This is a genomic window from Actinokineospora auranticolor, assembly GCF_002934265.1.
Taxonomy (GTDB): Bacteria; Actinomycetota; Actinomycetes; order Mycobacteriales; family Pseudonocardiaceae; genus Actinokineospora; species Actinokineospora auranticolor.
Window position 1 is genome coordinate 230685 of sequence record NZ_PTIX01000008.1, and the last position, 56957, is coordinate 287641.

The window sequence follows — 56957 nt, forward strand, 5'->3', positions numbered from 1 at the left end:
CGGCGTCGGGCAGCGTGAGCCGCTGGCCCGGCAGCCGCAGCCAGTCCGCGATCTGCGTCGACACCTTGTCCCCGGTGGCGGTGCGGTGCTCGACCTGGCGCGCGGCGGAGACGTTGACCGCCAGCCGCAGCAGCCGGGGCGGGGCCGCGTAGGTCGCGGCGCGCGTGGACACCAGCAGCCCTCGGTCCTGTGTGGACCAACCGTCCGGTGGGCGCAGGCGCACGACCCCGGACCGCCGCAACCCGGCGGTGCCGTCGCTCACCTCCGCGAATTCCCCGTGCTCGTCGCCGCCGGGGCGGAACCACGACCAGGTCAGCTCGGCGGGCACGTCGACGTCCGCGACCGCGAGGGGAGACCAGGACGGCGGCACCGGCGAGTCCAGCTCGAACAGCAGCGACACGGCGTCGGGCGCGGCGTGCGAACCCGCCAGGGGCAGGGTGAAGCGGACGGCGGCGGGCGATCCGTCGGTGGCCAGCAGCGGGACCCCGCGACCCGCGCGCAGGTCAGCGGTGCGGTCCCGGTCGGTCAACACGGTCACCTCGCCGTCGAGCGGGAACGCGGTGACGTCGTCGTCGAGGGTGAACCGGATCGCCGCCGCCGGGTCCCGCGCCAGGGCCGTGCCCGCCGGGACCCGCACCGGGACCGGTTCGGCGGAGGTCAACGCCAGCACGGTGGCTGCCGGGCGCGCGGGCTGCGGCAGCGGGAGGCCGAGCAGCCGCAGGATCGCCACGACGAGCTCGTCGGGCACCTGGTCCAGCCAGTACAGCCGCTGTTCGAGCAGGTAGGCGAACAGTTCGAGCAGGGTGATGCCGGGGTCGACCGGGGCGTGCAGCGTCCAGACGCCGTCCGACTCGGCCGGGACCCGGCGGCGGATGGCCGCCATCAGGTCGGCCCAGGTGAGGTCGTCCAGCTTCGGCGCGGGGATGGTCACGGCGTGCCCCCGGTCAGGCCGAGGTAGAACGGGAACACCAGGTTCGCCTTGGTGTTGGTGCGCCGGATCCGGTACGCGACCGCCACCGTCACCCGGGACTCGTCGGCCGGGTCGGTCTCCGCCCGCACGCCGTCCAGTTCGACGCGCGGCTCGAAGGTCCGCACGGCGTCCACAATGGACCGCTCCAGGTCGCGCAGGTGCTGCGCGCTGCCCGGGGCGAACACCGACTCCGGCGCCTTGGTACCCAGGTCCGGGCGCATCACGCGCTCACCGGTGCCGGTGAGCAGCAGCGCGCGCAGGCAGTGCTCGATGCTCTGCTCACCGACGGCATAGGACAACCGCCCGGCCTCGTCGGGCAGGATCGGGAACCGCCAGCCGGTGCCGAGGAAGGGCTCGCTCACGTGAGGCTCACCTTCGACGACAGGACGGCCCCCGGCAGCGGGATCACGGGCGGGCCGCTCGGGCCGGTGGGCGTCGGGTGGGTGTGCGTGTCGAACGCGGTCTTCAGCAGGTCGCCGAGCACCGCCTTCTGCGCCGAGCCCGCCAGTTCGACGGTCCCTGCGTCGACGGTCACCTTCGTGGCCTTGAGGGTGATGCTGCCGTCGTCGTTGATGGTCACCTGGCCGCCGCCCGCGCCGGTGACGACGATCTTCTTCGCGCCGTCGTCGAGCAGCACCTCGTGCCCGGCCCGGGTGCGGATGAGCTTCTGGTCGCGACCGCCGCGGTGCGCGGTCGGCGGCTTGTCCACGCCGTTGTAGAGGCCGCCGATGACGATCGGTATCCGCATGTCGCCCTGGTAGAAGGCGATCAGCACCTCGTCGTCGATCTCCGGCACGAAGACGGCGCCGTAGCCGCCGCCCGCGTAGAACTGGCAGACCCGCGCCCACTCGCTGACCGTCGCGCCGCGGTCGAACCACGGGTAGGCCACTTTGACCCGCGCCTCGTCGTCACCGTCGTTCGCCACGACGGTGGCCACCGTGACGCCGTAGTAGCGCTGGTCGGTGGACATGGCCCGCGGTATGTCCCTCATGCCTCGCCTCCCTGGTGGATCCGCCTGCCGGTGAAGGTGGTGAAGAAGCCGCTGGTGCCCAGGGTGTGCTCCACCCGCTTGACGAAGTAGGTGCCGGAGAACCGCCTGCCGAGGCCGAAGATCTCCAGGTTGTCGCCGGGGCTCAGCTCCGGCAGCCCCGCCACCCGGCCGGTCGCGGTGATGAACTCGTACGCGCGTTCCCGCAGCAGCGCGATCGCCAACTCCTGCGCTTCCTGCTGGCTGGTGACCGGCGAGTCGACCACGACCTCCTGGCGGCCACCCGCCGCGCTCGCCGCCGCCTGCGGCCCGCTGTCCCCGTCCGCCGAGTTCTGCCCGGCGGGCAGGTTGGCCGCGGTGGCGGTGTACTCGATCGGCTGCTTGGTCCGGGGGTCCCAGCCGCGCACGGTGAGTTGGCTGACCTGCTTGGACACCGTCAGGGTCGGGGTGAAGTCGAGCAGGTTCGGCACCAGGCCCTCGGGTAGCGTGGTGGGTCCGGTGGTCAGGCCCGGCTGGTAGGTGAGCCGGAACAGCCGGATCGCGCGGCCGTCGCGGCCGTCGGTGGGCTTGGTGAAGTACAGCGTCTCCTCGCCGGTGGCCGGGTCCGGCAGGATGTAGCAGTCGAAGTCCAGCCGCTTCGCGCGTTCCATCAGGAAGGTCGCGTCGTCCTGGTTCTTCTGCACCACGATGTCGTGGACGGGACCCTCGTGGGTGCTCTGGAAGCGCAGCTTGTTGCGCTGCGCGATCCGCTCGGCGATCTGCCAGTCCGCGAGCCCGGTGAAGGTCTTGTCCTCGTCCTTGGTGGGCTTGCGGTCCTTGAGCCGCAGCATGCCGTCCACGCCGCTGATCGACACCGTCGGCGAGGCGCCGTCGGGGAACTTGGGGGCCAGGGTGCTGATCGTGCCGGTCGCGACGGTCAGCAGCTTGTCGGCGTACCCCAACCGGACCGAGACCCGGGAGCCGAGCCGGAACGCGCGCGAGTCGCTGTGCTTGAACCGCAGGTTGACGTCGTCCCAGTTGTTCAGCTCCAGGTCGAACCCGGACATCTCGTCGAGGTCGCGGTGCACCTTGATGTCGAGGATGTCGTTCTTGGTCGTCGGGTCGGCCTCGACGCCCTCGATCAGCACCTCGAACTCGGGCGCGTACCGGTCCGGGTCGGCGATCTCCGGTCGGGTACCGGCGGGCACGGTCACCGCGGCCCCCTCACGGCAGCCGGGGCACGGTCAGCACCAGCCCCGGTCGCAGGTCGCGCGGATCGCTGATCCCGTTGGCACGGGCCAGTTCCCGCCACACGTCGGCCCGCCGGTAGACCGCGGCCGCGATACCGGGCCAGGTGTCGCCGCGGCGCACCACGTAGCTCTTCTCCACGGTGGGGGAAGAGCGCGGCGGGTCGTTGACCTGCTGCGCGGCCGGGCGGAACTCCTTGAGGGTGAGGTCCAGCTGCGCCCGCAGCGGGACGCCGTTCGGCTGGAACAGCACGTAGTTGACGTCCAGCTTCTCCACCACACCGGTGAACACGGCCTCGTCCCACACGAACCGCACGATCGGCGGCGCGTGCTCGCGGCTGTCCGGCCGCATCAGGGCGCGGATGGCGTCCACGTAGGTGGTCCGGACGTTGTCGAGCGTGTCGGAGGTGTCGACCAGCGCCTGCACCGACAGCGTCTCGCTGCCGCCGCGCACGTACTGCAGCGGCGGCGTCTCCAGACCGGGGATGGTGATCTCGGCGAAGGTGTTGCTCTTGCTCAGCTTGTAGTCGGTGGGGTTGAACCGCAGCGGGATCCGCCTGCTCCGCTCGTCGGCGATCACCGGCCGCAGGATCTCCAGCCGGGCCACCGCGCCCTGGCGGACCGCGGACTGCGGGGTCGGCGTCACCGCGAACCCCCGTCGCCGAGCCTGCGCTCGTCCACACCGTGCGCGGCCCGCGCGCACTCCTGCTCGTACAACCGCGCCCACGCCTGGATGTGCTTGTTGAACAGGCGGGTGAACACCGCGCCGTCGTCGCCGTCCACCTGGAACCGGACCTCGAGGTTGTGGATGATCAGGTTCTTCGCCACGCTGGTCTCCTACAGGACGTTCGTCAGGCCCTCGTGGGCGATTTCCAGGGACTCGACGGCCACCGCGTTCTGCTCGGCGTGCAGGTCCGGGCCGGTCCACTTGGCGGCGAGCCCGCCGTGGAAGGCCCAGGCCAGCGCGGGCACCCCCGCGCCGTCGAGCAGGATCACCGCACCGTCGCGGCGGGCGCCGAGCGAGTCGGCCAGCCCGCTCTGGTACCAGGACCACAGGAGCCGGTCGCGGACCACGCCGCGCTTGAGCACGATCCGGTTCCACGAGTGCCGCAGCGGCAGCTGGCGCACGGAGTCGTTGCGGCCGCCCTCGGCGTAGCTGACCACTTCCAGCGTCGCGCCCAGCCCGGTGACCTCCTGGAAGGCACCGGCCGCGACCAGCGGCAGCAGCACCGCCTGCGCGGGCGGCAGGTAGACGTCACCGGGGTCGAGCGTGACGAGGAACCGGTACTTCGGCAGCGGTTCCTGCAACGCCGCCAACCGGTTGAGCGGGTCGGTCACGACTCGATCACCTCCACACCGCGGTCCTGGCCGAGCACGAGGCGCAGCTGGATGAACTCCATCGGCGCCACCGGCGCGACCTCGACCTCGCAGACCAGCTGACCGGGGTCCTGCTCCGGCGGGTTGTTCGAGTCGTCGCACACCACCCGGAACGCCTGCTCGGGCCGCGCGCCCGCGAGCGCGCCGGTGCGGAAGGCCTCCAGCAGCACCGAGGTGATCGCGCGGACCAGGCCCAGCCGCAGCTCCGGCGAGTTGACCTCGAACACCAGCGGCGCCGCGGCCCGGCGGATCGCCCGGACCAGCAGGTGCAGCAGCCGCCGGTGGGCGACGTAGCGGCGGCGCGGGTCGCCGGAGAGCGTGCGCACGCCCCACACCACCAGGCCCCGGCCGCGCAGGCACCGCACCAGGTCGACGTTCGCCTCGAACAGCCGCACCTGCTGCGGCACCGGGTACTCGACGCCGAGGTCCACGGCGTCGAGCAGCACGGCGTTGGCGGGGGAGTGGTGCGCGCCCCGCTCCGCGTCGAGCCGGGCGATCAACCCGGCGACGTGCCCGGACGCCGCGACGGTCCGCAGGCCCGGGCCGGTGAGCTCCGGTACCCGCAGCCGCGGGTGGTAGACCGCCGCCGCGGCCAGCAGCGCCTCGTCGCCGAGGTCGGTCAGCGACCGCACCCAGCCCAGCACGTCGTCCACAGTGGACAAGCGGGACGGGACGTCGAGCAGGACCAGCCGGTCCAGCAGCGGCGCGCAGGTGGCGAGCGTGTCCGCCAGCAACCCGGTGTGGTCCGCACCGAGGATGTCCGCGCCGACGTCCGGCAAGGCCACCAGGGCGGGTTCGGTGAGGTCGGCCTGCGCGCTCACGGCGGCGGCGTAGTCCGCGCGCACCGGGTCGACGTCCGTGCCACCGGCGAGCACCAGGTCCCACGACGTCGAGATCCCCTCGACGTGGTCGAACGCGTCACCGACCTCCGGCGGCACCAACCGGATCAACCGGGACGCCGCCAACCGGGTCCCGAGGTCCGCGGGCGAGATGTTCGCGAACACCTCCGCGGCCTCGCCCGCCACCAGCACCCGCACGGTGATCGCGGGCGGCCCGGCGACGCTGCTGGCCTGGTAGGTGAGCACGACCCGGCCGCCGTTGGCCCAGGCACCGGGGCTGGTGGCCACGACCGCGAACCGAGCGTCGCCGACGCGCCACGGCACGCTCGCCGTGGCGCCGCGTCCCGCGACCCGCAGGACCCAGGCGGTGCGACCGCCGTTCTCGAAGAACCCGCGCAACGCGTACGGCGTGGCGGCCGAGCCGTCGGGGGGCCCGAACGCGCCGACGACCTCGTTCCAGTTCTCCACCCGCACCGGGGTCGCCACCGGCCCGCGCCGGGTGCGGCCGAGGAACGCGGCCACGTCGGTGCGCAGCGGCTCCGGTGCGGAGTCGCCGCGCACCGCGGTCAGGGTGACGCCGGGCAGGTGGGAATCAGGCAGCGCCGCGCTGGTCATCTCCGCCGCCTCACGCGTCGATCAGGAGGCTCTCGACCGCCAGCACGAGCGTCTCCATGGCGATCTCGTTCTTGGTGGCGTTGAACGACGGGCCGGTGTACTTGGTCGGCCACGCGCGGTCGAAGTTCCAGCGCATGACCTCCTGGCGGTTCTCGTCGAGCAGCACGATCGACCCGGAGGTGCGCCGCACCCGGCCGTCGAGGGCCTCCTTCACCCAGTTCCAGAACCCGACGTGGCCGGTCACCCCCCGCTTGAAGGTCAACGCGCTCGGGAACTTCTTCAGCCCGACCAGCTTGCGCACGGTGATGTCCTCGCTGCCGTTGCGGTACTCGATCACCGGCAGCTCCACGTCCAGCCCGCTCGCCTCGGCGAAGGACCCGCTCACCGCGACGCCGTCGTCGCTGACGTTGGTCACGATGACCAGGAAGTTGTACGCGGCGTACGGGTCTGTCCGCGTCACAGGTGGCATTTCGGTCGCCTCTCAATCACTTCTCGGCTAGACGAGCTGGGGTTCGCGGGTCTTCTGCTGGATCCGGAAGATCACGAACTCGGCCGGGAACACCGGCGCGACACCGATCACGCAGATCAGCCGCCCGTTCGCGATGTCGTCGTCGGTCATGGTCGACCGGTCGCAGTGCACGAAGAACGCCTCGTCCGCGGTGGCGCCCGCGAGCGCGCCGCTCCGCCAGACCGTGGTGAGGAAGTTGGACACCGTCTGGCGCACCAGCGCCCACAGCTTCGGGTCGTTCGGCTCGAACACCACCCACTGGGTGCCCTCGTCGATCGACTCCTCCAGGAACAGGAACAGCCGCCGGACGTTGACGTAGCGCCACTGCGTGTCCGACGACAGCGTGCGCGCGCCCCACACCCGCTGCCCGAGGCCGGGGAAGAACCGCAGCGCGTTGATCCCCTTCGGGTTGAGCAGGTCCTGGTGGCGCTTGGTGATGTCCGCGGCGAGGCCGTCGGTCAGCCGGATGCCGCGGATGACCGCGTTCGCGGGCGCCTTGTGCACGCCGCGCTCGGTGTCGGTGCGCGCGTAGATGCCCGCGATGTGCCCGGACGGCGGAGCCTCGACGAACCGGTTGGTGGCCGGGTCGTTCACCACCAGCCACGGGTAGTACAGGGCGGCGTAGCGGGTGTCGAAGGGCTCCCGGAACGCCTGGATGCCCTCGATGTCCAGGCCGTCGCGCGGGTCCAGGATCGCGAACCGGTCCTTGAGCTGCTCGCAGTGGGTGATCAGCGCCGACTCGACGGTGCCCGACCACACACCGGGCACCGCGCACAGCGAGATCTCGTCGATGTCCTCCAGCGCCACGATGCCGGTGCGGTGACCGCTGCCGCCGTCGGTGCCGACGAAGTCCCCGACGGTGAGGCCCGCCGCCCCGTCCGTACCGCCTTCGGTCAGCGTCAGCCAGGAGCCGGTCGCGGGCACCGGGAACCGCGCGGGGTCCAGCGACAGACCCGCCTGGGTGGCGGCCAGCACCAGCCGCGACCGGCTCGACAGGGTGCCGACCAGCGTGCCCGGGCCGTCGCCGCCGAGCCGCAGGCCGCGGAAGGTCTCGGTGACGGAGCCGCCGCCGGGGTCGTCGAACCTGGTGTCGACCGTCGACTCGACGAGCAGCAGCCGGGCGGTCTCGAACACCAGCGCCGGGGTGTCGTTGTCGAAGGTGACGACGTCGTCGGTGCCGACGGACAGGACGTTGAGGGTGGTCAGCCGGTCACCGGTGTCGAGCTGGGTGACGGCGTTCTCGTAGAGCCTGCTCGACCCGCTGATCCGCAGCGTCGGCCCCGCCCCGGCGGTGGCCCGGCGCACCCGGCGCACGGTCAGCCCGGTCCGCCACGGCGCGTGCGGCGCGGTGCCGGTGAAGGTCAGCACCACCCGGCCCGCGGCGGGCTGGGCCACGGTGACCTTGAACCGCCGCTCGTTGATCAGCACCCAGACGTCGGCGGGCAGGTCGTCGGGGTCCAGGCCGGGAACCGCGTTCACCGTGATCGACGTGCTGTCGGCGGGCGCGTCCTCGGCCAGCGCGGTGATGAGCAGCGCGCCCTCCGCCGGGTCGGGCAGCACCGGCAGCGCGGCGCTCACCGAGGGCTGCACGCGCACCCGGACCGCCGACCCCCACGACCCGGGGCTGTTCGCGGAGAACCGCAGGCTCGGCGTGGCGGCGCGGGTGCCGACCTGCACGTAGTCCCCGCGCGCCGCCTTGACCTCGGCGACCAGCGGGGCGTCGAGCACGATCCGGCGCGTGGTGGCGTTGTAGGCGGTGATCGTCGCGGTGTCGATCTCCACGTTGTCCCCGCCGCGCACGACGCTGATCGCGTCGGCGCCGGTGAACCCGATGAGGTGGCCCAGTTCGAGCGTGGTGGCGCCCGCCGCCGCGTCCCGGGCGATCGGGCTGACCAGCCCCTGCCCCAGCGTGCCCGCCGCGGGCACGGCGGTGGTGCTGACCACCCGCTTGACGTAGAGGCGCTGACCGCCGTTGTCGAAGAAGCCCTTGACCGCCAGCGGGAACAGCCACCAGCGGCCGCCCTCGGTCGGGTTGTTCGCCCAGGCGTCGCGCACGGCGGGCTCCGGCTCGGGCAGGAAGCCGCCGAACGTCGTCTGGAACTCCAGGAAGTTGGTCACCAGCTTGGGTTTGCCGGACGTGGGGCCGCGCTGGGTGACCCCGACCATGCCCGCCGTGCTGGTGCTCACCCCCGCGATCGGCCGCGGCCCCGCGTCGACCTCCTCGACGTAGACACCGGGGCTCAGGTACTCGGGCATGGTTCGGCTCCTCACTTTCCTACTGCTGGTCCACGATCTCGATGAGGTGCCGCCGGTCGCGCTCGTCGGGCAGCCGCACGGACAGCGACCCGGCGCGGCCCGGCCGCTCGGTCGCGCGCAGGACGAACACCTCGGCGCCGCCGGGCACCCGTTCGCCCTCCCACCGCAACGACAGCCGGAACGCGCCGCCGGAGTCGGTCAACGTGCGCTCCAGCCACGGCACCGCGTCCAACCCGGCCGTGCCCGACGCCTCGACGAGCGCGTTGGCCACCGGCGACCCCGACGCGCCGTCCACGACCACGCCCCGCACCACCCGCACACCCGGCGGGTAGTCGAACGCGGTGCTCGGCAGCAGCCGCACCAACCTCGGCTCGGCCGCGGCGGCGGGCGGGTGGGTGTCGTCGTAGGGCGGTGCCACGAACTCGACCCCGACCAGGTCGGCGGTGAACGGTCGACCGTCGGCCGGGTACAGCGGCTGGAACCCGGTCGCGGCGAACCGCGCCCGGTAGCGCCGGGGCGGCGCGCCCCGGCCGCCGCGCCTGCCCAGGTCCGGGAAGGCGATGGCCGCGCTCGGCGTGCGCACCGGCGCCACGTCCTCCGCCGGCAGCCACGCGTTCGCCGCCGGGTCCCAGCGGTCCAGCGCGACGGCCACCCCGACCGAGCGCGCGCGCCGGGCGAAGTCGTCGAACGGGAGGAACCAGGCCGGGCTGGTCAGCACCGACGTCTCGACGGGGGAGAACCGGCTCATGGCGTGGTCCCCCCGCTGATCGTGCGGCTGCGCACGAGCCGCAGCTCCGACACGTCGAGGGAGTCCAGGTTGACCACCCGGACCTCGTAGTTCAACGACAGCCGGTACGGCTTCTGGATCGCGTACCAGATCCAGGACTTCTGGTCGAGCGTCAGCGGGGTCAGCGTGAAGTGCAGCGCCTCCGTGCTGCCCGCCAGGCTGCCGGACAGCTCCGCGCCCGAGAGGATCGCCTCGTCGTAGAACACCTGCAGCGCGCGGCCGATCATCCGGTGCTGGGTCAGCTGGTCACCGCCCCACGGGGTGATGAGGTAGCGCAGCAGCAACGCCATCGGCGGCTTGCGGCTGGTCGGGGCGTCCGGCGGCAGCGCGCGGACCGGCGGCCGGTTGCGCGAGGTCGGGTCCTCGGCGACCTCGTAGAGGAACACGGTGAGCTTGGGCTTGTCGATCTGCACCGGCTCGGAGAGGTCGTTGAGCTCCGCGGTCGGCGGATCCGGGCTCAGCCCGACCAGGGCGCGGTTCAACGTGTCCACCACGATCGTCGACACGTCGGCGACGACACCGAAATCCCCCATGCGCACCTCCCCTGCGACCGCCGCCAATGCGGCGGTCGCGACGCGCCGACCAGCATTCCAGCAGGCCGTGGCAAATCCGTGGCTCACTTGTCGCGCGAGCGTCACCGGCGCGTTGTCGAAGAATTCGGACACGACGGCGATGCGTGTCGGTAACGCGCCGGTGACGCCGAATAGTCCATTATCCGCGCATGGACACCGTCGGTGATCGGGCGGCAACGCTGATACTGCGAGCCTGGGTCGAACCGACGGCCGCGCCGGGCCTGCGCGTGCGGATCATCCCACTGACCGATGCGGGGCCAGACAATCCCTTGGTGGTGAGCACCGTCGACGAGGCGTGCGCCGCGGTGCGCGGGTGGCTCGACGGCCTCACCCGGACCGTCGGTTGAGGACTGTCGGGTCCGACTTCTCCTGGGGGCCTTTGTACCTCTCGACACTCAAACCACGGCCTGGCTACTATGCTAGTCCTCGGGGGTAGGAGGCCATTTCCTTCGCGGCAGGGAAAAGGTGGATCCATAGAGGCAGGGGGGCCGCATGGGTGCGCAAACAGGTTCGATGACATTGTGCCTACTGAATAGCTTCAGCCTGTCGATCGGCCATTGTCGGGTGCCGATTTCCGCGGGTGCCCAACGGTTGGTCGCCTTCCTGGCCCTGCAGGACAGACCGCGGACGCGCGCCTTCGTGGCGAGCGCGCTGTGGCCCGACAGCACGACCGCGCGCGCAGGCGCGAACCTGCGGTCGTCGCTGTGGCGCGCCCAGGGCACCGGCTACCGGGTGATCGACACCTCCACCCGGGAGATCGCCATCGCCGACCACATCAGGGTCGACATCCGCGAGGCGATGGCCAGGGCGACCAGACTGCTCGACGGGACGCGGCCCTGCGACGACATCCTCACCCCGCAGACCCGGCAGGAGCTCTCCGCCGACATCCTGCCGGACTGGCACGACAGCGACTGGGTGCTGGTCGAGCAGGAGCAGTACCACCAACTCCGGCTGCACGCGCTGGAGGTCATGGCCGAACGCCTGACCGCGGCGGGCAGGCACGGCGAAGCCGTCGCGGCGGGGCTGGCGGCGGTGCGCGCGGAACCGTTGCGGGAGAGCGCGCACCACGTGCTGATGAAGGCCCACCTCGCCGCGGGCAACCGCTCCGCCGTCCTGAACCAGTACCGCCAGTGCCACCGCCTGCTCGCCGACGAGTTGGACCTGGAACCGTCCGCCCTGCTCAAGGACCTGCTCCCGGACCCCGTCGACGCGACGTCGGGTTGATCGCGCCCGGGGTGTCGCCGAGCCGGAAGACGTGGTCCGGTGCACTTCGACGGACCGGCGGCTGAGCCTCAGGGGCGACCGTCGTCGTTCACGCTCCCGCGGTCACCGGCCACGACATCGGCCGGGTCCTGAGGAGGAACACTTGAGGAAGCGCGTGACGGCACTGTGCGCCCTTGTGGTCGGAGCGCTCACAGTCGGGGTGGTCCGGGGTGTGGCGAGCGCGGCGGTGGTGCCGTCAGTGAGCTACCGACGCCGACGGCGACACCACGGTGCGTGAGCAGGCGGGCACGCTGGTCTTCACGTACCAGAGCACCATCGCGAACCTGAGCGCGAACCGGCCCGCCGACTCCCGGCGGGCCCTGACGGCATGGCAGACCCGTTCATCGCCGAGGCACAGGACCGGGTGAAGGTCACCGTCGTGCACCCCGTGACCTTCACCGAGTTCCGCGCGTCCCGCTACGGCGACCTCGGGGTCCAGGTCCGGGGCGTGTTCAGTGCCCACGGCGGCACGCCGTGGCCGCTCGACATCGAGGTCCAGTTCAAGCCGAACGGCCCGAGCGAGTGGTCGACGGTGTCGACCCTGAGCGGCTCCACCCAGTTCGAGACGATCACCCCCGAGCAGCGGCCGGGTCGCTGGCGGGCGCACTACGCGGGGGTGTCGAACCTGTTCGAGAAGGCCACCAGCCAGGTGGTCGTCGTCAAGTAGCACCGGTGGTCGTGGTGCCCGCGCCAACCGGGTGCCACGGCCTTCCGTCCGGCGCGCCGGTGGTGTGGCGCTCGTAGGCCACCGTGCCGGAACGGTCGCGTCCGGCCGGGGGCGCGACAGCCCGGCGGCGTCAGGTCGGCAGCCCGACGGCGGCGAGCAGGTGCTCCTCCTCGAACGCGAAGTGCTTCTCCAGTCCGGACACCAGCCGCGCCGGTTTCGCGCACGGGGTGGCCGGGTCGGGCGAACCGGACAGCAGGGCCTCGAACCGGTCGAGGGCGTGGTCGACGGTCACGTGTTCGGCGAGCAGTCCCGCGAGCGGGTCGACCGCGGGTGGGGTGGTCCCGTCGAGTGCGGCGCGGACTCCGTCGAGTCGGGCACGCGGGTCGGCGTGGTGCCGACGCGGGCCCGGCCGGGGGCGCCGGACAGGTCGAGCGGGACCAAAGCGACCACCGGGATCAGCCGTTCGGTCCGCACCCGATAGCCCGCGAAGGCCGGGTCTTTGGCGCATTGCAGTGCGAAGCGGTGTTCACGTTCCGTGCCCGCCCGCGCCTCCGCGCGCGCCGCGACGAGGACGACCGGCCCCGGGTGCCCCTCCGGCGCCGGGACCTCCACCGTGACCTGTGGTGGCACCCGGATGTCGAGGTACCGGTCGGGATGGTGGTCGATGCCCCCGTCGCTGCCGAACACCAGGTGGCGGGCACCGTCACCGGTAAAGACCACAGGGGTGGTTTGCGCCTGCCGGTCCGGCGCCCCGCCGTGGTCGGCAGGAGCGGCGGGGCGCCGTCGGAGACCCCGCCGACCCGGCCGCCGAGGGCCCGGAACTCGCTGATCACCGCGTCGTTCGCACCGGTCACGACCCCTCCGGTCCACCGGCTCCCGAGACTGTTCGCTGTGCGAGCAAGCTATCCGCGATGGTAGCTCTCCGTGATCGGGTCGTCGAGGGCTCACCGGTTCGGCCGGGGCCGGTCCGATGCGCGGGTTGCCGGTTTGTTACGTCCGGAATGTGACCCCAATGCGATTCCGGACGGACCCCGGTCGACATTTCGGCAGGAATCGCGGCGCGCCGGGGAAATAGTTGATGAATCCACGAAGGACAGTGGGCGGCGGGTATGCGGCGACTGGTGAGCGTGACTCAACTAGTCCGTCCGGACCACCCGAATGTCCGAAGAACGATCACTCTAGCGGGGAGCGCTACCATCCCCGCCGGCCGTAGGGGTGTGTCAGTCCACACTGTCGTGTTGTATGGGATTGCGCCGATCGAGTGATCAGTGCGCACGGGGTATCCCCCCGGTCGGATATTCCCCCCTATCCTGCGCGGCGCACATCCTTGGAAAAGAAGTGGGGAACGTGAGTCGACCCGACCACCGACGGGCCACGGTGGCCCGTGAGTGGACCCAGCGCAGTTGTCCGACCGACTCCGCGCGCGTCCGGCGGCGCCGCGACGCGTTCGCGCCGAGCGGTTCGGACACGCTACGCATAGTGTCGGCCGCAGGCGCCGGACCCGATCTGGAGGGATCAGGGTGCCCGAGATAACCGCCGCGTCCGGGCGAGGGTCCCGGGCGCCGCAGCTGCTGGCGGACGAGTTCTACCTGTCCGGTCTGGACGACATGACCGGTGAGCAGCGGCTGCAGCCGCACGCCCTGGCCGTCGGCCTGGCCGCCGCCGTGCTCGGCGAGCTGCTGCTGGCCGACCGCATGGTCATCGACGGCGGTCGGCTGCGCCCGTTCGACGAGCCGTGCGCCGACGAGCTGCAGGAGCGGGTCCGCCAGTGGATCCGCAAGGATGACTCGGTCGTGCTGGCCAAGGACTGGATCCGGGTGCTGGTCGCCCGCCAGGTCGCGGACCTGGTGCGGCACCGCATGCACGCCGCGGGCAAGGTCGTGCGCACCACCCGGCGCAGGCTGCTGCGCAAACCGCTCGAACTCTACGTCCCGCCGTCGCTGAGCACCGCGGTCGCGGCGGGCGTGCGCATCGCGGGCAACCTCGGCGTCCCGCGCGACCTGTCGCCCACCGACCTGCTGCTGGCGGGTCTGCTGCGCGCGACCGGCCGCGACCGCGACGTGCTGAGCCACTGCGAACCGACCGTCCACGACGAACTCACCGCGCAGCTGCGCCGCAACGTGGGTCCGAGTGGCACGCAACTGCTCGAACACGCCACCGAGGTCTTGGTGACCGAGGCGGTAACACCGCAGTTCTGACCGGTTTCCCAACCCGCAAGAAGGAGTATCCGTGCCCACATCCGCCGCGCAGACCCTCGCCGGGCAGCGCGTGTCCACAGCGGGCGTGGTGTTCTTCACCGCGTCCGCCGCCACGCCGCTCACGGTGTGCGCCGCCATCGTGACCACCGGCTTCGCCGCGACCGGCAAGCTGGGCCTGCCGATAGCCTTCGTGGTCATAGCCGCGGTGCTGGCGGTGTTCAGCGTCGGCTACGTGGCGATGGCCCGGCGGGTGCCGAACGCGGGTGCCTTCTACACCTACATCAGCGTCGGCTTAGGGAGGCCCGCGGGAGTGGGCGCGTCGTGGGTCGCGATGCTCGCGTACAACACGCTCCAGGTGGGACTCTACGGCGCGTTCGGGCCGGTGCTGCAACCGTTGCTGCAGCGCTGGTTCGGCTGGGACGTGCCGTGGTGGGTGCTGTCGCTGGCCGCGTGGGTGGTCGTCGGCGTGCTCGGCCTGCGCCGCATCCGCAACTCCGCGCGGGTGCTGCTGGTGCTGCTCGCCGCCGAGATCGCCGTGCTGCTGATGTACGCCTTCGCCAACCTCGCCAACCCGGCCCCGGCGGGCCTGGGCATCGACGGCCTCGCCTTCGGCGACCTGCTCGGTGACGCGTTCGGCCCGCTGCTGGGCCTGGCCGTGCTCGGCTACGTCGGGTTCGAGCAGAGCGCGGTCTTCTCCGAGCAGGCCAGCACCGGGGCGGTCCGCCGCGCCACCGTGATCTGCATCGTCGGCCTCGGCGCGCTGTACACCTTCTCGTCGTGGACGACCATCCAGGCCGCGGGCGCGGCGGACGTGGTCGCCATGGCGGGCAACAGCCCCGAGGGCCTGCTGTTCACCCTGGCCGAGCAGAACCTGGGGCCGTGGGCGGCCGACATCGGGCGCGCGCTGCTGGTGACCAGCCTGCTCGCCGCCATGATCAGCTTCCACGCCACCTGCGCCCGCTACACCTTCGCCCTCGGCCGCGACGGCGTGCTGCCCGGCGCGCTCGGCCGCACCACCCCGCGCACCGGCCAGCCCGGCCCGGCGTCGATCCTGCAGAGCTCGCTCGGCCTGGTGACCATCATCGTGTACGCGATCGGCGGCTGGGACCCGTTCGTGAACCTGTTCTACGTCGCGGGCACGGCGGGCGCACTGGGCGTGCTGATCCTGTTGTCCGGCACGGCTTTCGCCACGGTGTTCTTCCTCCGCCGCGACGACGAGGAGGAGACGCGGCCGATCCACCGCGTCGCCCCGCCGATCGCCGCGCTGGCGGTGACCGCGATCCTGGCGCTCGTCGTCATCAACTTCTCGCTGCTGCTCGGGTTCGGCCCGGACACACCACTGCGGTGGATCATCCCGGTGGTGTTCGCGGGAGTCGCGGTCGCGGGCACGCTCTACGGCTTCGTGCTCCGCGGCACCCGCCCGCACATCTACCGGGCCATCGGCCAGGGCGCCGCTCGACCCGCGAGCACCAGCGCCCCGCGCCCGGTGGGTGTCCGATGACGACGTCGACGATCACCCGGGCCACCGCGGCGGAGATCCCGCTCTGCGCGCACCTCGTGGCCAAGTCCTTCGAGGCGCTGCCGCAGACGGTCTGGCTGATCGACAAGCCCGCGGCGCGGCTCCCGGCGCTGACGGCGAGTTTCACGATCCTGGTGGAACACGCCCTGGAACACGGCCGCGTCGACCTGATCTCCGACCAGGCGGTCGCGGTGTGGTTCCACCGCGACCGCGAGGTCCCGGAACCCCGTGACTACGAGGCGCGCGTCGCCGCGGGCACGGGGGAGTACGCGTCGCGGTTCCAGTTGCTGGACGAGGCTTTCGAGTCCCACCACCCGGCGGCGCCGCACCACCACCTGGCGCTGCTGGCCGTCCACCCGGAACACCAGAACAAGGGGCTGGGCGGGGCGTTGCTGGCGGACTACCACGCCCGGCTGGACCGGGAGGGGACCGCCGCGTTCCTGGAGGCGAGCACGCTCGCCAGCTCCCGCCTGTACCAGCGCTACGGCTACCGGCCGCTCGGCGAACCGTACAACCTCCCCGACGGCCCGGCGATGTACCCGCTCTGGCGCGAACCCGCCGCGTAAGGCCCGTTCGTCGCGTGCCCGGTTCCACCCAGGAGCCGGGCACGCGCCCGTCTACGCCGGGGTGTCGGCGAGCCGGGCGTCGAGGAAGTCGAGCCGCTCCTCGCGCCAGCTCGGGGGGATGCGGCCGCTGGCGGACAGGACCGCCATGCCGTGCAACGCGCTCCAGACGACCTCGGCGTGCAGCTCGCGCCGCTCGTTGTCCGCGCGGTAGCAGGCGACGAACTCGTCGAAGCACGCCCGTAGCGGGGGCGGGGTGTCGGCGCTCGCGAACTTCAGGTCGGTGGGCAGGGTGAACATGGCCTGGTACAGCGCGGGCCGCGCGGTCGCGAAGTCCAGGTAGGCACCGCAGACGGCGCGCAGGGCCGACCCGGGCTCGGCCGCGCCCTGCCGCGCGTCGCGCAGGTGAGTGGCCAGCTCGCCGAACCCGTCCAGCGCGACGGCGCCGACGATGGCGTCCTTGCCGTCGAAGTGGCTGTACAGCACCGGCTGGCTGTACTCGACGCGTTCGGCCAGGCGCCGGGTCGTCACCGCGTCCCAGCCCTCGGCCTCCGCCAGCTCGCGCGCGGCCGTGATGATCAGCCGGTGGCGGTGGGCGCGGTCCCGCTCGCGGCGCTCGCTGGTGGCGGACATGAACCCAGTATAGCGGTGCTAGACATCCTGTCGCTGATAGGCTAGCGTCGATACTGTTGCTAGCGCCGCTAGATTCCGGCGGCGTCCGCCGGAGGGAGGAACCACCCGTGGTCACGACCATCGCCAGTGTGCTCGCCGGACTGATCGGTGTCGGCATCATCGTCATCGGCGTGCTCGCCCTGCGGGCACCGCGGGCCGCGGCGGGCTTCGGCATCCCCGACACCCCGGTCGACGACCCGGTGTTCCGGGCGTGGTTGTCCGTCAAGGCCGTGCGCGACCTGGCCGCCGGGGTCTTCGTCTTCGTCCTGCTGATCGCGGCGACACCCCAGGTGCTGGGTTGGTTCATGCTGGCGGCCGCGGGGATTCCCGTCGGCGACATGCTGATCGTGTTGCGCAGCAAAGGACCGCGTTCGGCCGCGTTCGGCGTGCACGGCGCCACCGCCGCGGTGATGCTGGTGATCAGCGTGCTCTTGCTTGTCGCGTAACGACCTCCCCGAAACGACCGCGGGGTGGACGCTTCCGGAGAAGCGTCCACCCCGCGGTCGGTCGTGTTGTCTACGGTTGTCCAACCCTGTCTCAGTAGTGGAACCTGGTGATCAGGTCCTGGAGCTTGCCGCTGAGTCGGGCGAGTTCCACGGTGGTCTGCTCGGCCTCGCTGACGCCGCGGGAGGTGTCGCCCGCCGCGGTCGCCACCTCGGTGATGGCCGAGGCGATCGAGTTGCTGCCGCTGGCCGCCTCGGCGACGCTGCGGCTGACCTCGTCGGAGGTGGCGGACTGCTCCTCCACCGACGCCGCGATGGCGGACTGGAACTGGTTGACGCGCTCGATGACCTGGACGATCTGGCCGATGGCGGAGACCGCGGCCTCGGTGTCGGTCTGGATCGCGGCCACGCGGCGGCCGATGTCCTCGGTGGCGTTGGCGGTCTCCTGGGCGAGGTCCTTGACCTCACCGGCGACGACGGCGAAGCCCTTGCCCGCGTCACCGGCCCGAGCGGCCTCGATGGTCGCGTTCAGCGCCAGCAGGTTGGTCTGCTCGGCGATCGAGCGGATGGTCTTGAGCACGTCGCCGATCTCGGCGGAGGACGAGCCGAGGCGGGTGATGATGTCGTTGGTGTGCTGCGCGGTCGCGGTGGCCTCGGCGCCGACCTTGGCCGCCTCGGAGGTGTTCTGCGCGATCTCGCGGATCGACGCGCCGAGCTGGTCGGCGGCGGCGGAGACGGTGCCGACGCTGTCGGAGACCCGGGCGGCGGCGCTGGAGACCTCGCCCGCCTGGCGGGAGGTGGAGCCCGCCGCGCCGGACACGCGGTCGTTGGTGGCGGTCAGCTTGTCCGCCGACCCGGCCAGGCCGGAGGCCGACTCGGCCACGCCCGACACCACGGTGCGGATCTGGTCCACGGCGTTCTGCAGCGCCTCGCCCATCTGACCGATCTCGTCGCCGGTCTGGATGTCGACCTTCTGGGTGAGGTCGCCCGCGGCCACGCGGTCGGCGAAGTCCTGCAGCTTGCGCACCGGGCGGCGGATGCTGCGGGTCAGCGCCCAGCCCAGGCCCAGGGCCAGCAGCACGGCGATGGCGATGACGACGACGGTCAGCCAGATCGAGGTGGTGGTCGCGTCGGCGATGGCCTGGCGCTGGGTGGCGCCGTAGTCGACCAGGCTCGTGGTCAGCTTGGCGAAGCCCTCGTTGACCTTCGGCAGGTTCGCCTGCGCGGCGGCGTTGTACTTCTGCTCGTTGACGGTGTCACCGGCGGCGGTGGCCGCGCGGCGGGCCTTGTGCGAGGTCCAGAAGGTGTCGCGGTCGGCCATCAGCTGGGTCAGCGCGGGCTGCAGGCTGTCCGGGATCGAGGTCTTCAGCTTGGCGAAGCCCGCGTCGGCGGCGGCGATGTAGGAGTCGCGGCCCTTGGTCAGGCTGGCCTGGGCCTGCGGGTCCTTCACGGTCTCGAGCACGATGTCGGTCAGCAGCGCGGTCAGGTTCGCGGTCTCGGCTGCCTTCACGTCCACCAGCGGCGTGACGGTGTCCTCGGCGATCGACGTCGCGCGGTCCCGCTGGTCGACCTGCTGGACGAGGCTGAACACCCCGAGGCCGATCACCACGACGGCCAACGCGAGGAACGCGCTGAACACCCGGGTACGCAGACTGCGGGTCAGCGGATTGCGTGACAGAGAACTGGCCATGCGAAGCACTCCTGTCCGTTGCGCGGGGGTCACCACGCCCTATCGGCCCGCATCGCCACACGATGGAGCCACCGCGCCTGTCATCGGCACGGGCGCGGGAGCCTGAAGGAGTTCTGCCAGATCAGTGGTAATCGGGGTCACAAGGGTGATGGCGTACGTGCGTGAGGTATCGGAACGCTCCCACGCCCCGATGTTTATCTGTTCAGGCCCGGGACTGCTTGTGCTGGTCAGACGGCAGTTCGATGCTGGCTCGGGGCGTTCACGTGAGGGGAGATCGCAGATGCGCAGAACGATTCAGGCCTTGACCACGCTGACCCTGCTGGGGACGTTGTTGACCCCGGCCTCGGCGGCGACCGCCGTCGTCGGGACCGGGACGGGCCACTGGAACGACAACCCGCTGCCGCTGGACACCTACGAGAACCAGGGCACCTACTACCTGCGTGACCTCGGCAACCCGGGCCTGTCCTGCTCGGACGCGACCAACCGGACCCAGTTCAGCGGGCCGGACAACGACTGGGGCAACGGCGTCGCCCGGGACCGCGAGACGGGGTGCGTCGACGCGCTGTACGCGGCCCAGAACTTCTTCCGGATGACCAGGAACTGGCTGCGCCGCTCGCCGTCCGGCCGTCCGGTGCTGGCCCTGACCGTCGGCCGGGACGTCCTGGGCGTCGGGGTCGGCACGGGTACCGACATCACCGTCGGCCACAACTCCCGGGGTGAGTGGGCGGGCACCCTGGACCTGGTCGCCAGGCCGTACGCCAGGGCCCTCGACGAGCAGACCCCGGGCGGCGTCTCCCAGAACGGCACCGCCGAGTTCATCGCCGACGCCTTCGCCACCGCCGCCGAGTGGTACGCCAACGAGTCCCCGGCGGGCGACGCCCCGGACTTCCTGATCGGCGAACGCACCGACCTGATGGGCACCGGCCCCCTGCGCGACATGGCCAACCCCGCCGCCACCTGGGGCAAGAACTGCTACGACAACACCGTCCCCCGAGGCGAGCCGTTCGCGTCCGCGGGCGTCGGCGACCACTGGTTCACCCTCGTCGCCGCGGGCTCCGCGGCCAGTTCCACCTGCAACGGCACGACGATCACGGGCGTCGGCGTCCAGAAGGCGATCACCGTCCTCTACACGGCGATGCTGTTCAAGACCTCGGGGAGCTCGTACCCCAAGTACCGCCAGTGGACCCTGATGGCCGCCAAGAACCTGACCCCCGGCGACTGCGCCACGTTCACCACCGTCAAAGCCGCCTGGGACGCCGTCACCGTTCCCGCCAATCCAGGCGACCCGACCTGCTGAACCGCTGCCCGGGCCGTTTCGGTCCACTACGGCGGTCGGCGGACCGATCCACCTCGATTATTCATCGGAAATTCGGGGAAACTGTGTCTGGACTGCCGTTTTTGGGCGGTTGTCGAATGTTGGGACGTTCCACTGACTATCCAATGATCCTTTTCCAGTTTGGGTGCGCTCATTGGGTGAACCGGGTTCGTCCGATGTTCAGATCCTTGACCGTCGAGGACGGGTGTCGCTAGCGTGAACGCCACGCTGCTGCGACCTTAAGAGGCATCGACTTGCGCGTTGTCAGCGGAGCCGATTCTTCTTACGTTCTTGGGGGAACGTATGACCGAAAAGACAGATGTTGACGGCGCGCTCGACGCGGCACACGTCGACGGTTTCGACGTGTGCCGCGTCGAGGTGCCCGACGTGGTCGGCGCGGCGCTGACGGACGACCGCGAACCGGACCAGGGGCTCGCGGAAGCAGCGCGGGAGTCATTGTCCCGCCTGGTTCGCGAGCACGTCGACGACGGCACGGGACTGCTCGTGCTCACCGGTCTCCCCGCCGAGCCGGAGCCCGCCGAGCGGGCGTTGAACCGGCTTTCCGCGCTGCTCGGCGAATCCCTGCCGCAGAACCTGGAAGGGCTGATCGTCAAACACGTGCGCGACCGCGGCACCGCGATCGGGGAAGGTGCGCGGGCCCGGTATTCGGATTCCCGATTCGGCGGGAACCTGCACACCGACGGTGTCGAGCGACCGCTGCCCGCGCCCGAATTGTTCACCCTCTACTGCGTCCGGCAATCCGTGCGCGGTGGCGCCTTGCAGTTGGTGCACGTGCGGGAGATCGTTCGGGAGTTGTCCGCCAGGCCCGATGTCCTGCGCGTTTTGCGTGAGCCGTTCCATTTCGACCGGCGCGGCGACCAGCAGCCCGGGGAACCGCCGACGGTCGCCAAACCGATCCTGTTCGAACAGCGCGGCAGGCAGGGCATCGCCTACCTGCGCAGCTACATCGAACTCGGCCACGCGCACTCCGGCTCGCCCGCGCTCTCGGCCGAGCAGGCGGCGGCGCTCGACGCGCTGGACGAGGTCGTCGGCGGCCTGGCGAGCTCGATGGTCGGCAAGCTGCGCGAGGGTGAACTCGCCATCTTCGACAACCTCTCCCTGCTGCACGGCCGGACCGAGTTCCAGGACGACCCGACCCGCGCGCGGCTGCTGCTGCGGACCTGGATCAGGGTGTCCGCCTGATATGCCGGACACGATCGACCTCTCCTCGGGGCAGGTTGTGGAGCCGTGGCCGGACGCGGTCGTCACCGCCGTCACCGACGCCGCCGCCGCCCCCGACGCGAGCCGCTACGCCCCGGTCGCGGGCGACCCCGCCCTCCGCGCCGCCGTCGCGCAGCACTACGCCCGCCGCCTGCGCCGCTCCGCCGACCCCGACCGGGTCACCGTCGCGGCGGGCGCCCGGCACGGTCTGTTCTGCGCGGTCGCGGCGACAGCGGCGGGTGGCGCGGTCCTCGTGCCGCGACCGCACTGGAGCCACTACCCCGAGCTGATCCGGCTGGCGGGTGCCCGCTCGGTGGCCGTGCCCGGCGCACCCGCGCGGGGCTGGTCGGTGGACCCGGACCTGCTGGACGCCGCGCTCACCCCCGACACCCGGGCCGTGCTCCTCAACAGCCCGGTCAACCCGACCGGTGCCGTCTACGACGCGGCCGCGATCACCGGGATCCGCGACTGGGCGGCCGACCGCGGTGTCCACTTGGTCCTCGACGACGTGTACTGGGCGTACGGGGCGGCGGCAGCCGGTGTCCCCGCGGATGACGGTGCGACGGTCGTCGGCGGGATCGCCAAGGTGCACGCCATGGCGGGTGCGCGGATCGGCTGGGTCTGGGCGGGTGCCGCGGTCACCGAGGCCGTGCGCCGGATCGCGGAGCACACGACCGGACCCGTGAGCGTGCTCGCCCAGGCGGCGGGGCGCGCTGTGCTCGCCGGGGGCGGCGGGCTCGACGACCCGGCGGTGGCGCGGCGGCTGGCGTGGATGGCCGGGTGCCGCGCGCACGCGGTCCGGGCGCTGTCGGGGGTCCCGTCGCTGCGCGTCGTCCCGCCCTCGGGCGGGATCTACCTGTGCCTGGACGCGCGGGACCTCGCCGCTCTCCATCCCGAATGGACGGACGACCGGCGGCTGTGCGCGGACTTGGCCGAGCACACCGGGGTGCGGCTGCGGGCGGGCTCGACCTTCGGGCTGCCGGGGCACCTGCGCCTGTGCGTGGCCGTCGAGCCCGGGGTCATCGACCGCGCGGCGGCGGCGCTCACCCGCTTCCTGGCCGCCGAGGCGCTCGGGAACGCGACCGCCGCGCGGTGAACCGGCGGCGACTGGAACACGACCTACCTAGGGGGAACAGTGACTGAGGACACGCGCGGCCAGGTGCGGCAGGTCGAGACCCGGGCGGCGGCGCTGCGCGAGGCGTTCGCCGAGGGCAGGCTGCTGCGGGTGGCGGGCGCGCACGACGGGCTCAGCGCGCGCCTGGTCGCCGAGGCGGGCTTCGACGCGGTGTGGGCCTCCGGCCTGGAGATCTCCGCCGCGCACGGGCTACCGGACATCAGCCTGCTCGGCATGGCGGAGTTCCTGGCCGCCGCCGCGACGATGCAGAGCGCGACCGCGGTGCCCGTGGTCGCCGACTGCGACACCGGGTTCGGCGGCGACCGCAACGCCGCGTTCACGATGATGCGCTACGAGAACGTCGGCATCGCCGCGGTGTGCATCGAGGACAAGGTCTTCCCCAAGCTCAACAGCTTCCTCGGCGCCGGGCAGGAACTGCTCGCGACCGAGGACTTCGGCGCCAAGCTGCGCGCGGCCAAACAGGCGCAGCACGACCCGGACACGGTCCTGATCGCCCGCACCGAGGCGTTCATCTGCGGGTACGGCGTCGAGGAGGCGCTCGCCCGCTGCCACCACTACGTCGACGTGGGCGCCGACGCGGTGCTGGTGCACTCCAAGGCCGCCGATTCGTCCGAGGTCGTCTCGTTCACCCGCCGTTGGCAGCGGCGCGCGCCGGTGGTGGTCGTACCGACCACCTACACCGCGTTCTCCGTCGCGGAGGCGCAGGAGGCCGGGGTCGCCATGGTGATCTACGCGAACCAGGGGATGCGCGCCACCGTGCGCGCCGTGCGCGACGCGTGGGCCGCGGTGCTGGCCGACGGCTCGACGGTGGGCATCGAGTCCACGATCGCGTCGGTGAAGGACATCTTCGAGCTGTCCGGGATGAGCCAGTGGCTGGGGCGCGGTTGATGGCCGGGGTCGTGTCGGCCGCGGAGTTCACCGCGGCGCTGAGGTCCTGGGGCGTTCGCCGGGTCACGGGTGTCCCGTGTGGACACCTGGCCGGGCCGTGGGCGCTGTTCGACCGCGCGGGCGAGCTGGTGCCCGCGGTGTCGGAGGGCGCGGCGGTGGCCATCGCGGCGGGCTGGGAACTGGGCGGGACGCGGGCCGCGGTGCTGTGCCAGAACTCCGGGTTCGGCAACCTGGTCAACCCGCTCACCTCGCTGCTGGTGCCCTACCACGTCCCGGTGCTGGTGGTGATGACCCTGCGGGGATGGCCCGACCCCGCGCGGGACGAACCCCAGCACGCGGTCATGGGGGCGAGCACCGAGGCGCTGCTCGGCGAACTCGGGGTGCCCCACGCCGTGCTGGGCGACGGGAACCTCGCCGACTGCCTCGCCCGCGCGGGCGAGGCGCGGGAGCGGGGCACGCCGTTCTTCCTGCTGGTCCCGCGCGGCGCGATCGGCGGCCCCGACCCCGTGGTGGTGCCACCGGTGGCGGACGCGTGCACCAGGGCGGACGTCGTCTCCGCGCTGCTCGACCGGCTCACCGACCACCTGCTGGTCACCACCACCGGCTACCTCTCCCGCCAGGCCCACCACGAGCGCGACCGCCCGGAGACCCTGTACATGCAGGGATCGATGGGCCACGCCGCGGCGATCGGGCTGGGCCTGGCGAGCGCCCTGCCGTCCCGGCGCGTCGTCGTGCTCGACGGCGACGGGGCGTTCCTCATGCACCTGGGCACCGGTGCCACCGCGGCCGCGGTGGGCGGCGAGAACCTCGTGCACGTCGTGGTGGACAACGGGTGCTACGAGTCGACCGGGTGCCAGCCCAGCGCCGCGCCCGGGGTCGACTGGGCGGCGATCGGCGCCGGTCTCGGCTACCGCCGGGTGCTGCACTGCGCCGACCGGACCCGCTTGCCCGCCGCGCTCGACGCCGCGCTGACCGGGCCCGGGCCGGTCCTGTGCGCACTCCAGGTCACCGCGACCCCCGACGAGGTGCACCCGCGGGCGTCCGCGGACACCGGCCTCGACACCATCGCCGAGCGGTTCCGCCGCGCGGCGGCGGGGAGGGTCACGACATGACGGTCATCTCCGGCAGGGGCGCGTTCGAGCGGCTCGACGAGATCACCGGCTGGGCCGCGGACACCCTGGTCGTGGCCAGCGCGGGCACCGTGGACCGGCTCGGGTTGCGCGGCGTGCTCCCCGCGGGCGCCGCGCTGTTCACCGACTTCCACCCGAACCCGACCGCGGACCAGGCGCTGGCGGCGGCGCGGGCCCGGCACGAGCACCGCGCCACCCTGGTGGTCGGTGTCGGCGGCGGCTCCGCCCTGGACGTGGCCAAGGCGGCGCGGGCGCTGCCCGCCGACCGCGCGGCGGCCGAGCGGGTCCTGCGCGGCACCGACGGCCCGCGCACCGACGCCCGCCTGGTCCTGGTGCCCACCACCGCGGGCCCGGGCAGCGAGGTGACCAGGTTCGCCACCCTCTACCGCGACGGGCACAAGCTGTCCCTCGACGCCGCGGGCGTCCAGGCCGACGCGGCGCTCGTCGACCCGGCGCTGACCGACAGCTGCCCACCCGAGCAGACCTGGTGCTGCGCCTTCGACGCCTTCGCCCACGCCGTGGAGTCGCTGTGGTCCAGCCGCGCCACCGACGAGTCGCGGGCGTGGGCGGTGGCCGCGCTCGACCTGCTCGTGCCGATCCTGGAGGGGGCCGCGCCGACCCCCGCGGCCGACGAGCGCGACCGGCTCAGCGCGGCGGCGCTGCTCGCGGGCCGGGCGATCGACCGCACCCGCACCACGGCGGCGCACGCCCTCGCCTACCCGCTCACCACCCACCTCGGCGTGCGGCACGGCCACGCGTGCGCGCTGAACCTCACCTGGCTCGCGCCCATGGTCGAGACCGCGGCACCGGACGAGCGCACCCTGCCCGACCCGGTGCTCGACACCCTGCGCCGCCTCCTGCGGGCGGACGGGCGCGACCTCGGCCGGGTCGTCACCGACCTGCTGGCGGCCCGCGGCCTGCCGACGCGCTGCGGGTCGGCGAACGGCACCCACCTGGTCGACGTCGTGGTCGCCGAGGGCCTCGCGTCGAACCGGGTCAGCGGCACCCCGATCCGACTCGACCCGACCGCCGTGCGCGCCGCGGTGCGGCGGCTGCTCGTCGACCCGGCGACCGGCGCCGCGGGGGAGCCCCACCACCGGTCCACGCGCGCCGCGGCGGGCGGACCGGGTTCGCCATCCCGGAGCCGGGACTGAGCCGACAACGCCCGCGCGGCGCCCGGTCGTCGACCCGGCGCCGACGCACCCACCGGAGGAGCCACCGATGACCGAGAACCCGACCACCTCGTCGCCCGGCGTACGGCTGCGGACCCACGTCCGCTTCTCCGCCGACGACCTCCCGCCGGACTGGGACGAGCTGGCCGCGGACCTCGACGCCCCGGTCTTCCACACCATCGGGTTCATGCGCGCCTACGAGCACAACCCGGTGCAGAGCATCGCGCGCCCACGCTACGTCGAGGTGCGCGACCGCGAGGGCGCGCTGCTGGCCGCCGCCCCCGCCTACATCCAGGGCGACCCGCTGAGCGTGCTCGGGCTGGCGGAGGGCGAGTCGGCGTTCCTGTCGCCGATGTGGCACTGCCCCGGGGCGCGGGTGCTCGCCCGGGACGAGTGGTCGCTGCGCGCGCTGTGCGCGGAGCTGGGGAAGCAGGCGGCGGAGGTCGGGTGCGCGCGGTGGGCGTTCATCAACGTCGAGGAGCGGTCGCCCGCCGCGGCGGCGCTCGTGCGCGCGGGCTCGCGGTCGACCGTCCTGGTACCGCGGTGGGTGCTGCACCGGGACCAGGCCCCGGACCTGCCGACCTACCTGGCCTCCCTGCGGAGTTCGATGCGCCGCGAGTTCGCCCGGCACCTGCGGCGCGCGGCCGACCACGGCGCGCGCAGCCTCGTGCACCGCGCGGACTACCCCGGCCTGCCCGCGCTCATGGAGTTCGTCGCGGCCACCGCGACCAAGGCGGGGTCCCCGAAGTACTACAACCCGCCTAAGCTGGCGGCGTTCCTGCGCGAACTGGGGGAACCGGTCCGGGTGCTGGAGGTCCAGGACCGCGACGGCGCGACGCTGTCGGTGGGGGTGTCGTTCCTGGAGCGCAAGCGGCTGCAGTACTGGGCCGCGGGCTACCTGCGCGACCGGCCGGAGCTCGGGTTCAGCCCGTACTACCGGATGTGGGGCGACATGCTCGAACTCATGTGGTCGACCGACGTCGAGGTCGCCGAGTGCGGCAGGCTCAACGAGCCGTTCAAGGTCCGGATGGGACTGTCCCCCAGGCACCAGGTCGCCTTGCTGGGGCCAGGCTCGTGACAGCGGCCGCGCCGCGCGGTGACACCCGGTTCGACATCACCGAGTGCGACCCGCGCGAGACCCCCGCGCAGTGGGACGCCATGGTGCCCGACACCGGTATCGGCTTCTACTCGTCCCGGTCCTGGAACCTCGCCATGCGCGGGCAGAACGGGGCGCGGGAGAGCGCGGTGGTGGTCCGCGCCTGCGGCGAGCTGCGCGCGGTCGTGCCCGTGTACCGCTACACCAGCGGCCCGGCCAACGCGCACCTGCACCCGGGGGCGCTGTTCGGCGGCGTGGGCGTGGACGACCCCGCCGCCCGCCGGTGGGAGCCGGTCACCGTCGTCGGCAGCGCCTCCGGCTACGGCACCGCCCCGGCGGGCACCGGGGACCTCGCGGGCTGGGCCGCCGCGGTGGCGCGGGTCGCCGACGCGGCGCGCGGGACGGTCGTCGTGCCGCACCTCACCGAGGCGGACGTGGCCAGGGTGCGCCACCACCTGCCGGACCTGCCGGTGCTGCTGACCGCGGTGCGCGTGCACGTGCCGCTGCCGCGCGCCACCGAGGCGGAGTACGAGGCGCTGCTGCGCCCCCGCACCAGGGAACTGGTCCGCCGGGAACGGCGGCTGCTGGCCCGGGGTGGGCGGGTGGTGCGGGTCGAGCCCATCACCGAGGACAACGTCGTCGAACTCGCCCGCCTGCAGACCAACACCCAGCGCAGGCACGGCAGCTACGGCGACGTCGCGCTGTTCGTCGACCGGTACCGGCGGATCCGCTCGGTGTTCGGCGACGCGCTGCTCGCCTTCGTGTGCAGGCACGAGGACCAGGCCGTGGGGTTCATGTCCTGCGTGGCGCGCGGTACCGCGCTCATCGGCCGCTCCGTCGGGCTCGACTACGCGCGGGTCGGCCGCCACGCCGAGTACTTCAACCTGATGGTCCACGAACCCGTGCGGTACGGCCTGCGGCACGGCGCGCGCCACCTCGACCTCGGCGTGGCCGGGTACGAGCAGAAGCTGCGGCGCGGCGGTGTGCCGGTTCCCGTGTGGTCGGTGCTGCTCCGCCCGCCGCCGGGGTGGTCCGCGGCGAGGGAGGTCGCGCACAACCGGGCCACCGCGCGGTCGCTGCTCGGTGAACTCGGCGAGCAGTGCCCACCGGAGGTCGCCGCGGACCTGGCCCGGGTCGTCGATCGGGGGACGGTCGGTCGATGAACCGCGACCGCGCGTTCGCGCTGCTGCTCGGCACCCGCGTGCTGTCCACGCTGTGCACCGGGCTCGACCTGGTCGTGTTCGGCTGGTTGGTGATCGTGGTCGGCGGCACGCCGGTGGCGCTGGCCGCGATGGCCGCGCTCAACGCGGCGGCGGGCATCCCGGCGGCGTTCTTCGGCGGGCCGCTCATCGACCGCTACTCGCGGCGCGCGGTGACCGCGGTGACCGAGGCGGCGCGGATCCCGGCGGTCGCGGTGATCCCGGTGCTGGCCGCGTCCGGTCAGCTGCAGACCTGGCACCTGCTCGTGGCCTCCGCCTGGGTCAACGGGCTGTACTCGCTCTCGTCGGCCAGCTACGGCGCGCTGCTCCCGCAGCTGTTCGACCGGGCGGCGCTGTTGCGCGCCAACGGTTTGTGGCAGGCCGCGTCGCAGGTGGGGGTGTTCATCGGGGCGGCGGTCGCGGGCGCGGCCGTGTCCCTGCTCGGCGAGGCCGACCCGCTGCTGCTCGGCGCCGGGGGCCGGGTGCTGACCACCGCGGGGCTGCTCGTGGTCAGCCTGCCCGCGGTGGCCGGGGTGGCGCGGCGGCGCACCGCGGGGCTGCTGTTCCGGGACATGGCCGAGGCGTGGGGTGTGCTGCGGGGACGGCCCGCCCTGCTGTGGACGACGCTGTTCGTCGCGGTGCCGGGCAGCCTCATCTCCGGCATCAACGCGGTGCTGCCCGCTTTCGTCAAGGACGACAACCACATGGACGCCGCGGCCTACGGGTTGATCGAGGCGGCCTGGGGGGTCGGCGCGTTCGTCGTCGGACTGGTGCTGGCGCGGATGGCACCACCGCGCGAGGGCACCCGTCTGCTGGCGGGGTCGCTGGCGGTCACCGGCGCGACCGTCGCCCTGCTGGCGGCGGCGCGCGACCTGCCGTGGTCGATGGCCCTCGCGGCGGTCGTCGGCGCGGCCGCCCTCGGGTCGCTGGTGCTGTTCCGCGCGCACGCGCAGGCCGAGGCGCCCCCGGAGCACACCGGCCGGATCCTGGCCGTGTCCCAGTTGGTGCTGTCGGCCGTGCTGCTGGTGCTGGCGCTCGGGCTGGGCGCGCTGATGGCGGTGGTGGCCGTGCGGGTGGTGATCGTGGTGTGGGGGGTGGCGATCGCGGGCTGCGCGCTGCTGCTGCGGCGCCTGCTGCGCCCCGCGCCGGGTAGGGATCAAGTCGGACAACCAGGGGAGAAAAGGTGAAGGGTTCGCTCAGTGTCAACCAGCCGGTGGTGCGGCAGGCGCTCAACTCGTACTTCTTGCGCGCCAGTGGAAAGCAGAACCGGTTCCGGATAATGTCGCCGTACGAGCTGTTCCCCCAGGCCCGGGCCCTGGAGGCGCGCTACGACCAGGTGAAGGCGGAGGTCGAGGCGCTGGTCCGCGCCCGCGGGTTGGCCCGCTACGCCGACATAGACCCGATCCGCGCCGCCGAGGTGTCCACCGACTGGCGGCTGTACTACGCGTACATGCTCGGCGTGCCGAACCCGATGGCGTACCGGGACTGCCCCACCGTCGTCTCCTTCGCCGAGAACACCCCGAGCGTCGTGAACGCCTTCATCTCGGTACTGGAACCGGGCGTCGGCCTCAAGGCGCACTGCGGCCCCTATGCGGGCATCCTGCGCTACCACCTGGCCCTCTCGGTCCCCACCGAGAACCCCCCGAGCCTGCGCGTGGGCTCCGAGTACCACACCTGGCGCGAACGCGAGAGCATCCTGATCGATGACACCTTCGAGCACGAGGTGCACAACACCAGCGACGAACCGCGGGTGGTGCTGATCGTCGACATCCGGCGCCCCATGGGTTTTGTCCGGGACAGGGTGAACATCGCCAGCCTCCGCCTCAAGCGGAAGTGGTCCGACCAGTACCTGCAGGGGTCCACCGGCGACATCTGAGCCGGCCAGGGGCGTACCAACCCCCGGCGGTGTGCTGCTCGGGGCATCCGGCAAAGCTCGCTGCGGCCGGCTTGGCCACCGCGCGCTGGTGGCTGACGCCGTGCTCGGCGGAGGAGGCAACTCCGCCGCCGAGCACGGCACGGTGGTCAGTACGCGAACGCCTGGATCTCGTTGACGCGGGCGATGGAGGGCACGTTGGTGGAACCCACCTTGACGAGCACGCGGACGCCCCTGGTGTTGCGGGCGCCGAACCAGGACTTCACGACCGTGTTCGTGTTGTTGTTGTAGGTGGCCACGGTGTCCCACGACCGGCCGTTCTCGCTGAGCAGCTGGATGTCGAAGTCGCGGGTTTCCAGCCCCAGGGAGTTGTAGACGGCCACGTGGCTGACGCTGCGCAGGTCGTTCCAGGTGACGGCGACCCACTCGGGGTTGTCCATGGAGCGGTTGGCGCTCATCCAGGCGTACTGGCAGTTGCTCGCGGTGCCGGTGTTGCCGTCGTTCACCTTCGCGGGCGTGTAGTACTGCGTGTAGTTCGACGACGACCGGGCCACCCCGGACAGGGCGAAGTTCTCACCCGGGTACGGCGGGCGCGGCGGCATGGTGCTGCTGGGCTGCGTCGAGGTCTCGGCGGGGGCGAGGTAGGTCGTGCCGGACGGCGGGCTCGACGGCGGCCCCTGGTAGCAGGGGTCCCACGTGCCGGTGGTCGACGGCGGTGAGCTGGGCGGGGTCGTGGTGACGGTGGTGCTCGAACCGGTGGTCGCCGCCTGGCCCGCGGCGGCCGCCGGGACGAGCACGACGGCGGTGAAGATTCCCGCGCTCGCCAGCGCCAGGGCGGCGGGCAGCGCGTGTCTGCGGTTGAAGAAGCGCACCGGGGGTTCCTCTCGATCAGGGACGACGGGTGAAAGCTACCGAAAACGGCCACATTCGAGAATCCTTTGTATTTTCGGCCAGTAATCCACAAACGCGATTGTCGAAATGTGCGAAGCCGGTGGCACGGCGGGCCGAATCAGCCATTCGGGGGAGTAGTCCGGGATGTGGGAACGACGACCGACCGCCCTAGGCTGCTGACGTGACCCCCGCGCTCCCGGTCCTGGACCTCTCCCGCTTCCGCGCCGCCCCCGAGGACCGCGCGGCGTTCCTCGACGAACTCCGGCACGCGGCGCACCACGTCGGGTTCTTCTACGTCACCGGGCACGGGATGCCCGATGAGGTGGTGGACGGGGTCTTCGCCGTCGCGCGGGCGTTCTTCGCGTTGCCGGTCGAGGACCGGTTGGCCATCGAGAACGTCAACTCGCCGCAGTTCCGGGGGTACACGCGGACCGGGCAGGAGTTGACGAACGGGGTGGCGGACTGGCGGGAGCAGCTCGACATCGGGCCCGAGCGGGCGGCGCTCGAACTCGGGCCGTCCGACCCGGTGTGGCAGCGGCTGGTCGGGCCCAACCAGTGGCCCGCCGCGCTGCCCGAGCTGCGGGAGACCGTGCTCCGCTGGCAGGCGGAGGCGCTGCGGATCAGCCGGGAGCTGCTGCGGGCGCTGGCCCTGGTGCTGGGGCAGGACGAGGCGTACTTCGACCGGTGGTTCGACGAGGAGGCCGCCTCGCACACCAAGGTCGTGCGGTACCCGGGGCGGGCGGCGCCGGAGGTCGACCAGGGGGTCGGCGCGCACAAGGACTACGGGTACCTGGCGCTGCTCCAGCAGGACGACATAGGTGGACTCCAGGTCCAGGACTCCGACGGCGGCTGGATCGACGCCACCCCCGTCCCCGGCACGTTCGTGGTCAACATCGGCGAGATGCTGGAGATCGCGACCCGGGGCTACCTGGTGGCGACCCGGCACCGGGTGGTGAGCCCGGCCGTCGGCGTGGACCGGTACTCGATCCCGTACTTCCTCAGCCCCCGGCTGGACGCGGTCGTCGAGGCCATCGAGCTCCCGGCGGACCTCGCCGGGCAGGCGCGCGGGGTCAGCCAGGACGCCGACAACCCGCTGCTGGCGGCGTTCGGGGAGAACGCGCTGGTCGGCTGGCTGCGGTCGCACCCGAAGGTGGCCCAGCGCTGGTGGGCCGACGTGCAGGCGGAGCGCGCGTGAGCGAGTGGGGTTTCACCACCAGGCAGGTGCACGCCGGGGCGCGGCCCGACCCGACGACCGGGGCGCGCGCCACGCCCATCCACCAGACCACGTCCTTCACCTTCACCGACGCGCGCCACGCGGCCGAGGTGTTCGCGTTGCGGGACCTGGAGTCCTACGCCTACACCCGCCTCGCCAACCCCACCACGGCCGTGGTGGAGGAGCGCGTCGCCGACCTCGAGGGCGGGGTCGCGGCGGTCGCCGTGGCCAGCGGGCAGGCCGCGACGGCGTTGGCGCTGTTCAACCTCGCGCGCGCGGGCGACCACGTCGTGTCCGCCGCGTCCCTCTACGGCGGCAGCCATGGCCTGTTGGAGCACACCTTCGCCGACTTCGGCGTCGCCGTGACCTTCGTCCGCGACCCCGATGACCTCGACGAGTGGCGCGCCGCCCTCCGCCCCGAGACCAAGGCGCTCTACGCGGAAACCGTCGGCAACCCGCGCGGCAACGTCCTCGACATCGCCGCCGTCGCGGAGGTCGCGCACGGGGCCGGGGTGCCGCTGGTGGTCGACAACACCGTGCCCACGCCGTACCTGTGCCGCCCGCTCGAACACGGCGCGGACGTCGTCGTGCACTCCACCACCAAGTTCCTCTCCGGACACGGCACCGCCATCGGCGGCGTCGTGGTCGACGGCGGCCGTTTCGACTTCACCGCCGAACCCGCCCGCTGGCCCGGTCTCACCGGTCCGGATCCCGCCTACCACGGCGTCGTCTTCGCCGAGGAGTTCCCGGACTTCGCCTACGCCATGCGGTTGCGCACCAGGCTGCTGCGCGACCTCGGACCCGCGGTCTCACCCATGGGCAGTTTCCTGCTCCTCAACGGGATCGAGACCCTGTCCCTGCGCCTCGACCGCCACACCGCCAACGCGGTGACCGCCGCCCGGTGGCTCGCCGAGCACCCGGCGGTGTCGGAGGTCCACTACGCCGCTCTGGCAACGAGTCCCTGGCACGGCAACGCCGAACGCTATCTCCCGCAAGGGGTCGGCGCGATCGTGGCGTTCGACCTCAAGGGCGGCTTGGACGCCGGGCTCCGCTTCGTCGACCGGCTCGACTTGTTCAGCCACTTGGCCAACATCGGCGACGTCCGCAGCCTCGTCATCCACCCCGCCTCCACCACCCACGCCCTGCTCGCCCCGGAGCAACAGGTGATCAGCGGCGTGACACCGGGACTGGTCCGCCTCTCCATCGGCCTGGAGGGAATCGACGACATCATCGGGGACCTGGCAACGGGGCTCGCGGCGAGTTAGTCCACAGAGGACAATCGGGGTCGACTGCCGGACCCGCGCGCGGGTCCGGCAGGATGACCACATGGGGGATGTAGACGAACTCGCCGCCGCGGTGGCCGACGCCCTGCCCGCGCTCATAGCCGTGATACCGACCAAGCCCGCCGCCGAACTCGGCCGAGCGGGAACCGCGGAGCGCCCTTCCTGGCGCTCGGACTCGAACCAGCACGCCGTCACGGCACAACTGCACGAGTTGCCCGCCACCGTTGTCGATCGGCTGCACGGCGCGCTGGAGCTGGCAGTCGACCACCTGGCTCTCAACGCCCCCGCCAGTGTGGCGGAGCTCTTGGTGCCACCCGCGTACACCAGTTTCCTGACCCTGTCGATGGGCGGCGAGTCCGAGGCGCGCCGGGCGATCCAGATGGTGGGCGGCCGGTGGCCGGGCGCGCTGGACCTGATCGAGTCGACCGCGGCCGCCGTGGCGGCGCACGGGCGCGTGGCACCCTTGCTGGTGGTCGGTGACGTAGGTGACGAGACCGCGGTCGCCGCCGCGCACGGCGCAGCCCACCTCGCGGCCGCCGTGGCCGTGTCGAGCGCGGTGCTGCGCGGACTCGGGGGTGGCACACCGGAGATCGTCGCGGTCGCGCTGGGCGTGGCCGTCGGGCTGCTGCGCGCCCGCCCGATGCCCGCGACCTACGAGCGGGCCGTGCTGGAACGCACCCGGGCGGACTACCTGCTGCCCGGCTCGGCGCACGGCCGCGCTCCCGTCCGGGACCACGTCATCGCCTTGACCGAGGGGTCGGACCTGGTGGCGGGTGACTTCGCGGAGAACGGGCTGGTCGAGTCCGTCGACGGCGGTGTGGTGATCCGCACGGGCCAGGCGGAGGGCGCCGTCACCACCATGTTCCACGTCTTCGCCGAGGCCCCGGAGGTGAGCACCGAGTTCTGGGACGAGGTCGTGGACGTGAGCTGGAGCGCCCGGGCAGGCGGCGCCACGATCCTCGCCGACGACCATTACGGCAGGCACGTGGACGTGTGGTCGGGTCGTCCGCACCGGCCGTCCACGACACCGCCCTGGCCCGGTGACTACCGCGTGCGCGTGTGCGCCGCCGGCCGTGACCCCGATCCGGACGGTCAGCACCGCAACGAGCACTACGAGGTGTCGGTGTGGGCGGAACCGTTCAGCGCGCCGGTCGTGCACGCCCGCGCGGACCGTCTCGGTCACCGCCTGCGCGGCGAACCCGAGCCCGCGCCCGAGGCGCGACCCGAGCAGGGGTACCTTTGGGTGTCCGAGTCGCGGATCTCGGTCGGCGCGACCGTGACCGTGGTCGACGGGCTCTCGCGGGACGAGGTCATCCGCGCGTTCGGCGCCGACCCGGCCGACCCGGTCACGGTCGACCGGATGTATGAGACCTACACGGACCAGTGGCTCGCCTTGGTCGAGCGCGACGACCGGGTTGTCGTCGTGGAGGACAACGGGTTCCAGGGCAGCAGGCCCGAGGTGATCCGGGAGCTCTCCCGGGCCGGGCGAGCGGCGAGCATGTTCTGGAACGTGAACGCGCTGACCAGGGTCAGTCTCGCGCGCGGCGGCGAACTGCTGCTCCAAGGCGAGGTCATGGAGCTGCGCCAAGGCGGGGAACCCGAGGTCGCGGCGGCGCTGGCGGGCTTGGACTTCGGCGGCCCGCGGGCGTGGACCGCCAAGGGCCTGCTGATCGTCGACCGGTTCCTGGGGACCTCGCTGGTGCCCGAGGACCTGGAACGGATCGTGGACGCCGATGTGGCGTACCTGATTGGGGGGTAGGAATGGTGGAAACGTGGTCGCCCGCGGGCACGGGGGTGCTGCGGTTGCCGTCGGGCAGGCTGGTCCGCGGTCGCGGGTTGCGGAACCCGCTCCCCGAGGGGCGGCACCCCGAATTCGGGCTCTACCTGTTGGGCCGCGCGCCGGACGGGATCGAATGGGAGCACCGGTGGGTTCGGTGGCCGGACTTCTGGTTGCCCACCGATCGCGCCGGATTTCCCGAGGTGCTGCGCGAGTTGTTGACCCGGGCCGAATCGCAGCGCGTGGAAATCGCGTGCGGCGGCGGATTCGGGCGGACCGGGACCGCGCTCGCCTGTTTGGCCGTGGTCGACGGCGTGCCCGCCGACCGGGCCGTGGCCTACGTGCGGGCGCACTACACGCGCCGGGCGGTGGAAACCCCGTGGCAGCGCCGGTTCGTTGGCCGGTTCATCCCCTGACCACGTGATCGTGTGGATCTTGAAAGCGTTACGGTATCGCGCTCCCACGATCCGGTGTACTATCGTTGCTTCCGGGAGGCTTCGATTACGAAGAACCTTCGGCTTCTCGTGACGTTCTCGTGATTCTTTCGTCACCGTTTCGAGCTCAACCGGGGTAGTGCCCGTGCCGAAGGGGCAGACGATTCCCGGTTTTATGCCACTCTTCCGGGTGGCGAACCGTTCTTGCCCGCGCCTTTCGCGGGGTATCCGCCCTAGCCTCTGAATCCACCATTCCGAAAACTGGAGTGGACCTGACCAGGTGGCGAGGTGTGGAATGCGATTGTGGAAGAGCCCCACCAACGGTGACGGCAGACGATCACGACCACCCCATCGCAGACCCGGTGCCCGGATCGGCGTGGCGGTCGCGGTCGTCGCGGCCCTGCTGACCACGGGCGGCCCTGTCCTGGCGGACCCCGGCATCGAGGAGCCCACCTCGACCCCCGCCGCCGAGCAGACCGGCCAAACCCCGGACTCGCCACCCGCCCAGGTCGACCCGGCCCAGTCCGACCCGGCGGGCACGCCGTCGGAGCCTGCGCCCCCGGCGGAGTCCACCGCACCCACCGGATCCACCGCACCCACCGGATCCACCGGATCCACTTCGGAGCAGCCCGCCGAGTCGACCCCCGGGTCCACCGAGCCCGGCGCGCCCGCCGAGCAGGCGCCCGAGGCCGTGCCGCAGGTCGAGGCCGGGGCGCGCGCCGCGGCCGCCGCGGTCGACCTCGCGCTGAGCGTCTACGCGCCCGAGGCCGCCGACCCGGGCAGCGCCGTCACGTGGACCGCGACCGTGACCAACAACGGCCCCGGCACCGCCGCGGGCTTCGTCCTCACCGCCGCCGTCCCGGTGGGCGTCACCGGCCTCGGCGGCGCGGGCTGCTCGGCCGCGGGCAACACCGTGACCTGCGCGGGCGGCGCACTGGCCGCGGGCGCCTCGGCCACGGTGACCATCAACGGCACCACCCCGGTGCCGTTCGACTTCCCGCTGGTCACCGCGTTGACCGTGGCACCGGCCGCGGGCGACACCGACGGCAACCCGGCCAACGACTCCGTGACGTCGGTGACCACCACCGCCACCCCGGCCCCCGGGCTGGGCCTCCAGGCGAACTCGCACCTCGTGGACACCAACGGCAACAACGTCGGCGACGCGGGCGAGCGCATCACCTACGACGTGGTGGCCCGCAACTCCGGCAACGTCACCCTGTTCTCCCTGGTCGCGACGCACAACGGCGCCCCGATCAGCTGCGGTGCGACCACGGTGCCGCTCAACGGCAACACCACCTGCACCGTGCCCGACCACGTCATCACCGCCGCGGACGTCACCGCGGGCCAGGTCGTCACCACGACCTCCGCCCGCGCCGCCGCGCCGAGCGGCGCCGCGGTCGACTCCGGGGTGTCCACGACGAACGTGCCGACCTTCGCGGCGGCGCCCGGCATCCAGCTGGTGCGGGTGGCGCGGCTGGTCGACACCAACGGCAACGGCCTCGGCGACGTCGGCGAGCAGATCCACTTCACCTTCGAGGTGAGCAACGACGGCAACGTCGCGCTGACCAACATCACCGTCCTCGACCCGGACTTCCCGGGCAACGCGTGCGCGGGCGTGGTCACCGCGCTGCAGCCCAACGACACCGTGGTGTGCACGCAGGTCCCGGACTACGTCATCACCCAGCAGGACGCGGTGAACGGGTCCGTCGGCCGCACCGCGACCGTGACCGGCACCGCCCCCGGCGGCACCGTGGTCACCTCGCCGGTGTCGACCAGCACGACCCCGACCTTCCAGCCGCGCCCGGCGCTGGTGCTCGTGCAGACCGTGACCCCGGGCGACGCCAACGGCGACGGCCTGGTGCAGGTGGGGGAGACGCTGCGGTACAGCTCCGCCATCACCAACACCGGGAACGTCGCGCTGACCGGTGTGGACGTCGAGGTCGTCACCGGCGCCTCGACCCCCGCGGGCTGCCCGGCGAACCTGAGCCTGGCGCCCGGTGAGTCCCACGAGTGCGTGCAGGCGTTCCCGTACGTCGTCACCGCCCAGGACGGCGCGGCGGGCGCGGTCAGCCGCACCGCCCGCGCGCGGGGCACCGGCGCCGGTGGCGTGGTCGTGCTCTCCCCGCCGGTCGTGACCAGCACCCCGGTGTTCGTCGCGGCGCCGTCGATCCGGCTGGCCTACACCGCCCAGCTGATCGACACCAACGGCAACGGCCTCGGCGACCTCGGCGAGTCCGTGCGGTTCCGGGCCACGACCACCAACACCGGCAACGTGGCGCTGACCGACGTCATCATCCGCGGCTCGATCACCGGGATCCCGGAGACCGGCTGCCCGGTGCCGCTGCTGGCGGGCGGCGCGAGTTCGGACTGCGAGCGCGCGCTCTACGTCATCACCCAGGCCGACGTGGACGCGGGCGCGGTCATCACCGCGGCCACCGCGCTCGGCACGGCCCCCGACGGCACCCGCGTGGAGTCCGCGCCGGTGACGGCGAACGTGCCGACCTTCGACCCGAACCCGGTGCTGACCCTGGTCAAGGAGGACGCGCTCGAGGACACCAACGGCAACGGGCTGGCCGACGAGGGTGAGGAGATCGACTACACCTTCGCGGTGACCAACACCGGCAACGTCGTGGTGACCGGCCTGGCCATCCAGGACGGGCTGCTCGCGGGCACCAACTGCCCGCGCACGACGCTGGCCCCGCAGGAGAACGTCACCTGCGTGTCCACCGCGCCGTACGTGACGACCGCGGCCGACGTGGCCGCCGCCGAGGTGGTCAACCGGGCCACCGCGACCGGCACCGCGCCGGGCGGCGCTCCGGTGACCTCGCCGGAGTCGCGCACCAACACCCCGACCTACGTGGCGATCCCGGCGCTGGCGCTGGACAAGATCGCCGGGCTGGTGGACACCAACGGCAACGGCCTCGGTGACCTCGGGGAGCAGATCCGGTGGACGTTCCTGGTGGTCAACAACGGCAACCAGGTGCTGACCAACGTGCGCATCCAGGACCCGACCGCGGGCTCCGTGGCGTGCGAGGACGAGACGCTCGCGGTGCTCGCCGTGACGACCTGCGCGGCGGTCACCCCCCACGTGATCACCGAGGCGGACATCCTGGCCGGGTCGGTGGACAACACCGCGGTGGCCATCGGTCAGCTGGGCGACGACCCGAACGCGCCGGAGGTGCAGTCGCCGCCGGACTCGACGGAGACCCCGACCGCCGCGCCCGCGCCGGGCCTGACCCTGACCAAGGTCGCCGACCTGCAGGACCAGGACGCCAACGACCTGGGCAACCTGGGTGAGCTGATCAACTACTCGTTCACCCTGACCAACACCGGCAACCTGACGCTCAGCGCCATCGGCGTCGACGACCCGAAGGCGGGGGCGGTGACCTGCCCGGTCGCCACCCTGGCCCCGGGCGCGTCGACGATCTGCACGGCCGACGACCCGTACGCGATCACCCAGGCCGACGTGCTGGCCGAGATCGTGCGCAACATCGCCACCGGCTTCGGCACCCCGCCGAACCGGCCGCCGCTGCGCACGCCCCCGGCGACCGCCGAGGTGCCGGTGGCCAACCCGGGCCTGGCGATCGACAAGAAGGCCGCGCTGAACGACGAGGACGGCGACGAGCTCGCGGGCATCGGCGAGACGATCACCTACTCGTTCACGCTGACCAACACGGGCAACGTGACGCTGACCGACCTGCGGATCGACGACCCGAAGGCCGGGGCCGTGACCTGCCCGAGCGGTCCGCTGGAGCCGGGTGAGACGATCACCTGCGCGGCCGACGAGCCGTACGTGGTCAACGACGACGACATCGCGTTCGGCGTCGTCCGCAACATCGCGACCGGGTCCGGGCAGCCCCCGGGCACCGGCGGCCGGGTCACCACCCCGCCGGTCACCCGCGACGTGCCGACCACCGAGTTCGTCACCGGCGGCGAGGACCCGAACCAGGCCGGTGACGAACCGCAGTTGGCCCTGGTGAAGACCGCCGCGCTGCAGGACGAGGACGGCGACGGCCTGGCCGACGAGGGCGAGGTCATCAACTACACGTTCCTGGTGACCAACGTGGGCACGGTCGACCTGGAGAACATCCAGGTGAGCGACGTCCTGGTCGACGGGGTGGTCTGCCCGACCACCACGCTGGCCGCCACCGAGTCGGTCACCTGCGCGGCGCCGCCGTACGTGGTGACCGCGGCGGACGTCGACGCGGGCAACGTGCACAACGTGGCGACCGCCACCGGGGTCACCGGTGACGGCGACGCGGTCCAGTCGCCGCCGTCCGAGGCGGACGTCCCGGCCGACCAGCCGGACGTCCAGGGTGGCGACACCCCGGACGCCGTCATGGCGGCGGACACCAGCGGTGGCGCGGGCCTGGCCAACACCGGCGCGGGCGACCCCGTGACCACGCTGGGCTGGAGCATCATGCTGGTCCTCGTCGGCGGCCTGATGGCCTTCGGCGCCCGCAGCAGGCGCCGGGAGTCCTGACGTGACCTGATGTCCTGACCGGACGACGAGTGGGCCTTGCGGAATCCGTTCCGCAAGGCCCACTCGCGTGTGGGCATCCTGCTGCGGATCAGGGTGGCGCCGGAGCTGTCGGCGCATGTCCGCTTCTTCCGCACCGACGAGATCGAGGTCGACGTCTCGCCCGAGGAGCCGCGGGGGCAGAGCGCGCTGGACGCCGTCTGCCGCTTCCTCCGCGCGGTCGGCCGCCGGCTGGGCAAGCCCGTGGTGCTCACCCTGGAGAACGCACGCGACCGCCCCCTGATCGGATACGACGTCGCGACCGATCGCCTGGTGCGAATCGCGGGCCATTCCGGTCAATGAACCAGATCCCAAACTCGTCCATTGGTGGGAACCACTTCGCTTCACTCGAATTTCGGCGAGGGTATTCCGTTGTGTTCGCGATGCCTGGCATGGTGGAGCGTCCGCATCCGATTCCGGCCGTCGGATGTGTCGGCGGAAATGGGACATCCCTACCGAGGAGACAAGTTGATGCGACGGTTATCCCTGTCGTTGTTCGCCCTGTTCGCGGTCGTGGTCGGTGGGTTGCCGCCGGTCGCGGTCGCTGCGCCCCGAGTGGCGGAGCCTGCGAACCCGCTCGGACTCGCCTACGACAACGCCTCCGGTGTGGCGCCCTACGGGAAGCCGACCGGCATGGTGGTCACCGGGCGGTGCAACCGATACGACCCGGCATTCGCCGCGGCTCGGGCGGGTGGCGCCGAGGTGTTGGCCTACCTGGCGCCGACCGAGCGGCCGGATGCCCCGGTTTGCGCTGCTGACACCGCCTTCTACGGCGGCGACCTGTCGAAGACGGCGCTGTGGCCCTATCCCTCCTACGGGCAACGGGTGAACTGGCCGAAGACGCACATGACCGACATCCGGGCCGGGTTGGCGTGGAGCAACCACGTCGTGGCCTACATCGAGAACCTGATGCGCGAGGACAAGGTCGACGGCGTCTACCTCGACGTCGTGGGCGCGCGGACGTGGTCGAAGCTCGCCGACTGGGATTCCTGGTCCAAGTCCGAGCAGCAGCTCTGGACGGCGGGGAACGTCGACCTGGTCCGCAGGCTCGACGCGAGCCGCCGGGCGATCAACCCGCGGTTCATCATCGTCAACAACAACATCTGGGACTACGCCGCGGGTACGGCCGCCGAGCGCTACGTCGACGGCATCAGCCTCGAGCACCACAAGCCGACCAGCGAGTACCACAGGGCACTCGCGGCCAGGCCGTACGGGAACGCCGGGCACCGGCGGGTCATCGCGATCGCCATGAACGCCGCCGAGGCCCGGCAGTGGGCGGCCGTCCCGGGGGTCACCCACGTGTCCTCCCAGGCGACCTACGGGACGCCGCCCGCGCCGCCGGTGCCGTTCCACCGGCTCACCGATCGGAACCGATAGGTCGCGGGCGCCGGTCGGGCGTGATTGTTTGTCGGCGACAGAATTCCTTCTCCGACGAACAATCAGTTCGGTAGCGCGTTGTCCCGGCGCAGGTCCTCGACCGCGGTCAAGGTGGTGGCCAGCCGGTCCCGTAGCTCCGGTGTCAACGGGATCCGGTCGATTTCGGCGACCACCGTGGCCGCTTTCGCCGGGTCGCCCAGGGAGATGGCCACTTCGGCGCGGTAGGCGAGGGCCTCGACCCGGTCGGTCACGGGGGCGTCCGGGTCGCGGGCCAGGGCGCCGTCGAGGATCTTGGCGGCTTGGGGTAGGTCGCCGCGGCTGTCGGCTTGGACGACGGCGTTCTCCAGTGCCTGTGCGAGTTTGCCTTGGGCGGCGGTGGTCGCGGTGGTGGGCCCGGTCGGGAAGATCCGGATCCAGTTGCCGCCCGGGTCGATCACGGTGAAGCCCGCGCCGCCACCACCGTTCTCGCGGGGTCGGGGTCGGGTCATGCGCGGGATGCCCGCCAGCGGCACCTTTCCGTAGGTGGCGCGCAGACCCGCGGCGAAGCGCTCGTGCAGCGCGGCGGTGTCGGGGACGGCGACGATGCAGCTGCCGTAGGAGTCGGCCGGGTGGAAACCGGGGATGGCCGCGAACTGTATGTCGATGTCGTCGAGGCGCACCCCGAGGCACGGGTTCGGCCGCAGTTGGCGGTAGGTCAGCTCGAAGCCGAGCGCGGTGTAGAACGCCTGCACGTCATCGATCGACGCGCACGGCAGGATGGGGACGACGGGCACTTCGGCTCTCCCAGTGGTTGTCCGAGAATCCGCCGGTGAGCGGCGGACCGGGTTCGGACACTAGGTGCGCCCCGCGCGAAACGACACGGCGGAATTAGCGAACGCGAACGGTTTGCCCGGTGTCGGGCACCAGTTCACCGATGACCACGGCGCCGGGGATCTCGCCCGCGATGAGCAGGCCGCCGGAGGTCTGCGCGTCGGCCAGGAGCAGTGCCTCGTCGGGGCTGATCGCGTCGAGGTCGACCGACGTCCTTACCCAGTCGAGGTTCCGCCTCGCGCCGCCGCTGATGAAGCCGTCCCGCAGCGCCGCCCGCGCACCGTCCACATAGGGCACCGCGGCCGCGTCGACCACGGCGGTCACGCCGCTGGCGCGGGCCAGCTTGTGCAGGTGGCCCAACAGCCCGAAACCGGTGACGTCGGTCGCGCACGTGACCCCGGCGGCGACGGCGGCCCGCGCGGCGTCGCGGTTCAGCGTCGTCATCACCGCGACGGCCTCCGGGAACACCTCGCCCGTCGCCTTGTGCCGGTTGTTCAGCACGCCCAGCCCCAACGGTTTCGTCAGCGACAGCGGCACCCCGGCGGTGCCCCCGCTGTTGCGCATGATCCGCGCGGGATCGATCGTGCCGGTGACCGCGAGCCCGTACTTGGGTTCCGGGTCGTCCACGCTGTGCCCGCCCGCCAGGTGGCAGCCCGCCTCGGCGGTGACGTCGAGACCGCCGCGCAACACTTCCTCGACCAGTTCCAACGGCAGCACGTCACGCGGCCAGCCGAGCAGGTTCAGCGCCACCACGGGTGTGCCGCCCATGGCGTAGACGTCCGAGAGCGCGTTGGCGGCGGCGATGCGGCCCCAGTCGTACGGGTCGTCGACGACCGGGGTGAAGAAGTCCGTTGTGGCCACCAGGGCGAGGTCCGGCGCGATGCGCACCACCGCCGCGTCGTCGCCGGTGTCGAGTCCGACGAGCAGGTCGGCGTCGCGCGGGGTCCGGGCGAGGCCGGACACGACCCGCTCCAACTCGCCGGGCGGGAGTTTGCAGGCGCAGCCGCCGCCGTGGGCGTACTGGGTCAGCCGCTGGGTCACCGGCGCAGTGTGCCATGATCACCGCGTGTTCCGGGGAGGCGTACCCGGCCTGGTGGCCGGCGCGGTCTTCAACACCGTTGAGCGGCGGGTCCCGCCGCTGGCGGGTTCGATTCCCGTCCGCCTCCGCCACGAGAGGCGTGCCGCGTGACCGACCCCAGGCGCACCATCCCCCGCACGGACACCGTCCTCGCCGACCCGCGTCTGGTCGACCCGCTGCGCAGGCTCGGCCGCGCCACGGTGAAGGCCGCGGTCGCCGCCGCGCAGCAGCGGATCCGCGAGGCGGCCGACCCGGCCTGGTGGAGCGACCCCGACCTCGTGGTGCAGCTGGCCTTGGCGCACCTGCCGCGCGGACCGGTCGAGGTGCTCAACGCGACCGGTGTCGTGGTCCACACCAACCTGGGTCGGGCTCCGCTGTCGAGCGCCGCGATCCTCGCCGTGGGCCAGGCGGCCGGGTACACCGACGTCGAGTTCGACCTCGCGAGCGGCAAACGGCACCCCCGCGGGGAATCGGCGCTGCACGCGCTGCGCCGGGCCGTGCCGGACGCGGGCGACGTCCACGTGGTCAACAACAACGCCGCCGCGCTGCTGCTGTGCGCGCTGGTGCTGGCCCAGGGCCGGGAGATCGTCATCAGCCGGGGCGAGCTCGTCGAGATCGGCGACGGGTTCCGCATCCCCGACCTGCTGGAGTCCACGGGCGCGCGGCTGCGCGAGGTCGGCACGACCAATCGGACCACCGCGCGGGACTTCGCCGACGCGGTGGGCGACCGGACCGGGTTCATCCTGCGCGTGCACCCCTCCAACTACCGCGTCACCGGCTTCACCTCCGCCCCCGACCTCGCGGAGCTGACCGACCTGGGCGTGCCGCTGGTGGTCGACATCGGCTCGGGCCTGCTCACCCCGCACCCGCTGCTCCCCGACGAACCGGACGCCGCCTCCGCGCTGCGGGCGGGCGCCGCGCTGGTCACCGCCAGCGCCGACAAGCTCCTCGGCGGGCCGCAGGCCGGGCTGCTGCTCGGGGACGCCGGTCTGGTCACCCGGCTGCGCAGGCACCCGTCGGCGCGGGCGCTGCGGGTGGACAAGCTGACCCTGGCCGCGCTGGAGGCGACCCTGCTGGACCCGCGCACACCCGTCGCGGAGGCCGTGGCGGCTCGCGAACCGGACCTGCGGGCCAGAGCCGAAGAGATGTCACGACAGCTGGTGGCGCGCGGGGTCGACGCGCGGGCCGTGCCGTCGGTGTCGGTCATCGGCGGCGGGGGAGCGCCCGGGGTGGAGTTCCCCAGCGCGGCGGTGAGCCTGCCGCACCGCTACGCCGAGGCGCTGCGCCTGGACCGGACACCGGTCGTCGGGCGGGTCGAGGGCGGGCGGTGCCTGCTCGACCTGCGCGCGGTGCCCGCGCACCCGGGCGACGAGGCGCTGGTGGAGGCCGTGCTCCGGTGCACGTGATCGCCACCGCGGGCCACGTCGACCACGGCAAGTCCACGCTGGTGCGGCGGCTGACCGGCGTGGAACCCGACCGCTGGGCCGAGGAGCGCCGCCGGGGCCTGACCATCGACCTGGGCTTCGCGTGGACCACGCTGCCGCGCGCGGGGGAGGTCGCGTTCGTCGACGTGCCGGGCCACGAGCGGTTCGTGTCGAACACGCTGGCGGGCGTGGGCCCCGCGCCCGCGGTGCTGTTCGTCGTCGCGGCCGACGCGCCGTGGATGCCGCAGGCGGAGGAGCACCTGCTGGCGCTGGACGCCCTCGGCGTGCGGCACGGGCTGCTCGTGGTTACGAGGGCCGACCTCGCCGACCCGGACGCGATCCGCCGCACGGCGCTGGACCGGATCGCGCGGACCTCGCTCGGCGCCGTGCCGTCGGTGGTGACGGGCGCGGGCAGCGGCCTGGACGAGGTGCGGGCCGCGGTGGACGCGCTCGCGGCGGGACTCCCGGTGCCCGCTGTGGACGGGGATATCCGGTTGTGGGTGGACCGGTCGTTCACCGTGGCGGGCGCGGGAACCGTGGTGACCGGCACCCTCCAGGCGGGGACGCTGCGGGTGGGCGACGAACTCGTGCTGCGCGACGACACCGTCCGGATCAAGGGCCTGCGCGCCCTCGGCGCACCTCGGGACGAGGTGGCGGCCGCGGCGCGGGTGGCGGTCAACCTGCGTGGTCTGGACCTCGCGGCCGTGCGCCGCGGCGACGCGCTGCACACCCGCGACGCCTGGTGGCCGACCCGGGTGGTCGACCTGGACGTGGCCGGACTGCCCCGCCAGGTCGTCGCGCACCTCGGCACGGCCGCCGTCCCGGCCCGCGTCCATCCACTCCGGACCGGTGTGAGCAGGCTCGTACTGGCCCGCCCGCTGCCGCTGCGCCTGGGTGACCGGGTGCTGGTCCGCGACCCGGGGAACCGTCGGATCGTCGGCGCGACCGCGGTCGACCTCGATCGCCTCGCCCGCCTGCCCTTCCACCGCACGGCCCAGCTGAAGGCGTTGGGCCGCGCGGGTGATCCGGTGGCGGCCGATTGGCACACCGACCCCGACACCTGGCGTGCGCTCGTCGACCGGGTCGGTGTCGAACTGGCCGGGTGGCGCGCGGACCACCCGCTGGACCCGCGTCCACCGCTGGAGACGTTGCGCCGCGCGCTGCGGCTGCCGGATGTCCGGCTCGTCGCGCCGCTGCTCGCCGCCGCCGGGAGACCCGAGGTCGAATTGCCCGAATCGGTGCGGAAAGCGCTCGATCTCGCAGCCGTCACACCGTTCCAACCGGTCACCGGGCTCGGTCGGGACGAGGTCGCGGCGGCCGTCCGGGCGGGCCGGTTGCTGCGATTGGCCGATGGCGTCGTGCTGTCGAGCGCGGCGGCGGGAGCGGCCGCCGTGGAGTTGGCGGGCTTGGCGCAGCCCTTCACCACGAGCCAGGCCCGACAGGCGCTCGGCACCAATCGACGGATCGCGTTGGCGCTGTTGGACTTCCTCGATGCCGCGGGCGTGACGACCCGGCTGTCGGACAACACCCGGCGGCTCCGCGCGCGGACGTGAATGTGAACCGCAGTCGGGTCCGTCGGCGGAAAACCGTTGTGTGAAGCGGAATCCCGGCCGAACCGGTTGATCACGGCTGGTCGTTGCTCTAGCGTCACTTCGCGTGAGCACGCCGTTGCGCCTGGACCTCGTCGCCCCCAGTGGTTCGCGCCTGTCCCTGGTGATGCCGGACGTGGGACCCGTGTCGAGCGTGGCCGCGTCCGTCCGGTTCGCGGGCGGTTCCTACGGCACGGGCTTCCAGATAGGGTCGCGCGGCTACCACGAGTTCGCCGCCACCCACGTCGCGCCCGCCACCACGACCGACCGGTTCCTGGTGCACGGCCGGGAGGTCGTGGTCGCCGAAGCGCGCGACGGGCAGTCGTCGATGGCCACGCTGCTCGGCGACTACCACGAGCTGATGACCGTCTTCGCCGGGCCCGCGCCGCGCCGCGACCGGGTGTTCTCCCTGTTCAACTCGTTGCGCGTCACCGACGACCCCGCGGGCATGCGGGTCGCGGCGCGGTCGATGACCCTGCTCGACGCCATGAGCGAGTCCGTGGTCGTGGCCGTCAAGGACTTCGGTTCGGTGGCCGTGCCCGGCCCGCGCCAGACCCGCGACCACGTCCCGAACCACGCGGGCGCGCCGACGCGCCACGGCGAGGTCTGGAAGGTGCAGCTGCCCGTTGGCCGATCCGGCAAGCCGGGCCAGGGGTTCCTGCTGGGGTGCGCGGCCGGTGTCGCCGAGGTCCAGTTCGCCGACTCGACCGCCCGCGCCGAGCGGGAGCGGCTCGACTGGCTCGACGGCATCGATGTGGCCTGGCGGAAGGCATGAGCCCGATCACCGCCTTCCACGTGATCACGTGGGCGGCCATCGTCCTGCTGTTCCTCGGGCTCGGCGCGGTGCTGCGCGAGGTGCGCCTGCTGCGCGCCGCCGTCGCCCGCGATCCCGCCGGCTACACCGCGACCCGCCCGGACCTGGTGCTGGGGCCCAGGTTCGCGGGTCGGGTCGTGCTGGCCGCGGACTCGGGGTGCCCGCTGTGCGTCGCGGTCGCCCGCGAACTGCGCGACGGCGTGCTGCTGACCCACGAGTCGCCCGAGGCCTGGGACACGGCTTTGCAGGTCGTCCGCGACCGGGAGGCCTGGCGCGGTGTCGCGCACCTGTCGCCCCCGGTGCTGATGCTGGTCGACGGCACCGGCCGGGTGAGCCGGATGGCGCTGCCCGTCCGGGAGACCCAGGTTGCCGAAATCCTTGCGGAATGGGGGGTACGCGATGGCGTTGACGCTCGATCGGATTCCTGACCACGAGTCCGGGACCGGCCGGACCGGGGTGCTCAAGGACTTCAAGGGGCCGCGCAGGCGCCGGACCGTCCTCCGCGCGATCGCGCTGGGCGCGGCCACCATCGGCTCGGCCACCCTCGCGCTGCCCCGCCGCGCGCGGGCCGAGACCGGGCCGAACGCGTTGCAGGGCTGGGACCGCACGGACTGCCGCGACGGCTACCCCAGCGGCTACGACCAAGACCCCGACACCGGCGGCGAGTTCGTCAACGCCTACGCCGCGTGCGTCGGCGGTGCGTGGCGCAGCAGCGACTTCTGCGAGGCCGGGTGGCACAAGTACGGCACCGAACTCGTCGGTGACGTGCAGGTCGACCACATGCCGGTGTCGACGACCTGCGGCACCACGTCGATGAAGAACGCCTGGCGCTGGACCACCCCGGACGGCAAGGTCTACCGCTGCTCCGACGGGTTCAGCACCTACTGGGGCGCCGACCAGTCCGGCTTCACCTACCTCACGATCTGCCGGTCCCGCGTCTGATGCCCTGGCACCCGCTGGCGCTCGCGAGCGCGTTGCTCGCCGCCACCCTGGGTGGCGCGTCGTCGGCGGTGCTGGGCGTCGGGTTCCTGTCGTGGCTGTTCCTCGGCGCCACCGCCGGGTTCGCCACGTCCGGCTCCACTTGAAGCCGCAACTCGGCCTTCGTGCTGGCCTCGCCGGTCTGGCGAGGTGTTCCCGCGCTGGCGTTCCGCGCCGGTCTGCTCGTCGGCGGCGCGTTGAGCGCCGTGGTTCTGCTGGTGGTCGGGTCGCTGCTGCGCGCGCCGGTCCCGCAGCCGGTCAGGTGGGTGCTGATCGGGGTCGCGCTGCTCGCGGTGGTGCTGCGGGACGTGCGCGTGCTGCGGTTCACGCTGCCCGAGAACCGGCGGCTGGTACCGGAGAGCGTGTTCCGGCTCGGCCGCCTGCTCGGTCCGCTCCAGTTCGGGATCGAGATGGGCACCGGCGCGCGGACCTACCTGCCCAGCGGCCTGCCGTACGTGGCCGGGCTGGCGGTTCTGCTGACCGCGCCGCTGTCGGGCGCGCTGTGGGTCGGTGTGGGCTTCGGGCTGGGCCGCGCGTTGATGACGACGGCGAACCTGAACTACCCGGGTGACTGGGACGAGCAGTGGACCCGCTACGCCAACCGGTTGGCCGCCCTGCTGGGGACCGGGTTCGTGGTGGCGTTGCTGGGAGCCGCCTGGGTGACAGCTCCCAGCTAGCCGTCCTACACCGTCTGGTACGCGCGGATCACCGTCTGGGTCACGGAGTTGCCGTCCGCGTCCTTCGCGGTGATGCGCAGCGACACGAACCCGGGGGTGTTCGGGTTGCGCAGGAGCGCCGCGCCGACGCCGTCTCCACTGTGGATGGTGAGCGCGGGTTGCCAGGTCTTGCCGTCGTCACCGGAGAACTCGGTGCGCAGACCCGTCAGCTTCGACACCGGGGAACCGGGCTGGTGCTGCGCGTCGAGCCGGAACCCGTACAGGCGGCCCGCCGGTGCGCGCCCCTGGTCGTCGACCTCCGCGCTGACCCGCACCACCAGCAGCGGTGCGGGCGTGGGCGTGGCGGCACCCGCCTCGTGGAAGGTCCACGTGTAGTCGGCTGCGGTACCGATCACCGACCACGGCACGGACCGCTTGGCGGTGGTGTGCAGGGTGTAGGTGCCGGGTGAGTCCGGGATCGGGAACGCGCCGAAGCCGGGCAGGTCGCTGGTGCCGAGCACGGTTCCGTCGCGGCTGAGTTCGGTGGTGCCGGTGACCGCGGCGGCCGGGATGGTGAACTGGTCCGGGTCGCCGCTGGAGAGCGGGGCGAGGGCGACCGAGAGCGCGCCGTCGCCGCGCACCACGCCGAACCCGAGGTCGGCGGCGCCGAACGCCGGGCCGAGCGGCGCCCGGTGCCAGTGCGAGGTGTAGCGGCCCGGGGTGTACACCCGGTAGGACACCGTGTTCTCGGCGTCGGAGACGTCCGGCGGGAACAGCACACCCACGTGCAGCCACCGGACCGACGGCGACGCGGTGAAGTACTCCACGCGCGTGCCGGGCAGCGCGACCGGGTGGGGGTCGTAGATGGCGGAGTTCGCGCTGGGCGCGTCGATGTTGGCGTAGTCGGCGCGTTGGCCCTGGGTCGCCGTCCCCTGGAGGTAGTAGCGGGCGTCGACGCGGGCGAGGTCGCGCTTGCGCACGGTGAACTTGCCGTCGGGGATGGCTCCGTTGACCAGGAACGCGAGGTTGTAGATGGCCTCGTCGGTCGTGACGGTCGTGCGGTACGTCGTGAGGTAGGTGTGGTCGGTGACCTTCTTCGTCGGCACGGTGTAGAGCCGTTGCCCGGCCCTGGAGTACCAGCTGAGGGCGCTGGTGCGGTCCGGGGTGCCGGAGACCAGCGTGAGTTCACCGGTGACGAAGGTCGGCTGGGCGCCGTCGACCGTGGTGGAGACGGGTTGGCCCTTGGTGGCGTCGAGGGAGACCGAGGTGTTGCGGTCGACCACGACACCGCTCTGCGACAGCAGGGTGACGTCGTTCTGGTCCGAGAGCTCCAGGGCGTTGACGTCGTAGCGGCCCTTGGGCAGGCGGGCGATGCCGACGCCGTTGGTGAGCCGGACCGGCAGCGCGGCCCCGGTGTCGACGTTCACCGCCTTGACCACAGTGGACGCGCTCGTGCCGGTCCGGCCGCGCAGCCGGACCTCCAAGGCGTAGTTCTCGGTGTCGAGCACCGCGGTCACGGCGGTCTGGACCACGACGCCGTCGGCGGTCGCGGTGATCCGGCCGCCGCGCCTGCCCGACAGGCCCGCCGTGTTGGCCTCCACCGTGACCTGCGCGGTGCCGTGCGCGGGCACGACGACCTGGCGCGCGGAGGTGGTGAAGACCGGCGAGTCCGAGGCGAGGTTCAGCGTCACCGGGCGGTCGCCGTCGTTGCGGTAGGTCAGGGGTTTGCCGAGGCGCGTGTTGTGCGGCCACGGCAGGAACCCGAACGCCAGCCCGTTGTCCAGCGCGGTCACGTCCTGGGCGACGGCGCGGGCCGCGTCGACCCGACCCGCGCCCTGCTCGAACACGTCCGCCGTGGGCTTCGCGGTGCCGACGATGGTGGCCTTGGCCAGGTCCGGCGCCAGGCCGGGGCGGCGCTGGGCGAGCAGGGCGGCCGTGCCGGAGACGTGCGGTGCGGCCATCGACGTGCCGGACAGCGCCGCGTAGTGGTCGTCGACCGGCGCCTTGTCGCCCGCCGGGGTGCCCGTGACGCGCGCGGAGACGATGTCGCTGCCGGGCGCGGCGACGTCCGGTTTCACCGCGTAGTCCCGGAGCCGGGGCTGGCGCGGCGAGAACGGGCTGGTGGTGTCCTGTTTGGTCACGCTGCCCACGGCCAGCGCCCGGTCCGCGGCGGCGGGGGAGGTCACGGACGCCAGCGGGTCCGGGAGGTCGAGCGCCCGGTCGTTGCCCGCGGCGACGACGAACAGGGTGCCGTAGCGCGCGGAGAGGTCGTTGAGGGCGCGCGACACCGGGTCGGTGCCGTCGCTGTACCCGCTGCCGAGGCTCATGTTGACGATCCGGGCCTTGGGCGCGATCCACTCCATACCGGCGATGACCGCCGACTCGGGGCAGCCCTGCTCGGCGCACACCTTGCCGCTGAACAGTTTCGCGTCCGGCGCGACACCCTTGTACTTGCCCTGGGACGCGGCGCCCGTGCCGGCGATGATGCCCGCCACGTGCGTGCCGTGGCCGAGCTGGTCCGCCAACCCGGTTCCGGTGAAGTCGGCCTGCTCGACGACCTTGCCCGCCAGGTCCGGGTGGGCGCCGTCGACACCGCTGTCGAGGATGCCGACGGTGACGCCCGCGCCGGTGAACCCGGCCCGCCACGCGGTCGGCGCGCCGATCTGCGGGACGCTCACGTCGAGGGTCGGGCGGGCGGTGCCGTCCAGCCACACGGACGCCCGGGACGCGGTGAACCAGCGCCAGAAGCCGGTTTCCGGCCGCAGCGCGGCACCGTCGACGCTGGGCAGCGCCCGGACCGCGGTGGCGGGAACCGGTGCGCGCTCGGTGTTGTCGGTGACGATCAGCGGGGGCGGGGAGTCGTGGGGCAACCGGCGTAGATCGAACAGCCGGGGGTCCAACCGGCCCGCGTCGATCAGCGGCTGCGCGTCGGCCGGGATGAGCAGGTCGCCGTCCCGCAGGAACCCCATGTGTTCCCGTCCCACGACGGGTTCGACCTCCACCGCCGTCCGCCCACCCGGGCCGGTCACCAGCCGCACGCGGTCACCGGTGACCAGCGTGACCACCCCGGCGACCGCCTTCGTCCCGTTGGTCGCCGGGGTTGCGGCGTTCGCCGTAGCCGCGCCCACCGGGCACACTCCCGCTATGGACACCACGGCCACCGCCGCCGTGATCCGCCTTCGCCAAGCCATGTGAGATCTCCCATCCCCCGTCGTCCGAGATGTTCAGCAGTACCAGCGGCCCGCGCCGCCCGTAACCCGGATGGCGGGGAGGCGCGAGACCGGCTTCGCCGTTCTGCCAACGAGAGCGGCCGGTGATCGTTACTGTTCCCGCTACGGCTGGGTGGAACAGGGGGAGCGGCGTCGTGTTGTGGGCCTGGGTTGTCGTCTTCGTCCTGTTCTGCGCGCCACCCGCGTGGCTGATCCGGAGGGACCGGGTGCGGGCGCGAGCGCGGGGCCGGGACGTGGTGGACGAGCTCCGGTTGGGCCTGTTCGAGACCGCGCTGCTCACCGGCGGACCGGCGCGCGCCGTGGACGCGGTGGTCGTCGACCTGGTGGAGCGGGGCGCGCTGGAAGTCAACGACACCAACCGGATCTCCGTGACGGCCATACCGGAGGGCGCGACCGCCGTGCAGCGGTCGATCCTGGCGGTGGCCATGGACACCGCCGCCCGGCTGCCCGCCGTGCGCGCCTTCGTCACCTCCGAACACGAAACCGTTTTCGAGCGCGGCTGCGACCTGCTGCGGGACAACGGACTCCTGCACACCCAGTCCGGCGGCAACGGGAAAGTCCTGTACGGCTACCCGACCGCGGCCTCCGCGGTGGGGACCGCGCTGGTCATGGGGGTCGTCCAGCTGACGGGTGAGGACTGGCTCATCGACGCCAAAGGTCTGTGGTTCGCCCTGGCTTGCACGCTGCTCTTCGTCACCACCTGGACCCTGTTGTTCATCCGCTACGGCGCCCTGTCGTCGGACCCCCGAGGCCCACTCGGTCGCGCCTGCTCGAAGGTGCTCGCCGACCGGGCAGCCGACAACCCGGACCTGGCCCCCTGGACCGCCGTCCACGGACTGCCCACGAGCCCCACGACGGACTTCCGCGCCCGCTTGCGCGGCCACGCCACACCCGGGGCGTGGAAGATGCGCAAACCCCCCTCCACCGTGACCGACGTCGACGAGGACGTCCGGAAGCTGGCCGAGCGGCTCGCCCTGCGCGACCGGGGATGACCGATCCGACGAGTGACAGGGGTGTCCGGTGGCCTGGGCCTGGTCGATCGCGTTCGTAGTGGTGTGCGGATACCCCGCCGCACTCTTGTTCCTCGATCGGCGGTACTCCGTGGGACGCCCGCCCGAGGCGGTGGCCCGGCTGAACCTGCGCGTCGCCGACAGGGGATTGCTGTGCGGCGGTCCGGGCCGGGCCGTGGAGGCGGTGGTGGCCGATCTGCTGGATCGCGACGTCCTCGTCCTCGACGACGGCCACCTGCGGCCGACCGGGACCCCGGGAGAGCGGACGGGGTTGGCGCGGATGATCACCGAGACCCTCGCGGTGACCCCGATGCCGCTGGCGGAGTTGCGCGACCACGTGGTGGGCGAGCGCGCGAAGCACCTCACCGGCAGGTTCCGGCAGTTGGGCGTAGACGGTCTCGTCCACGCCAAACGCGAGCGGTTGGCGCAGGTGGGCTGGGGCGGGCTCGCCTTCCTGCAACTCGGCGCGGTCATCGTCTTGAGCTCGACGGGCAGCAGATTGCGCGATGACGACGACGTGTCGATCTTCCAGCAGGGCGGCGCGGCCCTGCTGGCCGCGCTCGTGCTGCTCGTCGTGCCGTGGGCGCTCCTGGGTGTGCGCACCGCGCGCCGCCTGCGCGACCCGCGCACCGCCCTCGGCCACGCCTGCTCCCGGGAGGTGGCCCGGCGCGCGGGGGAGACGCTGGACCTGGGCTCCCGGGTCGCCGCGTACGGTCTCGCCCAGCCCGATGCCGCCAGCCGGGCGCTGCTCGGGGACGCCGTGCCCGCCGCGTGGCGCGTGCCCCGGCCCCGCGACCGTCCCGACCGCGACGGCCACGTCGGCGCCCTGACCCGGCAACTGCTGCTCCTGCGCTTCCGCCCGGGCGTCGACGACGCCCTGCGCGACGGCTGACCGCCTGCTCAAGATCCGCTCAAGGACCGCTCTGGGGCGGGCCGCCATCCTGTGAGGCGCACCGCTCACCGCGGTGTCGCAGGATTGTCCGGCTCGGCGTGCGACGAAGGGGCGCTGGGGAGCCGGCGTGGTCACCGCCCCGCGACGCCGGTCGCGGGGCGGCACGCGCGCGGGCCGGGCGGCCGTCGGGAGAAAGGGAGGCACGTGGAGCACACCGAACCGCAGCCGTGGGTGGCGCCGGAGATCACCGAGTACGAGACGCCCATGGAGATCACCGCGTACGTCGCGCGACAGGACTGATCACCCGCGTGCGGCGGCGGTCGGCGTACCGCCGCCGCACCGGTCGGAGCCGCCGGAGGGGCCGAGCCCGTGCCGCACACCCCGGACAGCCGCGCGCTGTCCCGCGAGGAGTTCCTGGAGAGGCTGCGGGCGCTGTCCGCGCGCTACTGGAGCTCGCACCCGTTCCACCAGCGCATGCACGCCGGTGACCTGTCCCGCGCCGAGCTGCGCGCCTGGGCGGCCAACCGCTGGTGCTACCAGGACGCGCTGCCCCGCAAGGACGCCGCGATCATCGCCAACTGCCCGGTGCCCGAGGTGCGCAGGCTGTGGCTGGAACGGGTCGTCTACCACGACGGCGCCGTCTCCGGGGAAGGCGGACGGGAGGACTGGCTGCGGCTGTGCGCCGCGCTCGGCCTGTCCCGCGCGGAGGTCGTGGACGAGCGGCACGTCGTGCCCGGCGTCCGGTTCGCCGTGGACGCCTACGTGACCTTCGCCAGGACGCGCCCGTGGGAGATCGGGGTGGCCTCGGGTCTGACGGAGATGTTCGCGGGCCACCTGATGCGCCGCCGGGTCACCGACGTGCTGGCGCACTACCCGTGGATCGACCGCGCGGCCCTGGCCTACTTCACCACCCGCGTCGAGGCCGTGCGCGACGAGGGCAAGGTGGCCGTCGACATCGTGCTCACCCACTGCCGCACCCGCGAGCAGCAGGACGAGGCCATCGCGGCGCTGTCGTTCAAGTGCGACGTGCTCTGGTCGATGCTCGACGCGATCTCGGCATGCCCGCGGTGACCGCGGTACCGAGGCTGCGCCGCGGGGTGCGGCTCGGCTACGACCCCGTCCGGCAGTCGCCCGTCGTGCTGTTCCCGGAAGGCGTGCTGCTGCTCAACACCACCGCCGAGGCCGTGCTGAAGCTCTGCGACGGGCTGTCGTCGCTCGACGAGATCGTCACCGGGCTGCGCGAGCAGTTCACCGGGGTGCGGGAGGACCAGGTCGGCGCGGTGCTGGAGTTCCTCGCCGACCGGCATGTCGTGTCGTGGGAGGACGTGTGAGCGCCGATCCGCCGCTGGGCCTGCTGGCCGAGCTGACCCACCGCTGCCCGCTGCACTGCCCGTACTGCTCCAACCCGGTCGAGTTGGTCCGCCGTGAGCGCGAGCTGACCACCGACCAGTGGCGGTCGGTGTTCACCCAGGCCCGCGCGCTGGGCGTCTTGCAGGTCCACCTGTCCGGCGGTGAACCGCTGGCCCGCCGCGACCTGCCGGAACTGGCCGCGCACGCCGCCGGATTGGGTTGCTACGTCAACCTGGTCACCAGCGGCCTCGGGCTCACCAAGGAGCGGATGACCGAGCTGGCCGCGCGCGGGATCGACCACGTGCAGCTGTCCGTGCAGGCCGCCGACCGGCAGCGCGCCGACGCCATCGCCGGGACCCGGGCCGCCGCGCACAAGCGCTCCGCCGCCGAGGCGGTGCGGGCCGTGGGGTTGCCGTTGACGGTCAACGTGGTGCTGCACCGGGGAAACCTCGACGAGGTCGGCGCGATCATCGAGCTGGCCGAGGAACTGGGGGCCGACCGGCTGGAGCTGGCCAACGCCCAGTACTACGGGTGGGCGCTGCGCAACCGGGACTCGCTGATGCCGACCCGCGGGCAACTCGACGCCGCCGACACCGTGGTGCGCGCGGCGAAGGCCCGGTTGGCGGGGCGCATGGAGGTCATCCACGTCATCGCCGACTACCACGACAGCTACCCGAAGCCGTGCATGCACGGCTGGGGCGCGCGGCAGTTGACGGTGGCGCCGGACGGGACCGTGCTGCCCTGCCCGTCCGCGCACGTCATCTCCACCCTGACCTTCGACAACGCGACCACCCGGCCGCTGGCGGAGATCTGGTACGAGTCCGAGTCGTTCACCGCCTACCGCGGCGAGGACTGGATGCGCGACCCGTGCCGGACCTGCGACCGCCGCGGCGTCGACTTCGGCGGCTGCCGCTGCCAGGCGTTCCTGCTGACCGGCGCTGCGGAGAACACCGACCCGGTGTGCCCGAAGTCGCCGCACCACGGCGTGGTGACCGGTATCCTGGCCGATTCCGCGTCGCGCCAGGTGCTGGTCGGCGTGGCGGAGCTGGGATTCCGGATGCGGTCGGAGGAACGGTGAGGGTCGTCGTGCTGGGCACGGCCGCCGGTGGCGGTCTGCCGCAGTGGAACTGCGCGTGCGAACTCTGCGCGCGCTGCCGGGCCGGGGACGCGGACGTGCCGCCCCGGACGCAGGACTGCGTGGCGATCAGCGCCACGGGCCGCGAGTGGTACCTGCTCAACGCCTCCCCGGACCTGCGGGCGCAGATCGTCGAGACGGCGGAACTGGCGCCGGGGCCGGGAAGGCGGGAGACACCGGTGCGGGGCGTGCTGCTCACCGACGCCGAACTCGACCACGCCCTGGGCCTCGCCCTGCTGCGCGAGGGCCCGGACATCGCGGTGTGGGCGCCGAAACCGGTCGCGGGCGCGCTGGCGGACGGGTTCCCGGTGCGCG

General features: G+C 72.7%; 58 protein-coding genes and 1 tRNA gene (2 of these 59 cut by a window edge). 39 read left to right on the plus strand and 20 right to left on the minus strand.

Going from position 1 to position 56957, the window contains the following annotated elements; translation table 11 throughout:
- The 12 genes in view from CLV40_RS16990 to CLV40_RS17045 are tightly spaced (at most 27 nt apart) and all read right to left on the minus strand, a layout consistent with a single transcriptional unit that may run on beyond the window.
- A protein-coding gene (locus tag CLV40_RS16990; RefSeq protein ID WP_104479898.1) for a putative baseplate assembly protein crosses the window boundary here: on the minus strand, positions 1 to 931 show its start. It extends 989 nt beyond the left edge of the window; only the first 931 of its 1920 coding nucleotides appear in the window; the start codon lies at positions 929 to 931; the stop codon falls past the left edge of the window.
- Positions 928 to 1332 carry a GPW/gp25 family protein gene (locus CLV40_RS16995; RefSeq protein WP_104479899.1) on the minus strand — a complete coding sequence of 135 codons (405 nt, stop codon included), beginning with the start codon at positions 1330 to 1332 and terminating at the stop codon, positions 928 to 930. Before CLV40_RS16995 ends, CLV40_RS16990 begins: the two co-directional genes overlap by 4 nt.
- A complete protein-coding gene (locus CLV40_RS17000) occupies positions 1329 to 1961 on the minus strand; it encodes a phage baseplate assembly protein V (RefSeq protein WP_104479900.1) in 633 nt (210 codons plus the stop codon). Before CLV40_RS17000 ends, CLV40_RS16995 begins: the two co-directional genes overlap by 4 nt.
- On the minus strand, positions 1958 to 3151 hold the full coding sequence (locus CLV40_RS17005) for a phage late control D family protein (RefSeq protein WP_181043555.1): 1194 nt from the start codon (positions 3149 to 3151) through the stop codon (positions 1958 to 1960). Before CLV40_RS17005 ends, CLV40_RS17000 begins: the two co-directional genes overlap by 4 nt.
- A gap of 10 nt (positions 3152 to 3161) precedes the next feature.
- A complete protein-coding gene (locus tag CLV40_RS17010; protein ID WP_104479901.1) occupies positions 3162 to 3830 on the minus strand; it encodes a CIS tube protein in 669 nt (222 codons plus the stop codon).
- On the minus strand, positions 3827 to 4012 hold the full coding sequence (locus tag CLV40_RS17015) for a putative phage tail protein (RefSeq protein WP_104479902.1): 186 nt from the start codon (positions 4010 to 4012) through the stop codon (positions 3827 to 3829). Before CLV40_RS17015 ends, CLV40_RS17010 begins: the two co-directional genes overlap by 4 nt.
- A gap of 9 nt (positions 4013 to 4021) precedes the next feature.
- Entirely contained in the window at positions 4022 to 4522 is a 501-nt protein-coding gene (locus CLV40_RS17020) for a phage tail protein (protein ID WP_181043556.1), read from the minus strand.
- Positions 4519 to 6015, minus strand: coding sequence for a phage tail sheath subtilisin-like domain-containing protein (locus CLV40_RS17025; RefSeq protein WP_104479903.1), 1497 nt, complete (start codon positions 6013 to 6015; stop codon positions 4519 to 4521). Before CLV40_RS17025 ends, CLV40_RS17020 begins: the two co-directional genes overlap by 4 nt.
- Positions 6016 to 6025: 10 nt before the next feature.
- Positions 6026 to 6484, minus strand: coding sequence for a phage tail protein (locus tag CLV40_RS17030; RefSeq protein ID WP_104479904.1), 459 nt, complete (start codon positions 6482 to 6484; stop codon positions 6026 to 6028).
- A gap of 27 nt (positions 6485 to 6511) precedes the next feature.
- A complete protein-coding gene (locus CLV40_RS17035; protein WP_104479905.1) occupies positions 6512 to 8779 on the minus strand; it encodes a phage tail sheath C-terminal domain-containing protein in 2268 nt (755 codons plus the stop codon).
- A 19-nt stretch (positions 8780 to 8798) separates the two neighbouring features.
- Positions 8799 to 9527, minus strand: coding sequence for a hypothetical protein (locus CLV40_RS17040; RefSeq protein ID WP_104479906.1), 729 nt, complete (start codon positions 9525 to 9527; stop codon positions 8799 to 8801).
- Positions 9524 to 10099, minus strand: coding sequence for a Pvc16 family protein (locus tag CLV40_RS17045; RefSeq protein ID WP_104479907.1), 576 nt, complete (start codon positions 10097 to 10099; stop codon positions 9524 to 9526). The genes CLV40_RS17040 and CLV40_RS17045 overlap by 4 nt, the downstream gene beginning before the upstream one ends.
- Positions 10100 to 10287: 188 nt before the next feature.
- Here CLV40_RS17045 and CLV40_RS17050 point away from each other — a divergent pair, with 188 nt between their 5' ends.
- The 3 genes from CLV40_RS17050 to CLV40_RS17060 all read left to right on the plus strand — a co-directional run bounded on the left by CLV40_RS17050 (position 10288) and on the right by CLV40_RS17060 (position 12068).
- Entirely contained in the window at positions 10288 to 10485 is a 198-nt protein-coding gene (locus CLV40_RS17050) for a hypothetical protein (protein ID WP_104479908.1), read from the plus strand.
- Positions 10486 to 10702: 217 nt separating this feature from the next.
- Positions 10703 to 11362, plus strand: coding sequence for an AfsR/SARP family transcriptional regulator (locus CLV40_RS17055; RefSeq protein WP_245931340.1), 660 nt, complete (start codon positions 10703 to 10705; stop codon positions 11360 to 11362).
- Between the two features lie 367 nt (positions 11363 to 11729).
- The gene (locus tag CLV40_RS17060) at positions 11730 to 12068 is read left to right on the plus strand and encodes a hypothetical protein (RefSeq protein WP_104479910.1); all 339 of its coding nucleotides are present in this window, start codon (positions 11730 to 11732) and stop codon (positions 12066 to 12068) included.
- 130 nt (positions 12069 to 12198) lie between these two features.
- On the opposite strand, the gene CLV40_RS38065 is transcribed toward CLV40_RS17060, so the two are convergent.
- Positions 12199 to 12360, minus strand: coding sequence for a hypothetical protein (locus tag CLV40_RS38065; protein ID WP_181043557.1), 162 nt, complete (start codon positions 12358 to 12360; stop codon positions 12199 to 12201).
- Complete coding sequence (locus CLV40_RS38070) at positions 12357 to 13016, minus strand: nitroreductase/quinone reductase family protein (RefSeq protein ID WP_342752273.1); 660 nt, start codon at positions 13014 to 13016, stop codon at positions 12357 to 12359. Before CLV40_RS38070 ends, CLV40_RS38065 begins: the two co-directional genes overlap by 4 nt.
- Before the next feature lie 572 nt (positions 13017 to 13588).
- On the opposite strand from CLV40_RS38070, the gene CLV40_RS17070 reads away from it, so the two are divergent.
- The 3 genes from CLV40_RS17070 to CLV40_RS17080 are packed head-to-tail and all read left to right on the plus strand — an operon-like array spanning position 13589 to position 16351.
- Positions 13589 to 14266, plus strand: coding sequence for a GPP34 family phosphoprotein (locus CLV40_RS17070; protein ID WP_104479912.1), 678 nt, complete (start codon positions 13589 to 13591; stop codon positions 14264 to 14266).
- A gap of 31 nt (positions 14267 to 14297) precedes the next feature.
- Positions 14298 to 15767, plus strand: a complete 1470-nt coding sequence (locus tag CLV40_RS17075) for an APC family permease (protein ID WP_104479913.1) — start codon at positions 14298 to 14300, stop codon at positions 15765 to 15767.
- On the plus strand, positions 15764 to 16351 hold the full coding sequence (locus CLV40_RS17080; protein ID WP_104479914.1) for a GNAT family N-acetyltransferase: 588 nt from the start codon (positions 15764 to 15766) through the stop codon (positions 16349 to 16351). The genes CLV40_RS17075 and CLV40_RS17080 overlap by 4 nt, the downstream gene beginning before the upstream one ends.
- A 51-nt stretch (positions 16352 to 16402) precedes the next feature.
- Here CLV40_RS17080 and CLV40_RS17085 read toward each other — a convergent pair whose 3' ends face one another.
- Positions 16403 to 16981, minus strand: a complete 579-nt coding sequence (locus CLV40_RS17085) for a TetR/AcrR family transcriptional regulator (RefSeq protein WP_104479915.1) — start codon at positions 16979 to 16981, stop codon at positions 16403 to 16405.
- Between the two features lie 107 nt (positions 16982 to 17088).
- On the opposite strand from CLV40_RS17085, the gene CLV40_RS17090 reads away from it, so the two are divergent.
- Complete coding sequence (locus CLV40_RS17090; RefSeq protein ID WP_104479916.1) at positions 17089 to 17466, plus strand: DUF4267 domain-containing protein; 378 nt, start codon at positions 17089 to 17091, stop codon at positions 17464 to 17466.
- A 91-nt stretch (positions 17467 to 17557) separates the two neighbouring features.
- Here the strand turns inward: CLV40_RS17090 and CLV40_RS40305 are convergent, their stop codons facing one another.
- On the minus strand, positions 17558 to 19153 hold the full coding sequence (locus CLV40_RS40305) for a methyl-accepting chemotaxis protein (protein ID WP_104479917.1): 1596 nt from the start codon (positions 19151 to 19153) through the stop codon (positions 17558 to 17560).
- A gap of 280 nt (positions 19154 to 19433) precedes the next feature.
- On the opposite strand from CLV40_RS40305, the gene CLV40_RS17100 reads away from it, so the two are divergent.
- The 10 genes from CLV40_RS17100 (at position 19434) to CLV40_RS17145 (ending at position 30185) form a co-directional block, all read left to right on the plus strand.
- Complete coding sequence (locus CLV40_RS17100) at positions 19434 to 20450, plus strand: M4 family metallopeptidase (RefSeq protein WP_181043559.1); 1017 nt, start codon at positions 19434 to 19436, stop codon at positions 20448 to 20450.
- Positions 20451 to 20771: 321 nt separating this feature from the next.
- Entirely contained in the window at positions 20772 to 21671 is a 900-nt protein-coding gene (locus tag CLV40_RS17105; protein ID WP_104479919.1) for a TauD/TfdA family dioxygenase, read from the plus strand.
- Position 21672: 1 nt separating this feature from the next.
- Positions 21673 to 22785 (plus strand): pyridoxal phosphate-dependent aminotransferase, encoded by a 1113-nt coding sequence (locus CLV40_RS17110; protein ID WP_104479920.1) that lies wholly within the window; start codon positions 21673 to 21675, stop codon positions 22783 to 22785.
- A 39-nt stretch (positions 22786 to 22824) separates the two neighbouring features.
- Positions 22825 to 23712, plus strand: a complete 888-nt coding sequence (locus CLV40_RS17115) for an isocitrate lyase/phosphoenolpyruvate mutase family protein (protein WP_219824009.1) — start codon at positions 22825 to 22827, stop codon at positions 23710 to 23712.
- Entirely contained in the window at positions 23712 to 24824 is a 1113-nt protein-coding gene (locus tag CLV40_RS17120; RefSeq protein WP_104479922.1) for a thiamine pyrophosphate-dependent enzyme, read from the plus strand. Before CLV40_RS17115 ends, CLV40_RS17120 begins: the two co-directional genes overlap by 1 nt.
- Positions 24821 to 25996: an iron-containing alcohol dehydrogenase gene (locus CLV40_RS17125; protein WP_104479923.1), complete on the plus strand. Its 1176-nt coding sequence runs from the start codon at positions 24821 to 24823 to the stop codon at positions 25994 to 25996. Before CLV40_RS17120 ends, CLV40_RS17125 begins: the two co-directional genes overlap by 4 nt.
- Before the next feature lie 67 nt (positions 25997 to 26063).
- The gene (locus CLV40_RS17130; RefSeq protein ID WP_104479924.1) at positions 26064 to 27092 is read left to right on the plus strand and encodes a GNAT family N-acetyltransferase; all 1029 of its coding nucleotides are present in this window, start codon (positions 26064 to 26066) and stop codon (positions 27090 to 27092) included.
- Complete coding sequence (locus tag CLV40_RS17135) at positions 27089 to 28273, plus strand: peptidogalycan biosysnthesis protein (RefSeq protein ID WP_104479925.1); 1185 nt, start codon at positions 27089 to 27091, stop codon at positions 28271 to 28273. The genes CLV40_RS17130 and CLV40_RS17135 overlap by 4 nt, the downstream gene beginning before the upstream one ends.
- Positions 28270 to 29496, plus strand: a complete 1227-nt coding sequence (locus tag CLV40_RS17140) for an MFS transporter (RefSeq protein ID WP_104479926.1) — start codon at positions 28270 to 28272, stop codon at positions 29494 to 29496. The genes CLV40_RS17135 and CLV40_RS17140 overlap by 4 nt, the downstream gene beginning before the upstream one ends.
- Positions 29493 to 30185, plus strand: a complete 693-nt coding sequence (locus CLV40_RS17145) for an aspartyl/asparaginyl beta-hydroxylase domain-containing protein (RefSeq protein WP_104479927.1) — start codon at positions 29493 to 29495, stop codon at positions 30183 to 30185. Before CLV40_RS17140 ends, CLV40_RS17145 begins: the two co-directional genes overlap by 4 nt.
- A gap of 146 nt (positions 30186 to 30331) precedes the next feature.
- Here CLV40_RS17145 and CLV40_RS17150 read toward each other — a convergent pair whose 3' ends face one another.
- The gene (locus CLV40_RS17150; protein ID WP_104479928.1) at positions 30332 to 31054 is read right to left on the minus strand and encodes a discoidin domain-containing protein; all 723 of its coding nucleotides are present in this window, start codon (positions 31052 to 31054) and stop codon (positions 30332 to 30334) included.
- Positions 31055 to 31254: 200 nt separating this feature from the next.
- Between CLV40_RS17150 and CLV40_RS17155 the strand changes: the two genes are divergently transcribed.
- The 7 genes from CLV40_RS17155 (at position 31255) to CLV40_RS17185 (ending at position 41676) form a co-directional block, all read left to right on the plus strand.
- Positions 31255 to 32268 carry an isopenicillin N synthase family dioxygenase gene (locus CLV40_RS17155; protein ID WP_104479929.1) on the plus strand — a complete coding sequence of 338 codons (1014 nt, stop codon included), beginning with the start codon at positions 31255 to 31257 and terminating at the stop codon, positions 32266 to 32268.
- Positions 32265 to 33551 (plus strand): O-acetylhomoserine aminocarboxypropyltransferase/cysteine synthase family protein, encoded by a 1287-nt coding sequence (locus CLV40_RS17160; RefSeq protein WP_104479930.1) that lies wholly within the window; start codon positions 32265 to 32267, stop codon positions 33549 to 33551. The genes CLV40_RS17155 and CLV40_RS17160 overlap by 4 nt, the downstream gene beginning before the upstream one ends.
- 61 nt (positions 33552 to 33612) lie before the next feature.
- Entirely contained in the window at positions 33613 to 35328 is a 1716-nt protein-coding gene (locus CLV40_RS17165) for a DUF6461 domain-containing protein (RefSeq protein WP_104479931.1), read from the plus strand.
- Between the two features lie 2 nt (positions 35329 to 35330).
- Positions 35331 to 35762: a protein-tyrosine phosphatase family protein gene (locus tag CLV40_RS17170; protein WP_104479932.1), complete on the plus strand. Its 432-nt coding sequence runs from the start codon at positions 35331 to 35333 to the stop codon at positions 35760 to 35762.
- Positions 35763 to 36075: 313 nt separating this feature from the next.
- Positions 36076 to 40263, plus strand: a complete 4188-nt coding sequence (locus CLV40_RS17175) for a DUF7507 domain-containing protein (protein WP_104479933.1) — start codon at positions 36076 to 36078, stop codon at positions 40261 to 40263.
- A 69-nt stretch (positions 40264 to 40332) separates the two neighbouring features.
- Positions 40333 to 40602 carry a hypothetical protein gene (locus tag CLV40_RS17180; RefSeq protein ID WP_104479934.1) on the plus strand — a complete coding sequence of 90 codons (270 nt, stop codon included), beginning with the start codon at positions 40333 to 40335 and terminating at the stop codon, positions 40600 to 40602.
- 168 nt (positions 40603 to 40770) lie between these two features.
- Positions 40771 to 41676 (plus strand): hypothetical protein, encoded by a 906-nt coding sequence (locus CLV40_RS17185; protein ID WP_146108075.1) that lies wholly within the window; start codon positions 40771 to 40773, stop codon positions 41674 to 41676.
- 62 nt (positions 41677 to 41738) lie between these two features.
- Here CLV40_RS17185 and CLV40_RS17190 read toward each other — a convergent pair whose 3' ends face one another.
- Positions 41739 to 42449 carry a hypothetical protein gene (locus CLV40_RS17190; protein ID WP_104479936.1) on the minus strand — a complete coding sequence of 237 codons (711 nt, stop codon included), beginning with the start codon at positions 42447 to 42449 and terminating at the stop codon, positions 41739 to 41741.
- A 94-nt stretch (positions 42450 to 42543) separates the two neighbouring features.
- A complete protein-coding gene (selD, locus tag CLV40_RS17195) occupies positions 42544 to 43527 on the minus strand; it encodes a selenide, water dikinase SelD (RefSeq protein ID WP_104479937.1) in 984 nt (327 codons plus the stop codon).
- A 34-nt stretch (positions 43528 to 43561) separates the two neighbouring features.
- Between selD and CLV40_RS17200 the strand changes: the two genes are divergently transcribed.
- The 8 genes from CLV40_RS17200 to CLV40_RS17230 all read left to right on the plus strand — a co-directional run bounded on the left by CLV40_RS17200 (position 43562) and on the right by CLV40_RS17230 (position 49046).
- A tRNA-Sec gene (locus CLV40_RS17200) sits at positions 43562 to 43656 on the plus strand.
- 15 nt (positions 43657 to 43671) lie between these two features.
- Positions 43672 to 44970, plus strand: coding sequence for an L-seryl-tRNA(Sec) selenium transferase (gene selA / locus CLV40_RS17205; RefSeq protein WP_104479938.1), 1299 nt, complete (start codon positions 43672 to 43674; stop codon positions 44968 to 44970).
- The gene (locus tag CLV40_RS17210) at positions 44961 to 46541 is read left to right on the plus strand and encodes a selenocysteine-specific translation elongation factor (RefSeq protein WP_104479939.1); all 1581 of its coding nucleotides are present in this window, start codon (positions 44961 to 44963) and stop codon (positions 46539 to 46541) included. The genes selA and CLV40_RS17210 overlap by 10 nt, the downstream gene beginning before the upstream one ends.
- 103 nt (positions 46542 to 46644) lie before the next feature.
- Complete coding sequence (locus tag CLV40_RS17215) at positions 46645 to 47352, plus strand: hypothetical protein (RefSeq protein WP_245931342.1); 708 nt, start codon at positions 46645 to 46647, stop codon at positions 47350 to 47352.
- Positions 47349 to 47819 carry a hypothetical protein gene (locus tag CLV40_RS17220; protein ID WP_104480011.1) on the plus strand — a complete coding sequence of 157 codons (471 nt, stop codon included), beginning with the start codon at positions 47349 to 47351 and terminating at the stop codon, positions 47817 to 47819. The genes CLV40_RS17215 and CLV40_RS17220 overlap by 4 nt, the downstream gene beginning before the upstream one ends.
- On the plus strand, positions 47791 to 48333 hold the full coding sequence (locus CLV40_RS17225) for a hypothetical protein (protein ID WP_104479940.1): 543 nt from the start codon (positions 47791 to 47793) through the stop codon (positions 48331 to 48333). Before CLV40_RS17220 ends, CLV40_RS17225 begins: the two co-directional genes overlap by 29 nt.
- A complete protein-coding gene (locus CLV40_RS38075; RefSeq protein WP_181043560.1) occupies positions 48333 to 48476 on the plus strand; it encodes a hypothetical protein in 144 nt (47 codons plus the stop codon). Before CLV40_RS17225 ends, CLV40_RS38075 begins: the two co-directional genes overlap by 1 nt.
- Before the next feature lie 18 nt (positions 48477 to 48494).
- Positions 48495 to 49046 (plus strand): hypothetical protein, encoded by a 552-nt coding sequence (locus CLV40_RS17230; RefSeq protein ID WP_104479941.1) that lies wholly within the window; start codon positions 48495 to 48497, stop codon positions 49044 to 49046.
- 5 nt (positions 49047 to 49051) lie between these two features.
- Here CLV40_RS17230 and CLV40_RS17235 read toward each other — a convergent pair whose 3' ends face one another.
- The gene (locus CLV40_RS17235; protein ID WP_104479942.1) at positions 49052 to 52216 is read right to left on the minus strand and encodes a S8 family serine peptidase; all 3165 of its coding nucleotides are present in this window, start codon (positions 52214 to 52216) and stop codon (positions 49052 to 49054) included.
- 173 nt (positions 52217 to 52389) lie between these two features.
- Here CLV40_RS17235 and CLV40_RS17240 point away from each other — a divergent pair, with 173 nt between their 5' ends.
- The 7 genes from CLV40_RS17240 to pqqB form a co-directional block, all read left to right on the plus strand.
- Positions 52390 to 53247, plus strand: coding sequence for a TIGR04222 domain-containing membrane protein (locus tag CLV40_RS17240; RefSeq protein WP_181043561.1), 858 nt, complete (start codon positions 52390 to 52392; stop codon positions 53245 to 53247).
- A 109-nt stretch (positions 53248 to 53356) separates the two neighbouring features.
- Entirely contained in the window at positions 53357 to 54157 is an 801-nt protein-coding gene (locus tag CLV40_RS17245; protein WP_146108076.1) for a hypothetical protein, read from the plus strand.
- Between the two features lie 204 nt (positions 54158 to 54361).
- On the plus strand, positions 54362 to 54457 hold the full coding sequence (gene pqqA / locus CLV40_RS17250) for a pyrroloquinoline quinone precursor peptide PqqA (RefSeq protein ID WP_181043562.1): 96 nt from the start codon (positions 54362 to 54364) through the stop codon (positions 54455 to 54457).
- 69 nt (positions 54458 to 54526) lie between these two features.
- The gene (pqqC, locus tag CLV40_RS17255) at positions 54527 to 55228 is read left to right on the plus strand and encodes a pyrroloquinoline-quinone synthase PqqC (RefSeq protein WP_104479945.1); all 702 of its coding nucleotides are present in this window, start codon (positions 54527 to 54529) and stop codon (positions 55226 to 55228) included.
- On the plus strand, positions 55216 to 55488 hold the full coding sequence (pqqD, locus tag CLV40_RS17260) for a pyrroloquinoline quinone biosynthesis peptide chaperone PqqD (protein ID WP_104479946.1): 273 nt from the start codon (positions 55216 to 55218) through the stop codon (positions 55486 to 55488). Before pqqC ends, pqqD begins: the two co-directional genes overlap by 13 nt.
- Positions 55485 to 56585 (plus strand): pyrroloquinoline quinone biosynthesis protein PqqE, encoded by a 1101-nt coding sequence (gene pqqE / locus CLV40_RS17265; protein ID WP_104479947.1) that lies wholly within the window; start codon positions 55485 to 55487, stop codon positions 56583 to 56585. The genes pqqD and pqqE overlap by 4 nt, the downstream gene beginning before the upstream one ends.
- Positions 56582 to 56957 carry the 5' end (the start) of a pyrroloquinoline quinone biosynthesis protein PqqB gene (pqqB, locus tag CLV40_RS17270; protein WP_104479948.1) on the plus strand. 506 nt of this gene lie beyond the right edge of the window, so only the first 376 of its 882 coding nucleotides appear in the window; the start codon lies at positions 56582 to 56584; the stop codon falls past the right edge of the window. Before pqqE ends, pqqB begins: the two co-directional genes overlap by 4 nt.

Coding starts and splice junctions, on each gene's coding strand:
- CLV40_RS17120 (WP_104479922.1), top strand. CDS start 23,712: ATGGCCGGGGTCGTGTCGGCCGCGGAGTTCACCGCGGCGCTGAGGTCC.
- CLV40_RS17225 (WP_104479940.1), top strand. CDS start 47,791: ATGGCGTTGACGCTCGATCGGATTCCTGACCACGAGTCCGGGACCGGC.
- CLV40_RS17235 (WP_104479942.1), bottom strand. CDS start 52,216: ATGGCTTGGCGAAGGCGGATCACGGCGGCGGTGGCCGTGGTGTCCATA.
- CLV40_RS17125 (WP_104479923.1), top strand. CDS start 24,821: ATGACGGTCATCTCCGGCAGGGGCGCGTTCGAGCGGCTCGACGAGATC.
- CLV40_RS17130 (WP_104479924.1), top strand. CDS start 26,064: ATGACCGAGAACCCGACCACCTCGTCGCCCGGCGTACGGCTGCGGACC.
- CLV40_RS40305 (WP_104479917.1), bottom strand. CDS start 19,153: ATGGCCAGTTCTCTGTCACGCAATCCGCTGACCCGCAGTCTGCGTACC.
- pqqD (WP_104479946.1), top strand. CDS start 55,216: ATGCCCGCGGTGACCGCGGTACCGAGGCTGCGCCGCGGGGTGCGGCTC.
- CLV40_RS17175 (WP_104479933.1), top strand. CDS start 36,076: ATGCGATTGTGGAAGAGCCCCACCAACGGTGACGGCAGACGATCACGA.
- CLV40_RS17030 (WP_104479904.1), bottom strand. CDS start 6,484: ATGCCACCTGTGACGCGGACAGACCCGTACGCCGCGTACAACTTCCTG.
- CLV40_RS17045 (WP_104479907.1), bottom strand. CDS start 10,099: ATGGGGGATTTCGGTGTCGTCGCCGACGTGTCGACGATCGTGGTGGAC.
- CLV40_RS17085 (WP_104479915.1), bottom strand. CDS start 16,981: ATGTCCGCCACCAGCGAGCGCCGCGAGCGGGACCGCGCCCACCGCCAC.
- CLV40_RS17110 (WP_104479920.1), top strand. CDS start 21,673: ATGCCGGACACGATCGACCTCTCCTCGGGGCAGGTTGTGGAGCCGTGG.
- CLV40_RS17100 (WP_181043559.1), top strand. CDS start 19,434: ATGCGCAGAACGATTCAGGCCTTGACCACGCTGACCCTGCTGGGGACG.
- CLV40_RS17170 (WP_104479932.1), top strand. CDS start 35,331: ATGGTGGAAACGTGGTCGCCCGCGGGCACGGGGGTGCTGCGGTTGCCG.
- CLV40_RS17165 (WP_104479931.1), top strand. CDS start 33,613: ATGGGGGATGTAGACGAACTCGCCGCCGCGGTGGCCGACGCCCTGCCC.
- CLV40_RS17050 (WP_104479908.1), top strand. CDS start 10,288: ATGGACACCGTCGGTGATCGGGCGGCAACGCTGATACTGCGAGCCTGG.
- CLV40_RS17140 (WP_104479926.1), top strand. CDS start 28,270: ATGAACCGCGACCGCGCGTTCGCGCTGCTGCTCGGCACCCGCGTGCTG.
- CLV40_RS17025 (WP_104479903.1), bottom strand. CDS start 6,015: ATGACCAGCGCGGCGCTGCCTGATTCCCACCTGCCCGGCGTCACCCTG.
- CLV40_RS17035 (WP_104479905.1), bottom strand. CDS start 8,779: ATGCCCGAGTACCTGAGCCCCGGTGTCTACGTCGAGGAGGTCGACGCG.
- CLV40_RS17000 (WP_104479900.1), bottom strand. CDS start 1,961: ATGAGGGACATACCGCGGGCCATGTCCACCGACCAGCGCTACTACGGC.
- CLV40_RS17105 (WP_104479919.1), top strand. CDS start 20,772: ATGACCGAAAAGACAGATGTTGACGGCGCGCTCGACGCGGCACACGTC.
- CLV40_RS38075 (WP_181043560.1), top strand. CDS start 48,333: ATGCCCTGGCACCCGCTGGCGCTCGCGAGCGCGTTGCTCGCCGCCACC.
- CLV40_RS17080 (WP_104479914.1), top strand. CDS start 15,764: ATGACGACGTCGACGATCACCCGGGCCACCGCGGCGGAGATCCCGCTC.
- CLV40_RS17185 (WP_146108075.1), top strand. CDS start 40,771: ATGCGACGGTTATCCCTGTCGTTGTTCGCCCTGTTCGCGGTCGTGGTC.
- CLV40_RS17220 (WP_104480011.1), top strand. CDS start 47,349: ATGAGCCCGATCACCGCCTTCCACGTGATCACGTGGGCGGCCATCGTC.
- CLV40_RS17040 (WP_104479906.1), bottom strand. CDS start 9,527: ATGAGCCGGTTCTCCCCCGTCGAGACGTCGGTGCTGACCAGCCCGGCC.
- CLV40_RS17060 (WP_104479910.1), top strand. CDS start 11,730: ATGGCAGACCCGTTCATCGCCGAGGCACAGGACCGGGTGAAGGTCACC.